52 protein-coding genes and 1 tRNA gene (1 of these 53 cut by a window edge) are annotated in these 56,767 nt (G+C 71.6%); 27 read left to right on the top strand and 26 right to left on the bottom strand.

The window, feature by feature from the left end:
• Window positions 1-744, bottom strand: the 5' portion of a protein-coding gene (locus ACIBG7_RS39140) for a DEAD/DEAH box helicase (protein WP_397339619.1). It extends 1,116 nt beyond the left edge of the window; 744 of the gene's 1,860 nt are visible here — the first part of the coding sequence; its start codon is at window positions 742-744; its stop codon lies off the left edge, out of view.
• A 317-nt stretch (window positions 745-1,061) separates the two neighbouring features.
• Here ACIBG7_RS39140 and ACIBG7_RS39135 point away from each other — a divergent pair, with 317 nt between their 5' ends.
• Window positions 1,062-1,694: a ferritin-like fold-containing protein gene (locus ACIBG7_RS39135; RefSeq protein WP_357930541.1), complete on the top strand. Its 633-nt coding sequence runs from the start codon at window positions 1,062-1,064 to the stop codon at window positions 1,692-1,694.
• A 371-nt stretch (window positions 1,695-2,065) separates the two neighbouring features.
• On the opposite strand, the gene ACIBG7_RS39130 is transcribed toward ACIBG7_RS39135, so the two are convergent.
• The 5 genes from ACIBG7_RS39130 to ligD (ACIBG7_RS39110) form a co-directional block, all read right to left on the bottom strand.
• On the bottom strand, window positions 2,066-2,296 hold the full coding sequence (locus ACIBG7_RS39130) for a DUF3107 domain-containing protein (RefSeq protein ID WP_357930538.1): 231 nt from the start codon (window positions 2,294-2,296) through the stop codon (window positions 2,066-2,068).
• Window positions 2,297-2,381: 85 nt separating this feature from the next.
• Entirely contained in the window at window positions 2,382-3,002 is a 621-nt protein-coding gene (locus ACIBG7_RS39125; protein ID WP_357930535.1) for a helix-turn-helix domain-containing protein, read from the bottom strand.
• A 62-nt stretch (window positions 3,003-3,064) separates the two neighbouring features.
• Window positions 3,065-3,268, bottom strand: coding sequence for a hypothetical protein (locus ACIBG7_RS39120; protein ID WP_357930532.1), 204 nt, complete (start codon window positions 3,266-3,268; stop codon window positions 3,065-3,067).
• 41 nt (window positions 3,269-3,309) lie between these two features.
• Window positions 3,310-4,185, bottom strand: coding sequence for a non-homologous end-joining DNA ligase (gene ligD, locus ACIBG7_RS39115; protein ID WP_397339533.1), 876 nt, complete (start codon window positions 4,183-4,185; stop codon window positions 3,310-3,312).
• Window positions 4,182-5,090, bottom strand: a complete 909-nt coding sequence (gene ligD, locus ACIBG7_RS39110; protein WP_397339532.1) for a non-homologous end-joining DNA ligase — start codon at window positions 5,088-5,090, stop codon at window positions 4,182-4,184. Before ligD (ACIBG7_RS39110) ends, ligD (ACIBG7_RS39115) begins: the two co-directional genes overlap by 4 nt.
• Window positions 5,091-5,151: 61 nt before the next feature.
• Between ligD (ACIBG7_RS39110) and ACIBG7_RS39105 the strand changes: the two genes are divergently transcribed.
• Window positions 5,152-6,024, top strand: a complete 873-nt coding sequence (locus ACIBG7_RS39105) for a Ku protein (RefSeq protein WP_397339531.1) — start codon at window positions 5,152-5,154, stop codon at window positions 6,022-6,024.
• Window positions 6,025-6,205: 181 nt separating this feature from the next.
• Here ACIBG7_RS39105 and ACIBG7_RS39100 read toward each other — a convergent pair whose 3' ends face one another.
• Complete coding sequence (locus ACIBG7_RS39100) at window positions 6,206-6,511, bottom strand: hypothetical protein (RefSeq protein WP_397339530.1); 306 nt, start codon at window positions 6,509-6,511, stop codon at window positions 6,206-6,208.
• Window positions 6,512-6,784: 273 nt separating this feature from the next.
• Window positions 6,785-7,069, bottom strand: a complete 285-nt coding sequence (locus ACIBG7_RS39095) for a hypothetical protein (RefSeq protein WP_397339529.1) — start codon at window positions 7,067-7,069, stop codon at window positions 6,785-6,787.
• A gap of 120 nt (window positions 7,070-7,189) precedes the next feature.
• Between ACIBG7_RS39095 and ACIBG7_RS39090 the strand changes: the two genes are divergently transcribed.
• The 10 genes from ACIBG7_RS39090 (at window position 7,190) to ACIBG7_RS39045 (ending at window position 23,476) form a co-directional block, all read left to right on the top strand.
• On the top strand, window positions 7,190-8,077 hold the full coding sequence (locus ACIBG7_RS39090; protein WP_357930517.1) for an alpha/beta hydrolase: 888 nt from the start codon (window positions 7,190-7,192) through the stop codon (window positions 8,075-8,077).
• Between the two features lie 41 nt (window positions 8,078-8,118).
• The gene (gene moeZ / locus ACIBG7_RS39085; protein WP_357930516.1) at window positions 8,119-9,300 is read left to right on the top strand and encodes an adenylyltransferase/sulfurtransferase MoeZ; all 1,182 of its coding nucleotides are present in this window, start codon (window positions 8,119-8,121) and stop codon (window positions 9,298-9,300) included.
• Window positions 9,301-9,366: 66 nt separating this feature from the next.
• Window positions 9,367-10,083, top strand: coding sequence for a hypothetical protein (locus tag ACIBG7_RS39080; RefSeq protein ID WP_397339528.1), 717 nt, complete (start codon window positions 9,367-9,369; stop codon window positions 10,081-10,083).
• Window positions 10,077-11,297 (top strand): S8 family serine peptidase, encoded by a 1,221-nt coding sequence (locus tag ACIBG7_RS39075; protein WP_397339527.1) that lies wholly within the window; start codon window positions 10,077-10,079, stop codon window positions 11,295-11,297. Before ACIBG7_RS39080 ends, ACIBG7_RS39075 begins: the two co-directional genes overlap by 7 nt.
• Before the next feature lie 73 nt (window positions 11,298-11,370).
• Window positions 11,371-12,237: a hypothetical protein gene (locus ACIBG7_RS39070; protein ID WP_357930510.1), complete on the top strand. Its 867-nt coding sequence runs from the start codon at window positions 11,371-11,373 to the stop codon at window positions 12,235-12,237.
• Window positions 12,231-13,385 (top strand): S8 family serine peptidase, encoded by a 1,155-nt coding sequence (locus tag ACIBG7_RS39065; protein WP_397339526.1) that lies wholly within the window; start codon window positions 12,231-12,233, stop codon window positions 13,383-13,385. Before ACIBG7_RS39070 ends, ACIBG7_RS39065 begins: the two co-directional genes overlap by 7 nt.
• A 43-nt stretch (window positions 13,386-13,428) precedes the next feature.
• On the top strand, window positions 13,429-13,758 hold the full coding sequence (locus ACIBG7_RS39060) for an MGMT family protein (RefSeq protein WP_397339525.1): 330 nt from the start codon (window positions 13,429-13,431) through the stop codon (window positions 13,756-13,758).
• 187 nt (window positions 13,759-13,945) lie between these two features.
• The gene (locus ACIBG7_RS39055; RefSeq protein ID WP_397339524.1) at window positions 13,946-16,723 is read left to right on the top strand and encodes a CDP-glycerol glycerophosphotransferase family protein; all 2,778 of its coding nucleotides are present in this window, start codon (window positions 13,946-13,948) and stop codon (window positions 16,721-16,723) included.
• A 202-nt stretch (window positions 16,724-16,925) separates the two neighbouring features.
• On the top strand, window positions 16,926-20,207 hold the full coding sequence (locus ACIBG7_RS39050) for an ATP-dependent helicase (protein WP_397339523.1): 3,282 nt from the start codon (window positions 16,926-16,928) through the stop codon (window positions 20,205-20,207).
• Window positions 20,201-23,476 (top strand): ATP-dependent helicase, encoded by a 3,276-nt coding sequence (locus ACIBG7_RS39045; protein WP_397339522.1) that lies wholly within the window; start codon window positions 20,201-20,203, stop codon window positions 23,474-23,476. Before ACIBG7_RS39050 ends, ACIBG7_RS39045 begins: the two co-directional genes overlap by 7 nt.
• An 8-nt stretch (window positions 23,477-23,484) precedes the next feature.
• Here ACIBG7_RS39045 and ACIBG7_RS39040 read toward each other — a convergent pair whose 3' ends face one another.
• The 5 genes from ACIBG7_RS39040 to ACIBG7_RS39020 are packed head-to-tail and all read right to left on the bottom strand — an operon-like array spanning window position 23,485 to window position 29,113.
• On the bottom strand, window positions 23,485-23,898 hold the full coding sequence (locus ACIBG7_RS39040) for a hypothetical protein (protein ID WP_357930494.1): 414 nt from the start codon (window positions 23,896-23,898) through the stop codon (window positions 23,485-23,487).
• 23 nt (window positions 23,899-23,921) lie between these two features.
• A complete protein-coding gene (locus ACIBG7_RS39035; RefSeq protein WP_397339521.1) occupies window positions 23,922-25,007 on the bottom strand; it encodes an alanine racemase in 1,086 nt (361 codons plus the stop codon).
• Window positions 25,004-26,536, bottom strand: coding sequence for an IucA/IucC family protein (locus ACIBG7_RS39030; protein ID WP_357930489.1), 1,533 nt, complete (start codon window positions 26,534-26,536; stop codon window positions 25,004-25,006). Before ACIBG7_RS39030 ends, ACIBG7_RS39035 begins: the two co-directional genes overlap by 4 nt.
• Complete coding sequence (locus ACIBG7_RS39025; protein WP_397339520.1) at window positions 26,511-27,992, bottom strand: IucA/IucC family protein; 1,482 nt, start codon at window positions 27,990-27,992, stop codon at window positions 26,511-26,513. Before ACIBG7_RS39025 ends, ACIBG7_RS39030 begins: the two co-directional genes overlap by 26 nt.
• Window positions 27,989-29,113, bottom strand: coding sequence for a siderophore biosynthesis protein (locus ACIBG7_RS39020; RefSeq protein WP_397339519.1), 1,125 nt, complete (start codon window positions 29,111-29,113; stop codon window positions 27,989-27,991). Before ACIBG7_RS39020 ends, ACIBG7_RS39025 begins: the two co-directional genes overlap by 4 nt.
• Window positions 29,114-29,226: 113 nt before the next feature.
• Here ACIBG7_RS39020 and nudC point away from each other — a divergent pair, with 113 nt between their 5' ends.
• Window positions 29,227-30,180, top strand: coding sequence for an NAD(+) diphosphatase (gene nudC, locus ACIBG7_RS39015; RefSeq protein ID WP_357930481.1), 954 nt, complete (start codon window positions 29,227-29,229; stop codon window positions 30,178-30,180).
• Between the two features lie 21 nt (window positions 30,181-30,201).
• Here nudC and ACIBG7_RS39010 read toward each other — a convergent pair whose 3' ends face one another.
• The gene (locus ACIBG7_RS39010) at window positions 30,202-30,450 is read right to left on the bottom strand and encodes a glutaredoxin domain-containing protein (RefSeq protein WP_357930478.1); all 249 of its coding nucleotides are present in this window, start codon (window positions 30,448-30,450) and stop codon (window positions 30,202-30,204) included.
• A 70-nt stretch (window positions 30,451-30,520) separates the two neighbouring features.
• The gene (locus ACIBG7_RS39005; RefSeq protein ID WP_357930475.1) at window positions 30,521-31,381 is read right to left on the bottom strand and encodes an alpha/beta hydrolase; all 861 of its coding nucleotides are present in this window, start codon (window positions 31,379-31,381) and stop codon (window positions 30,521-30,523) included.
• Between the two features lie 211 nt (window positions 31,382-31,592).
• Here ACIBG7_RS39005 and ACIBG7_RS39000 point away from each other — a divergent pair, with 211 nt between their 5' ends.
• The 5 genes from ACIBG7_RS39000 to ACIBG7_RS38980 all read left to right on the top strand — a co-directional run bounded on the left by ACIBG7_RS39000 (window position 31,593) and on the right by ACIBG7_RS38980 (window position 37,347).
• A complete protein-coding gene (locus tag ACIBG7_RS39000) occupies window positions 31,593-33,710 on the top strand; it encodes an ATP-dependent DNA helicase UvrD2 (protein WP_397339518.1) in 2,118 nt (705 codons plus the stop codon).
• A 105-nt stretch (window positions 33,711-33,815) separates the two neighbouring features.
• Window positions 33,816-34,688, top strand: a complete 873-nt coding sequence (locus tag ACIBG7_RS38995) for an acyl-CoA thioesterase II (RefSeq protein ID WP_357930469.1) — start codon at window positions 33,816-33,818, stop codon at window positions 34,686-34,688.
• A 481-nt stretch (window positions 34,689-35,169) separates the two neighbouring features.
• Window positions 35,170-35,439 (top strand): WhiB family transcriptional regulator, encoded by a 270-nt coding sequence (locus ACIBG7_RS38990; protein ID WP_357930467.1) that lies wholly within the window; start codon window positions 35,170-35,172, stop codon window positions 35,437-35,439.
• 61 nt (window positions 35,440-35,500) lie between these two features.
• On the top strand, window positions 35,501-35,689 hold the full coding sequence (locus ACIBG7_RS38985; RefSeq protein ID WP_357930464.1) for a hypothetical protein: 189 nt from the start codon (window positions 35,501-35,503) through the stop codon (window positions 35,687-35,689).
• 947 nt (window positions 35,690-36,636) lie between these two features.
• On the top strand, window positions 36,637-37,347 hold the full coding sequence (locus ACIBG7_RS38980; protein ID WP_397339517.1) for a phosphotransferase family protein: 711 nt from the start codon (window positions 36,637-36,639) through the stop codon (window positions 37,345-37,347).
• Between the two features lie 971 nt (window positions 37,348-38,318).
• On the opposite strand, the gene ACIBG7_RS38975 is transcribed toward ACIBG7_RS38980, so the two are convergent.
• Entirely contained in the window at window positions 38,319-39,620 is a 1,302-nt protein-coding gene (locus ACIBG7_RS38975) for an ABC1 kinase family protein (protein ID WP_397339516.1), read from the bottom strand.
• A gap of 472 nt (window positions 39,621-40,092) precedes the next feature.
• Window positions 40,093-41,190 (bottom strand): thiamine biosynthesis protein ThiF, encoded by a 1,098-nt coding sequence (locus ACIBG7_RS38970; protein ID WP_357930454.1) that lies wholly within the window; start codon window positions 41,188-41,190, stop codon window positions 40,093-40,095.
• A 111-nt stretch (window positions 41,191-41,301) separates the two neighbouring features.
• Here ACIBG7_RS38970 and ACIBG7_RS38965 point away from each other — a divergent pair, with 111 nt between their 5' ends.
• The 3 genes from ACIBG7_RS38965 (at window position 41,302) to ACIBG7_RS38955 (ending at window position 43,224) form a co-directional block, all read left to right on the top strand.
• A complete protein-coding gene (locus ACIBG7_RS38965; protein WP_397339514.1) occupies window positions 41,302-42,084 on the top strand; it encodes an enoyl-CoA hydratase/isomerase family protein in 783 nt (260 codons plus the stop codon).
• A gap of 157 nt (window positions 42,085-42,241) precedes the next feature.
• On the top strand, window positions 42,242-42,667 hold the full coding sequence (locus tag ACIBG7_RS38960) for a M48 family metallopeptidase (RefSeq protein WP_357930449.1): 426 nt from the start codon (window positions 42,242-42,244) through the stop codon (window positions 42,665-42,667).
• Complete coding sequence (locus ACIBG7_RS38955) at window positions 42,664-43,224, top strand: DUF2064 domain-containing protein (RefSeq protein WP_397339512.1); 561 nt, start codon at window positions 42,664-42,666, stop codon at window positions 43,222-43,224. Before ACIBG7_RS38960 ends, ACIBG7_RS38955 begins: the two co-directional genes overlap by 4 nt.
• Here ACIBG7_RS38955 and ACIBG7_RS38950 read toward each other — a convergent pair.
• Genes ACIBG7_RS38950 through ACIBG7_RS38940 form a run of 3 tightly spaced genes read right to left on the bottom strand, consistent with a single transcriptional unit; the run spans window position 43,213 to window position 45,925 of the window.
• Window positions 43,213-44,187: an endonuclease/exonuclease/phosphatase family protein gene (locus ACIBG7_RS38950; RefSeq protein ID WP_397339511.1), complete on the bottom strand. Its 975-nt coding sequence runs from the start codon at window positions 44,185-44,187 to the stop codon at window positions 43,213-43,215. The two genes, ACIBG7_RS38955 and ACIBG7_RS38950, sit on opposite strands and share 12 nt — an antisense overlap.
• Window positions 44,187-44,729, bottom strand: a complete 543-nt coding sequence (locus tag ACIBG7_RS38945; protein ID WP_357930442.1) for an NUDIX domain-containing protein — start codon at window positions 44,727-44,729, stop codon at window positions 44,187-44,189. Before ACIBG7_RS38945 ends, ACIBG7_RS38950 begins: the two co-directional genes overlap by 1 nt.
• Complete coding sequence (locus ACIBG7_RS38940; protein WP_357930439.1) at window positions 44,726-45,925, bottom strand: zinc-dependent metalloprotease; 1,200 nt, start codon at window positions 45,923-45,925, stop codon at window positions 44,726-44,728. Before ACIBG7_RS38940 ends, ACIBG7_RS38945 begins: the two co-directional genes overlap by 4 nt.
• Window positions 45,926-46,055: 130 nt before the next feature.
• On the opposite strand from ACIBG7_RS38940, the gene ACIBG7_RS38935 reads away from it, so the two are divergent.
• The 5 genes from ACIBG7_RS38935 to ACIBG7_RS38915 all read left to right on the top strand — a co-directional run bounded on the left by ACIBG7_RS38935 (window position 46,056) and on the right by ACIBG7_RS38915 (window position 51,858).
• Entirely contained in the window at window positions 46,056-47,129 is a 1,074-nt protein-coding gene (locus ACIBG7_RS38935; protein WP_357930829.1) for an NAD-dependent epimerase/dehydratase family protein, read from the top strand.
• A gap of 63 nt (window positions 47,130-47,192) precedes the next feature.
• On the top strand, window positions 47,193-47,618 hold the full coding sequence (locus tag ACIBG7_RS38930; RefSeq protein WP_357930437.1) for a molybdenum cofactor biosynthesis protein MoaE: 426 nt from the start codon (window positions 47,193-47,195) through the stop codon (window positions 47,616-47,618).
• 10 nt (window positions 47,619-47,628) lie between these two features.
• Window positions 47,629-48,678, top strand: a complete 1,050-nt coding sequence (locus ACIBG7_RS38925; protein ID WP_357930434.1) for a PDZ domain-containing protein — start codon at window positions 47,629-47,631, stop codon at window positions 48,676-48,678.
• 129 nt (window positions 48,679-48,807) lie between these two features.
• Complete coding sequence (locus ACIBG7_RS38920; protein WP_357930432.1) at window positions 48,808-51,726, top strand: UPF0182 family protein; 2,919 nt, start codon at window positions 48,808-48,810, stop codon at window positions 51,724-51,726.
• 58 nt (window positions 51,727-51,784) lie between these two features.
• A tRNA-Met gene (locus tag ACIBG7_RS38915) sits at window positions 51,785-51,858 on the top strand.
• A 75-nt stretch (window positions 51,859-51,933) separates the two neighbouring features.
• Here the strand turns inward: ACIBG7_RS38915 and ACIBG7_RS38910 are convergent.
• A complete protein-coding gene (locus ACIBG7_RS38910; protein ID WP_357930429.1) occupies window positions 51,934-53,817 on the bottom strand; it encodes a serine/threonine-protein kinase in 1,884 nt (627 codons plus the stop codon).
• 58 nt (window positions 53,818-53,875) lie between these two features.
• On the opposite strand from ACIBG7_RS38910, the gene ACIBG7_RS38905 reads away from it, so the two are divergent.
• Entirely contained in the window at window positions 53,876-54,022 is a 147-nt protein-coding gene (locus ACIBG7_RS38905; RefSeq protein WP_397339510.1) for a hypothetical protein, read from the top strand.
• A gap of 9 nt (window positions 54,023-54,031) precedes the next feature.
• On the opposite strand, the gene ACIBG7_RS38900 is transcribed toward ACIBG7_RS38905, so the two are convergent.
• The 5 genes from ACIBG7_RS38900 to ACIBG7_RS38880 form a co-directional block, all read right to left on the bottom strand.
• The gene (locus ACIBG7_RS38900) at window positions 54,032-54,811 is read right to left on the bottom strand and encodes a GNAT family N-acetyltransferase (RefSeq protein WP_397339509.1); all 780 of its coding nucleotides are present in this window, start codon (window positions 54,809-54,811) and stop codon (window positions 54,032-54,034) included.
• 12 nt (window positions 54,812-54,823) lie between these two features.
• Window positions 54,824-55,459, bottom strand: a complete 636-nt coding sequence (locus ACIBG7_RS38895) for a phosphotransferase (protein ID WP_397339508.1) — start codon at window positions 55,457-55,459, stop codon at window positions 54,824-54,826.
• A 25-nt stretch (window positions 55,460-55,484) separates the two neighbouring features.
• Entirely contained in the window at window positions 55,485-55,727 is a 243-nt protein-coding gene (locus ACIBG7_RS38890; RefSeq protein WP_357930419.1) for a hypothetical protein, read from the bottom strand.
• Complete coding sequence (locus ACIBG7_RS38885; protein ID WP_357930416.1) at window positions 55,724-55,891, bottom strand: hypothetical protein; 168 nt, start codon at window positions 55,889-55,891, stop codon at window positions 55,724-55,726. The genes ACIBG7_RS38890 and ACIBG7_RS38885 overlap by 4 nt, the downstream gene beginning before the upstream one ends.
• A gap of 114 nt (window positions 55,892-56,005) precedes the next feature.
• Window positions 56,006-56,404 carry a hypothetical protein gene (locus ACIBG7_RS38880; protein ID WP_397339507.1) on the bottom strand — a complete coding sequence of 133 codons (399 nt, stop codon included), beginning with the start codon at window positions 56,402-56,404 and terminating at the stop codon, window positions 56,006-56,008.
• Between the last annotated feature and the right edge of the window lie 363 nt (window positions 56,405-56,767).

Genomic DNA, 56,767 nt, shown 5'->3' with positions numbered 1-56,767 from the left:
GCCGTGGACGGCGGCGGCGGCGAAGCCCCGCGTCTGGAGCTGCTCGGAGACCATGTCGCAGGCGCGCTTGGTCTCGCAGAACACCATGGTCAGGCCGCGCTCGCGGGCCTGGAGCATGCGCCCGAGCATTTCGATCTTGTCCATGCGGTGCACCCGCCAGACGAACTGCTCCACCTGCGGGGTGGCCTCGCCCTCGCCGGACTCGTGCTCGGCGCGGACGTGCGTGGGGCGGTTGAGGTAGCGGCGCGACAGGCCGACGATCTCGCCCGGCATGGTCGCCGAGAAGAGCATCGTCTGCCGTTCGGCCGGCACGAGCTTGAAGATGCGCTCGATGTCGGGCAGGAAGCCGAGGTCCATCATGCGGTCGGCCTCGTCGAGGACGAGCGCGGTGACCTGCGACAGGTCGAGGTGCTTCTGCTTGACCAGGTCGAGCAGCCGGCCGGGGGTGCCGACGACGACGTCGACGCCCGCCTTGAGCGCCTCGACCTGCGGCTCGTAGGCACGCCCGCCGTACACGGTCAGGACGCGGGAGCCGAGCTTGCCGGCCGCGGTGGTCAGGTCCTCGGAGACCTGGATGGCGAGCTCGCGGGTGGGCACGACGACCAGGCCGCGCGGCTTCTTGCGGGTCTTGCGCGGCTTGCCGATGCTCTGGAGCATCGCGATGCCGAACGCGAGGGTCTTGCCAGTGCCCGTACGGGCCTGGCCGATCAGGTCCTGCCCGCCTAGGGCGAGCGGGAGCGCCATTTCCTGGATGGGGAAGGGCGTCGTGATGCCCTCTGTCTCGAGAGCGTCGGCGATCTCAGGGATGACGCCGAGTGCACGGAAGGTAGTCAGGTTGGCCTGCCTCAGTCTCACCAGTGAAGACTGGGCCTCCGGGATCATGTGGTCCGCGCGGAGAAGCCAGTCCTCTCAATTCGTCAGCGACCGCCGGGAACCCAGATCGGGGGTTAGCGGGGGAGAACCCCCCGTTTAACACTGTGCGGTCGCACTTTCACACAGCAGTGTACTCGATAGCACAACGCTGGCCGAGATGCGTGTTGTTCCCGAAGTACTCTGCCTTCATGACGGATACCGGTGTTGTCGATCTGCTGGGCGCTCTGGCCTGTGCCGAGCTGACGGCGTTCCTGCGGATGGCGGAGGACGCCGCCACCCTCGCCCCCTCCCTCGACGATCGGGCGCGGCTCGCGGAACTGGCCGTGGCCGAGTACGGGCACTTCCGCCTTCTGAGCGAGCGGCTGGAGGCGCTCGGGGCCGACGCGGGGGCGGCGATGGAGCCGTTCGCGCCCGCCTTCGACGCCTGGCACGACCAGACCAAGCCGGCCGACTGGCTGCAGGCGCTGGTGAAGGCGTACGTCGGGCTCGGCATCGCGCTCGACTTCTACCGGGAGGCCGCCAGGCACGTCGATCCGTCGGTCGGTCCGCTGGTCGAGGAGGTACTGGCCGACCAGGGGCGCTCGGAGTTCGTGGTCGACCGGGTCAGGGCGGCGCTGGAGGCCGACCCGGTGCAGGCCGGACGGCTGGCGCTGTGGGCCAGGCGGCTGGTGGGTGAGGCGCTCAGCCAGGCGCAGCAGGTCGTCGCGGCGCGGCCCGAGCTGGCGTTGCAACTCGCCGGGGCGGAGCAGAGCGACATCTCCCGGCTGTTCGCCCAGCTTCAGGAGGAGCACGGCAAGCGGATGGCGGCACTCGGGATCTAGGGGCTCGCGATCGAGAGGCGGGAGGGATGGCGGGACACCGGCGGCGCGGGAGGGTGTAGCGTGCCAGAGATGAGGGCCTCGCGCCGCTATGGCACTTCGCCGACCAGATGCGCGCCGAATCGCTGGACCACGCGGGCGGTGCTGAGACGGGGGAGCGCAGGCTGCCCGACGACGGGGCTGCGCCGCGGCCGCTGCCGTCCCGCCCGCCGGGCCTGCCCGTTCTGCGCCACTCCTTAACCCGGCCACCCGGCTCGCGACCACGCCCCGAATGGCCGCGGCCCCAGGCTCGCGGCCGCACCACCCGTGGTCCGACTGTGCGGGCGGGGTACGGCAGGCGCGGGTCCTGACCGCCTGCCGTACCCCGGAAAAACCTAGAGCGTGCCGCCGAAGCCGACGGGGCGCGGCTCGTCCTCGCCGATCTCGATGTAGCCGAGCGAGGCGACCGGCACGATCACGCGCCGGCCCTTGACGTCGGTGAGGGCGAAGACGCCGCGATCCGTGGCCAGGGCCATCCTGAGCTCCTCCTCGACCTGGTCGGCCGAGAGGTCCACCTCCACGACGATCTCCCGGGGTACGGACAGCACGCCGATCTTGATTTCCATTGCGCTCCCTCATGAGACGGTTGCCCATCCCATCGTGACGCCCGCGCGGGCGAAACGGCGCCGGGGATCGCGGCCAGCGAACGGCTTACGCCGTACGCGGAAAACCGCTGATGCCCCGCCAGGCCAGCCGGGCCATGAGCTGCTCGGCGGCCTCCTTGGGGATGGAGCCGTGGGTGGTGACCCAGTAGCGGGCGCTGACCTCGGCCATGCCGACCAGGCCGACGCTCAGCAGGTGCGCCTCCTCGCTGGAGCAGCCGGTGTCCTCCTGGATGACCACGCTGATCATCTCGGCGCACTCGCGAAGGGACCGCTCCACGCGCTGCCGTACCGGCGCGAGGTTGCGCAGGTCGGACTCGAAGACCAGGCGGAAGGCCTCGCCCTGGCTGGAGACGAAGTCGAAGAAGGCGGCGAAGGTGGCCTGCACCCGCAGCTTGTTCTCCCGGGTGGAGGCCAGGGCCTCGCGCTGCCGGTTGACCATGTCGTCCACGTGCAGGTCGAGCAGGGCGAGGTAGAGCTCCAGCTTGCCCGGGAAGTGCTGGTAGAGGACCGGCTTGCTGACCCCTGCCCGGTCGGCGATCTCGTCCATGGCGGCGGCGTGGTAGCCGTTCTCGACGAAGACCTCCTGGGCCGCGCTCAGCAACTGCCTGCGACGGGCGAGCCGGGGCAGCCGGGTGCCCCGGGGCTTGGCGTCCGGGGTTGCGGTCATGAGCGACTTCTCCTAGGCCGAGGGGCAGTTTCGTTCGGACATCCTACGTGCCGGTAAAGACCTCATCGGTAGTCTTCGTCATCGTCGACCTCCACCACCCGGTCCTGCTCGGCGGCGTCGGCGGGATCGACGTCCATCGGGAGCTCCCGGCGGTAGGTGTCGTCCTCGTCGCGCAGCCGGCGGTGCTGTTCGGCCGCGTCGGCCTCGGGCGCCTCGATCGGCAGCTCGTCGTCCTCGACCGGACGATCGTCCCCGCGTACGTCCATCTCCGACATCGTGTGTCCCCTCTGGTCGTGACCTCTCCACACTACGCCCGGCGGAACAGCTCCCCCTGGTCTGCCACCCGTTCCAGCACGTCGGCGGTGGTGAAGACGAGTTCTTCCGGGCTCTGGCAGGTCTCCACCTCGGCCCAGGTGAGCGGGGTGGAGACGGTGGGCTGCGCCCGCGCGCGCAGCGAGTAGGGGGCGACGGTGGTCTTGGCGGGATTGTTCTGGCTCCAGTCGATGAAGACCTTGCCGGTGCGGGCGCTGCGGGTCATGACGCTGATCACCAGGGCGCGGTGCTCCTTCTCCAGCCGCTGGGCCAGCGTCTTGGCGTAGGCGGAGGGCTCGGCGCGGCCGTCCCAGTCGGCGTAGAGCTGCATGCCCTTGTTGCCGCTGGTCTTGGGGCTGGCGGTCAGCCCGTCCTCGGCCAGGGCCTCGCGCAGCAGGAGCGCCACCTCGCAGCACTCCACGATGGTGGCGGGGGCGCCCGGGTCGAGGTCGAAGACGAGGGTGTCCGGTTCCTCCGCCTTGCCCTCCTCGTTGACCCGCCACTGCGGCACGTGCAGCTCCAGCGCGGCCAGGTTGGCGTAGTAGACCAGCGTGGGCAGGTCCTCCACCAGGGCGAAGTCGATGCTCTCGCGGTCCTTGGTGCTGCCAGGCACCGGCAGGTTCACCCGGCGCACCCAGTCGGGGGTGTGCTTGGGGGCGTTCTTCTCGAAGAAGAACTGGCCCTCGACGCCGTTGGGGTAGCGCTTGACGGTGAGCGGCCGGCCGGCCAGGTGGGGCAGGAGCACCGGGGCGATGCGGCTGTAGTAGTCGATGACCTCGGCCTTGGTGAAGCCCGACTCGGGGTACAGGACCTTGTCCAGGTTGGTCAGGACGAGCTGCCTGCCGTCCACCTTCACCGGTGTCTTGCTCATGGGAGGCTCACCTCGGCCGGGAACTTGTCGGGACGCAGGCCGCGCCAGACCGGATGGCGCAGTTTCTGGTCGTCGGTCCACATCGTGTAGGCAACCTCCCCGACCAGATCGGGTCTAACCCACCGGTTCCGCCAGGGCACGGCGTTGGCGAACGGGCTGCGCGGGATCTCCAGCGGGGCCAGCAGCTCGTGCAGTCGTTCCAGGTCGGAGTCGGTGAATCCGGTGCCCACGTGGCCCACGTAGACCAGCCCGCGCTCGCCGAAGGCGCCCATCACCAGCGAGCCGATGCCGCCCGCGCGCCGGCCCTTGCCGGGTTTCCAGCCGCCGATCACCACCTCGCGCGCGGTGAGGTTCTTGACCTTGATCCACCAGGCCGCCCTGATCCCCGGCCGGTACGGCGAGTCGAGCCGCTTGGCCACCACGCCCTCCAGTCCCTGCGCGCTCGTGGCGGCCAGCAGGTCGGAGGTGCCCAGGAAGTACGGCGGAGCCCCCACGTCCAGCTCGTCGAGCAGCGCCCGCCGGGCGGCGTACGGCAGGTCGAACAGCGGGGTGCCGGCCACGCCCAGCAGGTCGAAGGGGAGATAGGTGACCGGGTAGAGCCGCATCATCGCCGGATCCGGGTCGGTCAGGTGCATGCGGTGCTGCAGCCGCTCGAAGCTGGGCCGCCCCTTGGCGTCGAGGGCGACGATCTCCCCGTCGAGGAGCACGTTGTCCAGGCCGAAGTCGGAGATCTCGGGGTAGCGGCGGCTGTAGTCGGCGCCGTGCCGCCCGGTCATCCGCATGACCCCGTCCTCCAGGTGCAGGAGGGCGCGGATGCCGTCCCACTTGACCTCCAGCCCGTACTGCTCGCGGTCGGCGGGAAGCTCCCCTGGCATGGCCAGCATGGGTTCGACGGGGAACGGCATTGGATCGCCCATGTCCGGGTATGTGCCCAAAGATGAGCCCTGATAGTGGATGAGGTGGGCCATGCGCAGCATTTGGAAGGGCGCTATCTCGTTCGGCCTGGTCACCATCCCGGTGAAGCTGTACTCGGCGACCGAGCAGAAAGACGTCTCCTTCCACCAGGTGCATCGTGAGGACGGCGGGCGGATCCGCTACAAGCGCGTGTGCACCAAGGACGGGGAGGAGGTCGCCTACGCGGACATCGCCAAGGGGTACGAGCTGGCGACCGGCGAGATGGTCGTGCTGACCGACGAGGACTTCGAGGGCCTGCCCCTCAGCACCTCGCGGCGCATCGACGTGCTGCAGTTCAGCCCGGCCGACCAGATCGATCCGATCTACTTCGCCAAGTCGTACTACCTCGAACCGGACGCCCAGGGGGCGAAGCCGTACGTGCTGCTGCGCAACGCGCTGGAGTCGTCGGGGCAGGTGGCGGTGGTGAAGGTCGCGCTCAGGCAGCGGGAGTCGCTGGCCACCTTGCGGGTGCGTGACGGGGTGTTCGTCCTGGAGACGATGCTCTGGCCGGACGAGATCCGGGCGCCCGAGTTCGAGTTCCTGGACGAGGACATCGAGGTGCGGCCGCAGGAGCTGAAGATGGCCGAGTCGCTGATCACCACGATGGAGGCCGACTTCGACCCCCGGGAGTACCACGACACCTACCGCGAGGCGCTCCAGGAGGTCATCGAGGCGAAGGTCGCCGGCCGGGAGGTCGTCGCCGCGCCCGAGACCGAGGAGGCCGGACCGGCGGTGGACCTGATGGCCGCGCTGCGGGCCTCGGTCGAGGCGGCCAAGAAGGAGCGGGGCGCCTCCACACCCCGGACGAAGAAGACGGAGAAGACCGAGAAGGCCGAGAAGGAAGAAAAGGCGGCCCCGAAGAAGCGGGCGCGCAAGTCGGCCTGATCAACAAGTTTGCAGCACTGTTCCGCCGGGCAAATAGAAAAGCCCGGCGGAACAATTTCGCGGCGAAAGGGAAACGTAGCGAAGGCCGGGCGGGATGAACCCGCCCGGCCAGTCTTGCTATGGGAATCGCTCCCGGGATTTCACCAGCGAAATCCCCGGTGTGAGTTGGTCCGCGTGGGCTTTAGTACACCCAGTGGCGGTTCTTCACGCAGCCGCGCTCGCGCTTGATGTGGAACGGGCTGTGCTTGTACTTGGTGACGGTGACCTTGTTCTTGCGGTGACCCAGGTAGACCCGGCCGTTCTTCTGGATCCACACGCACCGGGGCCCCGCGGTGAACGAGGATGCGGTCGTGGTGGCCGTCGCGGCGCTGGCGGCGGTCGTGCTCAGAGCCAGGGTACCGCCAGCCATGGCGACAGAAAGGGCGGTCGCCGCGACTGCTCGCTTGATGTTGAACATGATGTGCTTCCCCTTGACGGTCTCTTGCATTTCAGACGCTAAGTCGGATTTCTCCGTCTTAGGTCTGGGATGACTCGCTCGTCTAGAGTCTTCCTGGTTGTGAGGATCTCCGAGCATTCATGATCATAAACGGCGGATAAGAGGCTTTTGCCTATCACTGGCCACGTCGAAGGGCGTCATTGGCTGCCCATTTAATTGCACGCCATGAAATATGGTGAAATGTCCAAATAAAAGCACCCGCGACCCCCTCGGGTCGCGGGTGTGAAGCGCGTACAACCTCAGTAACGCGCGGGGTTCAGCGGCTTACCACCACCACTTGCGCTTGATGTTGCAGCCCCAGTAGCGCTTGACGTAGAAGTGCCCGTTCTTCCAGACGACGGTGGTCTTGCGGTGCTTCCAACCCTTGTGCACCTTGCCTGTGCGGCTGATCCAGATGCACTTGCCCTTGTGGGTCTGATGCTGGACCACCGGAGCCTGGGTGGCGACTTCCGTGGACGCGCTGGCGCCGGTGGCGCCGAAGCCGGCCAGGCTCCCCGCCAGGGCGGTGGCCATCGCGGCGCCGGCGAGGGTGGTTCTGAGCTTCGACATGGCGTCTCCCCCTTGACTGCTGTCGGCTCATCTACTCCAGCGACAATAACCGGACATATCATCACAAACACCTACATTTATGCATAACTTATGCAAATTGGGCTGAGATATCCTGCGGACGTGGAGCAGCCGATTCCTCTGTGGCCGGGCCGCGAGGCCGGTCCCGTCTATGTCCGCTCAACCCCCGAAGGCCCCGCGGAGCAGGCGGTCTTCGTCCACGGCCTGGCCGGGTCGGCCACCAACTGGACCGACCTGATGGGGGAGCTGGCCGACCTCGTCACCGGGCACGCCATCGACCTGCCGGGCAACGGCTACTCACCGGCGCCGCCCGACGGCGACTACTCCATCACCGCCCACGCCCGCGCGGTGATCGGCCTGATGGAGCAGACCGGGCCCGCCCACCTGTTCGGCAACTCGCTGGGCGGCGCGGTCTCGGTGCGGGCCGCCGCGCTCCGCCCGGACCTCGTGCGCTCGCTGACCCTGGTCAGCCCGGCGCTGCCCGACTGGTACCCCCGCTACGGCCCGGTCCGGGTCTTCGCCGCCGCCGCGCCCCGCCTGGGCGAGCTCGGCGCCGCCCTGCTGGGCCGGCTGCCGGCCGAACGCCGGATCGCCGCCTCGCTCGCGATGGTCTACGCCGATCCCGCCGTCGTGCACCCCGAGCGGGTGCGTGCCGCCGTGGAGGAGCTGCGCCGCCGGGACGGCCTGCCGTACTCGGCGGCGGCCATGATCGGCTCGACCCGGGGGATCGTGCGGGAGTACCTCAAGAACACCCTCTGGCGCGAGGCCGCCACCATCACCGCCCCCACCCTGCTCCTGTACGGCAGGCACGACCGCCTGGTGCGCGCGGCGATGGCCCGCAAGGCCGCCCGGTCGTTCCCGAACGCCCGCCTGGTGCTGCTGCCGCACTGCGGGCACTGCGCGCAGATGGAGGCCCCCAAGGTGGTGGCCGCGGAGGCCCGGCGTCTGATCCTTGAGACGCGGTTGGGGAATGCCCCACTGGCCAGCTAGGTTTCTCCAGGAAAGACCCCTGTCCATGGGAGCGTAGAACCGTGTCCTTGCCTCCGCTGGTCGAGCCGGCCGCCGAGCTGACCGTCGACGAAGTCCGCCGTTACTCGCGCCATCTGATCATCCCCGATGTGGGCATGGCGGGGCAGAAGCGGCTCAAGAACGCCAAGGTGCTGTGCGTGGGCGCCGGCGGCCTGGGCTCGCCCGCGCTGATGTACCTGGCCGCGGCGGGTGTCGGCACGCTCGGCATCATCGACTTCGACGTCGTCGACGAGTCCAACCTGCAGCGTCAGATCATCCACGGCCAGTCCGACGTGGGCCGGCTCAAGGCCGAGAGCGCGGCGGCGACGGTGCGGGAGATCAACCCGCTGGTCGACGTCATCGTGCACAACGTGGCCCTGTCCACCGAGAACGTGATGGACATCTTCTCCGGCTACGACCTGATCGTGGACGGCACCGACAACTTCGCCACCCGGTACATGGTGAACGACGCGGCGGTGCTGCTCGGCAAGCCGTACGTGTGGGGGTCGATCTACCGGTTCGACGGCCAGGCCAGCGTCTTCTGGGCCGAGCACGGCCCCTGCTACCGCTGCCTCTACCCCGAGCCCCCGCCCCCCGGCATGGTGCCCTCCTGCGCCGAGGGCGGCGTGCTCGGCGTGCTGTGCGCCTCGATCGGCTCGATCCAGGTCAACGAGGCCATCAAGCTGCTCACCGGCATCGGCGACCCGCTGGTCGGCCGCCTGATGATCTACGACGCCCTGGAGATGAAGTACCGCGACGTCAAGGTCCGCAAGGACCCCGAGTGCGTGCTGTGCGGCAAGAACCCGACCGTCACGCAGCTCCTCGACGACTACGAGGCCTTCTGCGGCACGATCTCCGACGAGGCCGCCCAGGCCGCCTCCGGCTCGACGATCACCGCCGCCGAGCTCAAGGCCATGCAGGACGCCGGCGAGGACATCTTCCTCATCGACGTGCGCGAGCCGAACGAGTACGAGATCGTCTCGATCCCCGGCGCCACGCTGATCCCCAAGGGCGAGTTCCTCAACGGCTCGGCCCTGGAGAAGCTGCCGCAGGACAAGCGGATCGTCCTGCACTGCAAGTCGGGCGCGCGCAGCGCCGAGGCGCTGGCCGTCGTCAAGAGCGCCGGCTTCGCCGACGCGGTGCACGTGGGCGGCGGGGTGCTGAGCTGGGTCAAGACCGTCGACCCGAGCCTGCCGACGTACTGACCGGCTGATGGACTGACTGGGGCGAACGGGTCATGGCACGCGTTCGCCCCTATTAGTGTCAGGGCCGTGAACCCTCGCCCGTGGCCGCTGATCGTGCTGGCCTGCCTGCTCGCGCTGGCGAGCCTGGCCGGGGGCGGGTTCGCGGCCACCGCGGTCGGCGCGGAGCTCACCCGCGGCCCGACCGGGAGCGAGCTGGTCACCGCCGCCCGCGCCGAGGTCGCCGAACGCTGGCGCAGCCTCCCGGCCGGGCAGGTCTTCCCCGAGAGCATCGAGTACACCGCCGAGCAGGGCGGGCGCGAGCGGGCCCGGCGGATCGGCATCTCGCCGGACACCTCGTGCCAGGCGGCCGTGGACGAGCGGGCCGAGAAGATCCTCACCGCCGCCCAGTGCCGGGCCGTGCTGCGCGCCACCTACCTCGACGCGCTCGGCGGCGTCCTGGTCACCGTCGGCGTCGTGGTGCTGCCCGACGACCTGCACGCCGCCCGCGTCCGATCCGCCTTCCCGCAGGACGGCCGGCCCGCGCCCGGCGTGCGCGCGCTCGCCTTCAAGGGCACGGTCTCCGACCGCTTCACCGACGCGGTACGGCAGGCGTCCTCGGCCCGCTATGCCGGGCCGTACGTGGTGCTGACCACGGCGGGCCAGGTGGACGGCCGGCCCGCGAAGGCGGTCGGCGGGCAGCGGCCGGGCGTCTTCGCCTTCGCCCGCGAGCTGAGCGACCGCATCCTGGGCGTGCTGACCGAGCCCAAACGGCCGGTCTGCGGCACGAAGGAGTGGCGATGCTGAGGACCCGGCGGCTGCTGCTCGCCCTGGGCGTGCTGGCCCTCCCCGTCTGGTCGGCGGCCCCCGCCTCCGCCGACGACGTGCGCGGCAGCCAGCAGGTGGTGATCGACACCCTGGCGCTGCCGAGGGCCTGGCAGATCACCAAGGGCGCGGGCGTGCTGGTGGCCGTGCTCGACTCCGGCGTCGACCCCCGCCACCGCGACCTGGCCGGTTCGGTGACCGTCGGCAAGGACTTCACCGTGGGCGCCAACCCGCCCGGCGTGGCGCCCAGCCGCCTGCACGGCACCTACATGGCCTCGCTGATCGCCGGGCACGGCCACGGGCCGGGCGGCGGCGACGGGGTGATCGGCGTCGCGCCCGAGGCCCGGCTGCTGTCGGTCCGGGTGATCCTGGAGGACGAGGAGCCGGGCTTCACCACCTTCAACTCCGAGGAGCGCTTCGAGAACGTGGTGGCCAAGGGCATCCGCTACGCGGTCGACCAGGGCGCCGACGTGATCAACATGTCCATCTCCAAGGAACTGGCGACCAAGGAGGAGCGCGCCGCGGTGCGGTACGCGCTGGCCAAGGGCGTCGTGCTGGTGGCGGCGGCGGGCAACGACGGCGAGGGCAAGAAGGTCGCCCCCTACTCCTACCCGGCGGCCTTCCCCGGCGTGGTGTCGGTGGCCGCGACCGACCGGGGGCTGCGCCGGGCCTCCTTCTCCAACGCCAACCCGTCGGTGCTGATCGCCGCGCCGGGCGTGGACATCCTGGGCGCCGGGCCCGGCGACCAGTACTGGGTCGGGCAGGGCACCTCGCAGGCCACCGCGCTGGTCTCGGGCGTCGCGGCGCTCATCAAGGCCGAACATCCGAAGATGTCACCCGCGCTGGTCGCCCAGGCGCTCACCGCCGGGGCCACCGGCGACGGCTACACCACCAAGACCGGCTTCGGCGTCGTCAACGCCGCCCGCTCCCTCGCCGAGGCGGGCAAGCTGTCCAGGCACACCACGACCGCCAAGGCCGCCGCCCACGACGCCGCCCGCCCGCTGGGACCCGGCGTCGCGGACCCGGTCCAGGTGATCCACCGCGACGAGCGGCACATCCTGGTGCACGGCGCGTTCGGCGTGGGCGCCCTGATCGGCGTGGCCGGCTGCGCGGGCGCCGCCATCTGGCTGGTCAGGCGCTCCGGCCGGCCGGCCCCTGTACTCACCGGGCTCATCGCGCATGATCCGCCTCCTTAGGGGGACGAACTAGGCATAACCTCCGCGGAGCGTGCGAGTGAGCGATCAGCCGATCAAGCCCGGTAGAAGGCCGATGACCCCGGTGCCCCGCACCCGGCGCAACGGCCCCTTCGGCGCGGCCACCGCCCGGCGCACCCGCGTCCGCACCTGGCCCGCCGCCGGCCGGGGGCACGCCGAGGCCGCCCGCCGCCAGGCCGAGACCGCCGCGCTCCAGCAGGGCATCCGCTACCGCGGCATCTTCCTGGCGCTGCTGGCCGCCGTCGTCGCCACCTCCGCCGTGCTGGTCCTGCTCGGCACCGTCGGCCTGGTCGCCGAGACCCGCTCGCGGCCCCTGACCCCGGCCGAGCAGATGCGCTACCAGCAGGAGGAGATCGCCCGCCGCTGGCAGGCCTGGCCGGCCACCGGCGTCTTCCCCGAAGAGGTCAAGTACCTCGGCCTCCAGCGCCTGCCGCAGTACGCCCGCCGGGTCGGCATCGCGCCCGAGGTGAGCTGCGGCCGGGCCGTGGACGCCGCGGTCGCCGACGTGCTCGACCGGCACGGCTGCCTCACCACGCTGCGCGCCACCTACATCGACGAGACCGCCACCTTCGTCTTCACCGTCGGCGTCGCCGTCCTGGAGAGCGAGGAGTCCCGCGTCTCGGCCGCCGAGGAACTGTCCGGGGACGACCGCGTGGGCGTGCTGCCGGTCGCCTTCCCCGGCACCGTGACCGAGCGCTTCGGCGTGGACCAGCGCCAGCGCAACGCCTGGGTGGGGGCCGGGCCGTACCTCGTCTTCGCCACGGGCGGCTACGTGGACGGCCGCACCCGCGCGGCGGTGCCGCCGGAGGAGATCCTGCACAGCGAGCTGTGGACCACCGCCCGCTCCATCGGCAACCAGATCGCCTACTTCCTGGCCGACCCGCCCAGAGTCCCGCCGTGCACCCAGGGGAACGTGTGCTGACCGCCACCGCCGCCGCCCTCACCGCCACCTTCCTGCTGTACGGCGCAGCAGCCCCGCCCCCGGTGCGCGAGCAGCAGGAATGGGTGCTCGACACGCTCAACCTGGAACGGGCCTGGACGATCACCAAGGGCCGCGGCGTCACCGTCGCGGTGATCGACAGCGGCGTCGACCCGGCGCTCAAGGAACTGCGCGGCCGGGTCGAGCTGGCCGGCGACATGACCACCGCCGACGCCGTGCCGGGCGAGCCGGGCCAGCACGGCACCGCGATGGCCGCGCTCATCGCCGGCTCGGGCGAGGGCAAGGGCATGATCGGCGCCGCGCCCGAGTCCCGCATCCTGTCGCTGCCGATCGCCCTGGAGGAGGAGACCGGCGGCGGCCTGATCGCCCCGGACGCCGACCAGCTCACCTCGCGGATGAGCCCCGTCGCCCGGGCCATCCGCTACGCCGCCGACCACGGGGCCAAGGTCGTCAGCATGTCCATCGGCACCTACGGCACCGACCGCTCGGAACGTGAGGCGGTCTCCTACGCGCTGCGCCGCGGCGTGGTGCTCGTCGCGGCGGTCGGCAACGACGGCACGAGCGCCTACGCCAAGCAGAACCGCACCTCGTACTGGACCTTTCCGGCCGGTTACTCCGGCGTGATCGGCGTCTCCGCGGTGGACCGGATGGGCCGCGGCGCGCCGTTCAGCAGCGACAACCTCTCGGTCACCGTCGCCGCGCCCGGCATGGGCGTCCCGGTCGCCAAGCGCTCGGGCGGCTACACCACCGCCGACGGCACCAGCCCCTCGGCCGCGCTGGTCGCCGGGGTGGCCGCGCTGATCAAGTCGCGCCATCCCGAGATGCGGCCGGAGATCGTCGCCCAGGCGCTCGTCGCCAGCACCAAGGGCCGGCCGCTCACCGGCTACGACGACAAGATCGGTTTCGGCGTCGTGGACGCCGCCGCGGCCCTGGCCGCCGCGGATCGCCTGGCCGGGCAGCAGCGCTCGGCCACCGTCCCGGCCGGCGCGCACTTCGGCGAGGGCGAGAACTCCCCGGCTCCCTCCCGGCCCGGCCCCGACCCGCTGCGGATGTGGATCTTCGGTCTCGGCGCCGTGCTCGGCCTGGCCGCCTTCGGCTGGGCGGTGGCCACCCTCAGCCAGCGCCGGTAGATCCGGGTCGCGGAATGTCGGGGCCGCCTCCTACCCTTGGCGCGTGGATCAGTTCGCGGAGCGCGTGCTCGACGTGGTCGAGCACATCCCGCCCGGGCGGGTGATGGCCTACGGCGACATCGCCGAATACCTGGGCGAAGGCGGCCCGCGTCAGGTCGGCAGGGTCATGTCGACCTGGGGCGGAGGCGTGCCGTGGTGGCGCGTCGTGCACGCCGACGGCACCCCCGTGCCCGGGCACGAGGTGGAGTGCCGGCAGCGGTGGCGCGAGGAGGGCACCCCGACCCGGGGTGTGACGCCGGGTGTGAAGGTTGATATGCGGCGTGCCCGGTGGGACGGATCGCCGGATTCAGCGGAATTTCAGGAAAATCACTGAGCAGCCGTTATCCACAGGACCCGGACGGCAGAGGCAGGGCGCCCACTACCATAGCCAGAACAACCGGATGGGTTTGCGAAAGGCGGTCCCCCCGATGGCCACCGGCGCTTCAGCCCCGAGCCAGGGCGGCGAGCGCCTGAGGGCTGTCCAAGAGCTCTGCGATCGGGGCGAGCCACTGCCCGCGATCATGCGAGCCGTGGGCGAGGGCGGCCTCGACTCCACCTTCGACGCCGAGGTCCTGAGCGGCCCGCTGGGCGCCCGGATGGATCTGGCGATCAAGCGCGGCGCGGCCCGCCGGCGCGAGCTGGTCGACCAGCTCCGCCCCTACCTGGCCAAGGTCTCCCCGGCGGTCAAGCACGACCTGCCGGTCGCGCGCCGCCTGCTGGTGCACCTGATCGAGAAGCGTCCCGACGAGGAGCTCGTCGACGGCGACGCGCTGGTCAAGGTGGTCACCGCCGCGGCCGAGCCGTCCAAGCGCATCCGCAAGGGCCTGCGCTGGTATGCCGACCTGCCCTATCGCGAGGAGCTGCCGGCCGACCTGTTCCGGCTGCGCAAGTCCGACCTCGTGCCGGTCACCCAGATCGACGACATCCACTGGAAGGGCGGCAAGCTCCACGTCCACGGGCACGCCTACCTGGCGGGCCTGTCGGTGCGGAGCCGCCGGTTCAACCGGGCCACCGTCGTGCTGCGCGGCCCGCGCTGGCTGCCGCCGGTGCGCCTGCGCACCCGCCGCATCTACGCGCCCGAGGCCACCCACGCCGCCCGCGAGGCCGGCTGCAACTACGACTGGTCGGGCTTCACCGCCGAGCTCACCCCCTGGGCGCTGCGCTGGCGCGCCTCGGCACGGGCCGTGGTCAGCGGCGTGCGCCGGATGCTCCGCCGCCGCCTGGCGGTGCCCGAGACCACCACGTGGCGGGCCGAGATCGTCTTCTGGAGCCGCGGCGCCCGCGCCACCGGCCTGCTGCGCGGCGCCGCCGTCGGCCGCACCGAGCGCCCCGCCGGGCTGCGCGTGCGCGACGGCTGGTGGATCCGCCCGGTCTGGACCTCCGACCGGGCCCTCCAGGTCGTCCTGCAGCCCAACCGGGCCGAGCTGACCGGCGCCGACCTCGACGGCGAGCGCCTGGAGCTCAAGATCATGTTGCCCGGCCGCAGCGTCACCAAGGGCCACGCCCGCCTCGGCGGGCACCGCATCGCCGCCGACTTCACCCCGGTCGCCGGCGGCACCCTGGTGACCGTCGCGCTCGCCGTCACCTCGCTGGTCAACGAGAAGGACGGCCGCCGCCTGTGGGTCGAGCCCAAGGGCGACCCGGCGGCCTCCGTGATGCTCTCCGAGGCCGGCGAGACGCGCGCGGTCGTGGGGGATCGCGAGATCACCGTCCTGGGCGACCGGCGCGACCGCGTCGTGGTCTCCGCGCACCGCATCCGGCCGGTGATCACCGGTGTGGCCTGGGAGGACGGCTCGACGCTGATCCTGCGCGGCCACTACCCCGACGCCTCCGGCGCCGACCGGCTCTCGCTGCGGCACCGCTCCGGCCTGATGTACACCGTCCCGTTGGAGCGTGACGGCGAGGAGTTCACCGTCCGGCTGGCGCCGGGCGCGATGGAGCGTTTCGGCGAGTCCGTCCCGCTCTCCTCCGGCACCTGGAACCTCTCGGTCCGGCACCCGTCGGGCGAGATCGTCCCGGCCCGCGTCGACCACGCCGCGCTGCCCACCCTCGACGAGGCGCCCCGCGCCGTCGACAACCGCTCCTACCGGCTCGTCTCCACCCGGTTCGACGTGCCCGTGCTCATGGTGGAGGAGGTCCGGCCCGCCGACGAGAAGGGCGTCGCCGGCACCCACCAGCTCCGCCGCGTCTTCTACCCGGCCCAGCGCGGCGAGCCGCTCACCGACGCCACCGTCTACGTCGTCAACGACGGCCGCCTCTACGCCGACAGCGTCCGCGCCATCTTCGAGGAGCGGCTGCGCCGCGGCGACGACCGGGAGCACGTCTGGATCGTCAAGGACGGCGCGTTCTCGCTGACCGGCATGCTCGGCGACGCGGTCCCCGGCCAGGCCCTGGCCGACGCCGGCGTCCGCCTGGTTCGGGCGGGCAGCCGCGAGCACCACGCGGCTCTGGCCCGCTCCCGTTACGTCGTCACCAACGCCTTCCTGCCCACCTGGTTCCGGGCCCGTGACGAGCAGACGATCGTCCAGACCTGGCACGGCACCCCGGTCAAGCACATCGGCAACGACCAGCCGCACATGACCCGCGAGCCCCGGCCCCCGGTGTGGTACCGCCAGGCCGCCGAGGTCCGCGGCTGGGACGTGCTGCTGTCCCAGTCGCCGTGGGCCACCCCGGTGCTGCGCAAGGCCTTCGGCTACCAGGGCGAGGTCCTGGAGAGCGGCCTGCCGCGCAACGACGTCCTCAGCGCGCCCTCGCCCGAGCGGGAGGCCCGCGCCGCCGAGATCCGCGCCCGCCTGGGCCTCACCCCCGGGCGCAAGGTCGTGCTCTACGCGCCCACCTGGCGCGACTACGACCGGAAGAACGGCTCGGTCAAGCTCGTCCCCGACGGCTCCTACGACCTGCTCGTCCGGGCGCACCCCATGCAGGCCGTGCCCAACGTCCCGCAGGGGGCCGTCGACGTCACCACCTACCCGGACATCACCGACCTGTTCCTGGTGGCCGACGTGCTGGTGACCGACTACTCCTCGTCGATGTTCGACTTCGTGGCCACCGGCAAGCCGGTGCTGCTGTTCGCCTACGACCTCGACAAGTACGCGGCCAAGCGCGGCCTCTACCTCGACCTCCGCGAGCAGGCCCCCGGCCCGCTGCTCACCACCGCGGCCGAGGTCGCCGAGGCGCTGCGCGACCTGCCCTCGGTGGCCGCGTCCTACGCCGACCGGTACGAATCCTTCCGTGCCACCTTCGCGCCCCGCGACGACGGCAAGGCGACCGCCCGCGTCGTCGACCACCTGTTCACCTGACCGTCTGATCCCTGGTGCGCCCGGGGCCCGCCGCCCCTGCTGACCCGGCCGGAGGCCCCCCACCCATCGCCTGGGATGGGTGGGTTTGGGCGGCGTGTCGAGGGGTGGAAAACGCGGGATCCCCGATACGGTGGCCGAATCGCTTGCCGAGAACGGTCAATGCGGCACGATCTACCCCCGTGGTCTGGTGGAATTGAGTGCTGTGAGTGGTCAGACCTGGCGGTTGGTGCGACGTGGGGGCAGGGGTCCTGTTGCGGCTCCTGTGCTCGACGAGCATCAGCGTGCCGTGGTGGACCACCGGAGCGGCCCCCTGTTGGTCCTCGCAGGTCCGGGCACCGGCAAGACGACCACGATCGTCGAGGCGGTGGTCGACCGGGTCGAGCGGCGCGGGATGGACCCCGAGCGCGTGCTCATCCTCACCTTCAGCCGCAAGGCGGCCGGAGAGCTCCGGGAGCGCATCACCGGCCGGATGCGGCGAACCACCAGGACCCCGCTGGCGCTGACCTTCCACAGCTACGCCTACGCGCTGATCCGGCGCGAGGCGGTGCTGTCCGGCGCCCCGCTGCCGCGGCTGCTGAGCGGGCCCGAGCAACTGCTGGAGGTCCGCAGGCTGCTCCACGGCGAGCTGGAGGACGGCGCGCGCGGCTGGCCGGAGTCCCTGCGCGAGGCGCTGAAGACCCGCGGCTTCGCCGAGGAGCTGCGCGACTTCCTGTCGCGGGCGGCCGAACGCGGGCTGGACGGCGAGCAACTCGTCGCGCTGGGCCGCCAGTACGGCCGGGGCGACTGGGTGGCCGCCGGCCGCTTCTCCCTGCGGTACGAGTCGCGCTTCGACCTCGACCCGGAGCCGGCCCTCGACTACGCCGAGCTGATCCGCGAGGCGGGCGGGCTGCTGTCGGATCCGGAGATCAGGCGGCGCGAGCAGGCCGCCTACGACGTGGTGTTCGTGGACGAGTACCAGGACACCGACCCGGCCCAGGAGTACCTGCTGCAGCAACTGGCCGGGAACGGCCGCACGCTGATCTGCGTGGGCGACCCCGACCAGTCGATCTACGGCTTCCGCGGCGCGGACGTGCAGGGCATCCTGCGCTTCCCGGAGCGCTTCCGCGACCGGGAGGGCCGCGAGGCGCCGGTCGTGGCGCTGCGCGTGTGCCGCAGGAGCGGCCCGGCCCTGCTGGAGGCCTCCCGCCGGGTCGCCGCCCGCCTCCCGGTCCCGCCCACCCCCACCGAGCCGGACCTCGCCGAGCCCGACCCCGCTGCGCACGACACCGGCCCGGTGCGGCCCCCGGCGTGGGCGGCGCCGTCCCGCACGCGGGGCCACCGCGAGCTGGCCCCGCTGCCCGAGGCGGAGCCGGGCGAGGTGAAGGTGCTCCTGGCCGACAGCACGAACCAGGAGGCCGCCGTGGTGGCCGACACGCTGCGCCGGGCCCACCTGATCGAGGGCGTCCCGTGGCATCGCATGGCCGTGCTGGTGCGCTCGGCGACCCGCCAGGTCCCGCTGTTGCGCCGCGCGCTGGTGGCGGCCGGGGTGCCCACCCTGGTGGCCGGCGACGAGGTGCCACTGGCCCAGGAGCCAGGGGTCCGCCCGCTGCTCACCCTGCTGCGCATCGCCCTCAACCCCGCCATGCTCGACGAGAGCGTGGCCGAGGAACTGCTGACCGGCCCGTTCGGCGGCACCGACATGATCGGCGTCCGCCGCCTGCGCCGCGCGCTCAAGATCGCCGAGAACGAGGCCCTGGCCGCCGAGGAGGCCGAGCCCAGCACGCTGCCCACCGAGCCCCGCACCTCGGGCGAGCTGCTGGTGGCCGCGCTGCGCGACGCCCGCGAGCTGACCCCGGTCGAGCCGCACGTCGCCCTCCCCGCCGAACGCGTCGCCAAGCTCCTGGCCGTCGCCAAACAGTCCGTACGGCACGGCGGAACGGCCGAGGACGCCCTGTGGGAGGTCTGGAGCGCCAGCGGCCTGGCCGAGCGCTGGACCGAGCAGAGCATCGCCGGCGGCTCCCGCGGCGCCCAGGCCGACCGCGACCTCGACGCGGTCGTGGCGCTGTTCGACTACGCCGCCAGGTTCGTGGACCGCATGCCCAAGGCCGGCCCCGAGGTCTTCATCGACGACCTGGCCAGCCAGGAGATCCCCGGCGACACCCTGGCAGAACGCGCCCCCGACGGCGACGCCGTACGGGTGCTGACCGCGCACCGGTCCAAGGGCCTGGAGTGGGACGTGGTGGTGGTCGCGGGCGTGCAGGAGGGCGTCTGGCCGGACCTGCGGCTGCGCGGCTCCATGCTGGGCGCGGAGACGCTGGTGGAGCTGGCCGAGGGCAGCGCGATGGACTCGGCGCAGGTCGCCTCGGCCCAGCTCGCGTCCAAGCTCCTGGCCGAGGAGCGCAGGCTGTTCTACGTGGCCGCGACCCGGGCCCGCAAGCGCCTGGTGGTCACCGCGGTGGGCGGCGAGGACACCGAGGAGCGGCCGTCGCGCTTCCTGACCGAGCTGATGCCGGGCGCGGTCGAGGCGGCCGGCGTGGACGACCGGGCGCGCTGGCTGACCATGTCCGCGCTGGTGGCCGACCTGCGCAGCGCGGTGGTGGACCCCACGAAGCCGGCGAAGGTCCGGCAGGAGGCGGCCAGGCAGCTCGCCCGGCTCGCCGCCGCGGGCGTCCAGGGCGCCCACCCCAACGACTGGTACGCCCTCACCACGATGACCGACGACCGGCCGCTCGGCTGGCCCGACAACATCGTGCGCATCTCCCCGTCCGCGGTCGAGAACTTCACCAAGTGCGGCCTGCGCTGGCTGCTGGAGACCGCGGTCGGCGCCGCCGGCACCAGCACCGCCCAGGGCCTGGGCAACGTGATCCACGCCCTGGCCGTGCTCGCCGCCACCGACCTGCCCAGCGAGGACCTGCTCGGCGCCCGCCTGGACGAGATCTGGAACGAGCTCGACTTCGGCGGCGTCTGGTTCAACCGCAAGCAGCGCCAGGTCGCCGAGCAGATGATCAACAAGTTCGTGCAGTGGCACAAGAACAACGAGCGCGACCTGGTCGCCCTGGAGGAGTCGTTCACCGCGATCGTCTCCGAGGGCGTCGAGATCCGCGGCCGGGTGGACCGGGTGGAGCGCGACTCCGAGGGCCGGGCCGTGATCATCGACCTCAAGACCGGCGCGAGCAAGCCCAAGGCCGACGAGCTCGACCGCCACCCCCAGCTCGGGGTCTATCAGCTCGCCGTACTCCTGGAGGCCTTCGCCAAGCACGGCCTGACCAAGCCCGGCGGCGCGGCGCTGGTGCAGGTGGGCAAGGCGGCCGGCAAGAACGCCGTGGAGCAGCGCCAGCAGGCCCTCGCCGACGACGGCAACCCCGAGTGGGCCAGGGAACTGGTCGACACGGTGGCGCTCGGCATGTCCGGCCCCTTCTTCCAGGCCAAGGTCAACGACGGCTGCCGCACCTGCGCCGCCAAGAACTCCTGCCCGGTCAACGACAACGGGGGCCAGGTGTGCTGAACCCGGTCGAACTCGCCGAGAAGCTCGGCATCCTTCCCCCGACCCCCGAACAGGCCAAGGTCATCGACGCCCCGCTGGAGCCCATGGTCGTCATGGCCGGCGCGGGCTCCGGCAAGAGCGAGACGATGGCCGGACGCGTGGTCTGGCTGGTCGCCAACGGCCTGGTGCGTCCCGAGCGGGTGCTGGGCCTCACCTTCACCCGCAAGGCCGCCGCCGAGCTCGCCCACCGGGTGCGGGAGCGGCTCAACGGGCTGGCCGAGGCCGGGCTGGTCGCCCCGGAGGTGCTCGACAACGAGCCGACCGTCTCGACCTACCACGCCTACGCCGCCCGCCTGGTGACCGACCACGCGCTGCGCGAGGCGCTCGAACCCACGCTGCGGCTGGTCACCCCGGCGATCTCCTGGCAGCTCGCCTCCCGCGTGGTCGCCATGTACGACGGGCCGATGGACAAGGTCGAGCTCGGCCCCTCCAGCGTGACCGCCGCCGTGCTGGAGCTGGCCGGGGAGCTGTCGGAGCACCTGCGCGGCGCCGCCGACGTGCGGGAGGTGGGGGAGTGGCTCCAGACCCAGTACGGCAGGCTCCCCGGCCGGATCGTCCAGGCGCAGGCCAAGCCGCTTGCCGTACAGGCGGCCAGGGAGCAGTTGCTCCCCCTGGTGGAGGCCTACCAGCGGGTCAAGCGCAAGCGGGAGGTCATCGACTACGGCGACCAGATGTCGCTGGCCGCGCGGATCGCCGCCAACCACCGCGAGGTGGGCGAGATCGAGCGCGACCGCTACTCGGTGGTCCTGCTGGACGAGTACCAGGACACCAGCCACGCCCAGCTCGTGCTGCTGCGCAGCCTGTTCGGCGGCGGCCACCCGGTCACCGCGGTCGGCGACCCGTGCCAGTCCATCTACGGCTGGCGTGGCGCCTCGGCGGGCAACCTGCGGCGCTTCCCGAGCGACTTCCCGGCAGCCGGCGGCGAGCCCGCGCCGGTGCGCCAGCTCAGCGTCAGCTTCCGCAACGGCGACCGCGTGCTCGACGTGGCCGCGCGGGTGCAGCTCCCGCTCCGCATGGAGGCGCGCGAGGTGCCCGTGCTGGTGCCCGGTCCCAACCGGGTCGAGCGCGGCCGGGTGACCTGCGCCTTCCACGAGACGGCCGAGGACGAGGCGAGGTGGATCGCCGACGGTATCGACAAGCTGCTGCGGATGGAGGTCGCCCCCGACGGCCTGCCGTGGGGCGACGGCGAGCGCAGGAAGCAGAAGACGCCGCAGCTCCAGCCGTCCGACGTGGCGATCCTGGCCCGCAAGCGCTCGCAGTTCCCGGCGCTGCGCCGGGCGCTGGAGGAGCGCGGCATCCCGGTCGAGGTGGTCGGCCTGGGCGGCCTGCTGACCGTGCCCGAGGTCAACGACATCGTGGCGACGTTGCGCGTGCTCTACGACCCCACCGCGGGCGACGCGCTGGTGCGGCTGCTGGCCGGGCCGCGCTGGCGGATCGGGCCGGCCGACCTCAAGCAGCTCGGCGAGTGCGCCCGCGAGCTCAACCGCGAGCTGCGCGAGGGCGGCAAACGGGAGAGCGACCCGCTCAACCAGGTGGTCGCCGACCTGGCCGAGGAACGCGGCAGCCTGGTCGACGCACTGGACGAGCTGCCCGACCGCGAGGCGTGGCTGGAGCTGTTCTCGCCGCTGGCCGCGACCCGGCTGGTGGCCTACGCCCAGGAGCTGCGCACGTTGCGCGCGCACGCCGGCCAGCCGCTGCCCGACCTGATCACCGAGGTCGAACGCCGGATGGGCCTCGACATCGAGGTGGGCGCGCGGGGCGGCGCGTTCGCCGCGCGGGCCGACCTCGACGCCTTCCAGGACGCCGCCTCCCGCTTCGCCGGTGACTCCGAGGACCCGACGCTGGGCGCCTTCCTGGCCTACCTGCAGGCGGCCGAGAGCGAGGAGTTCGGGCTGGAGGGCGGCCGGGTCGGCGAGAGCAACAGCGTGAAGCTGATGACCGTGCACGCCTCCAAGGGCCTGGAGTGGCCGGTCGTGGTCGTGCCGGGGCTGTCGCAACTGCTCAGCTCCAAGGGCGCGGTGACCACCGGCAGCATCTTCCCGGCCACGCCCGTCACCAACTCCCGCTGGACCGACAACCCGCGCAAGCTGCCCTACCCGCTGCGCGGCGACGCGGGGGACCTGCCGCGCCTGGCCGGGCTGGGCAAGGAGGACCTGGCCGACTTCGAGGAGCAGTGCCGCGAGCGCGACCTGACCGAGGAGCGCCGCCTGGCCTACGTGGCGGTCACCCGCGCCCACTACCACCTGATCGCCTCCGGTTACCGCTGGGGGAGCGCGACCAAGCCGCTGGAGCCCTCGCAGTTCCTGTTGGAGGTGCGGGACACCGCCGACCGGGTGGCCTTCTGGGCGCCCGAGCTGGAGGACGGGGCGAGCAACCCGCTGCTGGCCGAGCCGGCCGAGGCCACGTGGCCGGTGACGCCCGAGGGCCTGCGGTACGAATCGGTGCTCGACGGGGCCCGCCTGGTCGAGGACGCGCTGGCCGGGATCATGGAGGCGGCCGAGGACACCGGCCTGCGCCCCTTCGAGGAGGAGCGGGTCAAGGCCTGGCAGCGCGACACCGACCTGCTGCTGCGCGAGCGCGCCGCCTACCGCGAGCGGGCCGGGCTGGCCGTGGAGCTGCCCTCCAAGCTGACCGTCTCCTCGCTGGTCACGCTGGCCGGCGACCCGGGCGAGCTGGCCCGCCGCATCCGCCGGCCGGTCCCGCGCAAGCCGGCCCCGCTGGCCCGCCGCGGCACGTCCTTCCACCGCTGGCTGGAGTCGCGCTGGGACCAGCAGCGCCTCATCGACGACCTCGACCTGCTGGAGACGGAGCTGGAGGAGGCCGATGTCCGGCTGGCCGAGCTGCAGCTCCGCTTCGAGGAGTCGGAGTGGGCCGGGCGGCGCCCGCTCGACCTGGAGGTGCCGTTCGAGACGATGATCGCCGACCGGCTGGTGCGCGGCCGGATGGACGCCGTCTTCCAGGCGCCCGACGGCAGCTACGAGGTGGTCGACTGGAAGACCGGGCGCAAGCCGGCCGGCAAGGCCGCGCGGGCCGCCTCGGTGCAGCTGGCCGCCTACCGGCTGGCCTGGTCGCACCTGGCGGGCGTGCCCGTCGAGCGGGTCCGCGCGGCCTTCCACTACGTCCGGCTCAACCAGACCGTCCGTCCCGTGGACCTGCTGGACGAGGCCGGCCTGGTGGCGCTGATCGAGGCGGTGCCGACCGCGCCCGCCCCGGGCGTCAAGGCTCCCTGACCAAGCCCTCAGGCTTCCCTGATCAGGCCCGGATCGGTGAGGTCCGGGTCCTCGTCCGCCTCGGCCTGCGGCTCCTGCAGCGGCCGCCCGCTGAGCGGCTCGCGCAGGTTGCGGTTCTTCTGCGGCTCCCGCTTCTCCTTGGAGTCGCGCAGTTGCCGGATGATGTCGTGCCGTACGTCCATCAGCCCGTCGTGCAGGTCGCGGTCGCGCGAGGTGGCGACCAGCTTGGGCCAGCCGGCGATCTCCAGCTCCAGCGTGACCTGCTGGTCGGCGCTGTCGCGGTCCTTGACGCTCAGGTCGAGGACCACCTTCTCCTCGGCGAAGCGCCGCAGGTGCGCCTCCATCGGCTGGAGCAGGCCGACGATCTTCTCGCGCTCGGCGTCCTTGAAGCCGGTGCCGAGCCGCAGTCGTTGTTCGATCATGAATTACCCCCCCGGCGACCACCCTAGCCAAACAGGTGGTGGAACGCGGGCCAGGGGTGCATGAGGAAGTCGTGATGGCTGATGTTCCAGGCGTAGGCCCCGGCCATCGCGAAGACCACCACGTCCCCGGTGCGCACCGAGGCCGGGACGCGCCGGGCGAAGACGTCCTTGGGCGTGCAGAGCTGCCCGACCAGCGTCACCGGCTCCTCCGGCCCGTCCGGGCGGTCGCGGCCGGGAAGCACGGTGAAGGGCTGGTCGTGGCCCTTGGTCACCGGCGTGCGCAGGTGGTGGGTTCCGCCCTGGAGGATGGCGTACAGCTCGCCGCGGGTGCGCTTCACGTCGAGCACGCGGGTCACGTAGTAGCCGCAGTAGGCGGTCAGCGCCCGGCCCGGTTCCACGCGCAGGGTCTGGCCGGGCCGCCGCAGGGCCGCCAGCCCGGCGCCGTAGGCCGCCCAGTCGAAGCGGCTGTCCGGCGCGGCGTAGTCGACCGCCATGCCGCCGCCCAGGTTGACCTCCTCCGGATGCTGCCCGGCCAGCTCCGCGGCCAGGCCGAGCAACTGGGGAGCCTCCAGGCCGCTGGCCAGGTGCGCGTGCACGCCGCGGAACCGGACCTGGCCGGCGAAGAGCGGCCGGCACTCGGCCACGGCGTCGGCGTCCATGCCGAACGGGCCGCTCATGGCCAGCGCGGCGCCGGCCACCTCCAGGTCGAGGTTGAGCCGCAACAGCACCTCGGCCGGCCGGCCGAGCTCCAGCAGCCGGCGCAGCTCGGCGGGCGACTCCACGTGCACCCGGTGCGCGCCGGCGGCCAGGCGCAGCTCCTCGTCGGTCTTGCCCGGCCCGCCCAGGGCCAGCCGGGCGTCGGGGAACAACCCGCGCACGTGGGCGAACTCGCCGCCGGAGGAGACCTCGAACCCGTCCACGTGCGGGCGCAGCACCCGCAGCAGCTCGGGGTCGGGGTTGGCCTTGACCGCGTAGTACAGCTCGGTCTCGCCCATCGCCTGCCGTACGGCTGCCGCGTGCTCGTCGAGCGCGGCCAGGTCGTAGAGGTAGGCCGGGAAGGCGGTCAGCCGCTCGGCCGCCTCCCGCACGCGGCCGGGGATCAGGCTCATGCGAACGGGTTCGCGATCGGGACGTACCCGGCGTGCCGGTCGGCGTCGCGGGCCCAGCGGACGGACAGGTTGGCCTTGGCCGGCAGCGGCGACCCGGCCAGCAGGTCCGACAGCGGCAGCGGCCGGCCGACCCGGTCGGCGTACCCGGCCAGCACGTCCCGCGCCACCCGCCACAGCCCGCGCAGCGCCGCCTCGTCGGCGGCGAGGGCGGCGGCGATCTCGGTCAGGTGGTTGACCACCAGGCAGTACACCACCCGCGCCCATCCGCGCTCGGCGTCGTAGCTGAGCGCGGCGGCCACCCTGGGGTCGAGCCCGGTCAGGTCGTGCCGGCCGCCCACCAGCTTGGTGCCCTCCAGGTCGCGGAAGATCGCCTCGCGCGGCCCGCCGGGCCCGATCCCGACCAGCACGTTCTGCAGGTGGGCCTCCAGCACGACCCCGTGCCGGAAGTAGGCGTCGAGGACGGGCAGGGCGACCGCGCTGACGTAGGCCGACCACCAGCCGGCCGGGTCGGCGGTGCGGATCGGCCCGGCGGCCAGCGCCCCGGCGAGCACCGGCGTGGCGTCGCTGACCGCCCACGGGCTCTGCCGCACGATCACGCCGAGCCCTTCGAGCAGCCGCGTCCCGAGCGCCGCCGAGCGGTAGCCGGGCTCGGCCAGCCAGCGCGTGCCGGGGAAGGTCTCGGCCAGCGCGGCGAAGACCGGCCGCAGCCGGGAGGTCAGCTCGACCGCCCCGGCCAGCTCGTACCAGGCGTTCTTCCGCACGCAGTTGGTGATCCGCACGTCCAGGCTGAACTTCAGGCAGACCTCGCCCACCGGGTCGTAGACCGTGCGCACCGAGGAGGTGGGGCTGACCGGCCACGAGCTCTCGCCCAGGTCGACCAGGCGCTCGTCGAAGCCCACGCCGAGCAGGTCGAGCTGCCACGGGTGCGCGGGCAGCAGCGCGTAGCCCTCCGGCGCCCGTCCCAGCACGTCCAGGGCGCTCGCGTCGCCCTCCTCGACCAGCACGTCGCGCCGCACGCCCAGCAGCCGCAGCGGGAACTCCGCGTGCGCCTCCGGCGCGTAACGCAGCCAGCCGTCGCCGCCGCGGGCCTTGGGGCTCGGGTGGAAGGGGTGGCCGTAGACCAGCGCCTGCTCCGAGGCCAGCCACGGGTCGGCGGGAGCCGCCGCCGTCGCCCGCGAGCGCAGGATCTCCGCCATCGCCTCCCGGCTGGCGGCCACCTGCCGGGCGAACTCCGGGTTGCCGCCCGGCAGTTCCGCCTCCACCAGCCGCACCAGCTCGTCGGAGGTCAGGGGCCGCCAGGTCCCGCTCTCCAGGCGCTCCGGCGCGCCCTCGAAGCGCAGCGCCGCCCCGCCGTACGCCCGTGCGCGCAGCAGCGTCCCGCCCACCCGCAGCAGCAGGTACGGCGGAGCGGGCCAGACCAGCCCGCGCACCCCGGCGACCTCGCGCACGCAGCACCTCAGCAGCGCGGCGAGGCTCGCCTCCTCGGCGAGGGCCGCCGTCGGGTCAAGGACCAGGCTTTCCACGTTCACGTACTCCTCGGAGGTAGTTGGGACCGCTGGTGCCGTAGAACTTGTTCACGTCGCGCGCGCCGGTGCGTTCCTTGGCGACGAGGGTCCCGGCGATGACCATGGACTTGCCGGTGAGCCGGTCGGCCTCCAGGGTGCGGGCGCGCAGGATCCTCGCCATGGGGTCGTCGCCGTGCTCGGCGAGCGCGGCGGCGAGGGTGTCGCGCAGCAGGCCGGCGGCCCGCTCGTGGGGGAGGGCGGCGAAGGCCACCGCGGCGGCGGCCAGGTGCAGGGTGATGGTGACGAAGACGTCGGCCAGGGCGTGCGGGTCGTCGGTGCTGAGCCGCTCGTCGAGGAAGTCCGGCGGGGTGAGCCCGGCGGCCTTGAGCCGCGCGGGGCTGACCAGGAGGCCGTCGTTGTCCTTGACCAGCAGCCCGCGGCCCCGGATCAGGGCGAGGTTCTGCTGGTGGGCCTCCAGCGCGACGCCGTAGCGCACGAAGAGCCGGACGTTCCAGCGCAGCAAAAGATCCAGGTAGCCGGCCAGCTCGTCCTCGGTGAGCCCGGCGTGCGGGAAGGCGGCCACCGGGACGATCTCCCCCTCGGGCAGCCGCCGCACCAGCCAGGCGAGGTACTCGTGCCCGGCGTGCGCGTAGGTCTGCTCGTCGGCCACGTGCACGCCCGGCTCGGCCAGCTCCTCCAGCAGCCGCTGGGCCAGCGCGCCGTCGTGCAGCGTGCCGGGCTTGATCGAGCGGCGGTTGCGCAGGCCGAGCGTGCTGGTGGCCAGGGGGAGCTTCAGGTGCGTGCGGGCGTCCACCTCGACCGTGCGCATCGACAGCGTCGGCCGCACGGTCAGGAACGGCTCGGGGGCCAGGACGACGCCCTCGATCCGCCGCACCTGGTCCACCGAGAGCGGATGCACCGGGAAGAGGCTGTGCCCGGCCAGCTCCGGCAGGCCGACCCGGGCGAAACCGGGGAAGAACGCCGGGCGCGGGTGCTCGCCGGGCACCGCCGCCCAGCGCAGCTCGAAGGACGGGGCGAACTCGGGCGCGTAGGCCAGCAGGTCGGCCGCGCTCAGTCCGCTGCGGGCCCGCGAGGTGGGGTAGATCGGGTGGTCGGCCAGGGCGGCGAGGGTCTCGTACTCGATCAGCGAGCGGCCGCGCACCCGGCCGAGGATCTCCTCACGGCGTTCGTCCACCAGGGCCTGGGCCATCGCCGCCTCCGCGCACTCGCGCCGGAAGGCGGCCACCCCGGCGGCGTCGGCCGGATCGGCCACCGACTCCAGCGTGGCCAGCACCTCCTCCAGGCCGACCTGCTCGCCGGGGGCGACCACGAAGTCCTGGAACACCCGGCCCGGCGCCAGCCGTACGGTCCGGCCGCCGGGCAGCGCGAGCGTCACGCCAGCCTTCGTCCGCGACACCCGGCCGCCCAGGCCGCCGTAGTTCTCGCGCAGGAGGGCGTTGAGCACCCGCGTGGCGATCACGACAGCACCCAGGGCCGCGCCGCGCGGAAGGCGGTCACCGCGCGCTCCACCGCCTCCCGCGAGGGGCCGACCGCCCGGATGACGCCGAGGTAGTCACGGTTCGTATGCGTTTGGCGCACCATCTCACCGACACCCCGGATCGGACGATGCCAGAGCCGGACCTCGCCGTCCACCAGCTCCAGCTCGCCGGGCGCGGAGGTGATCGTGCCGGAGCGCTCGGCGACCACGCTGACCGCCGTGCCGTACCCCCGGGTGGCCGGCGGGACGGGCGCGGGCTCGCCCAGGTGCACCCGCAGGATCTGCTCGAACAGCGGCACGCCCAGGATCTCGGCCAGCAGGAAGTCGCAGTGGTCGCCGATGGCGCGGTAGTTGACCTCGATGATCCGCGGCCCGTCCGCGGTCAGCACGTACTCGGTGTGGCAGGCGCCGAAGCCCACGCCGAGCATCCGCAGCGCCCCCAGCACGTGCTCCCGCTCCGGCGGGTCCGCCCAGTCCAGGCGCTCCTCGACGAAGTACGGCAAGGCCCCCAGCGTGGTGCGGAAGCCGCCGAGCACCTGGATCCCGGTGGCGTCCCCCAGCGTCTCCAGCGTGTACAGCGGGCCCTCCAGGAACTCCTCCAGCACGACGGCCTCACCCGGCCGCCGGGCCCTGACCGCCTCGACGTCCGCGTCGCCCCCGGCCAGCACCACGTCCTCGCTGGCCACGCCCTCGCGGGGCTTGACCACCAGCGGGTACGGCAGGCCCGCGGGCACCGGCCGCCCGGGCGGGAGCCGCAGCGCGAAGACCTGTTCCAGCGGGGCGAGCCCGCGGCGCATGAGGTGCTTGTTCTTGGCCGCCAGGCAGGCCCGCCAGTCCTTGCCGGGCAGCCCGAAGTAGTCGGCGGCCAGCGCGGTCTCGGCCTGGAGGTGGTCGGAGTTGGAGAAGATCGCGTCGGGCCGCCCGAGCTCCGCCACGGTGTCGATCAGCGCCCGCGGGTCCTTGACGTCGCAGAGGACGGCGTCAGGGTGCTGCTCCGGCCGGTCGGTGAGGATCGTGACCTCGCAACCCAGCGCGCGGGCCGCGGGGAGGAAACCGTCGGTCACCGAGTCGGTCGGTTTGAGCGCGGTCAGGTAAAGCCGCAACGCAGGGCACCCCCGGGAAGATCAGGTAAGGCTAACCTAACTTCTTGATCCTAGCCTTCTGGAGATCAACTCGCGGCCTGTTCCGGTAACCCGGAGGTCATAGGATTTCATGAGTGGAGCAATTGATCGGGCCGCTCTTGCTGGCTCGCGGCACTGTCGACAGATCTTCGGCCCTGCGCACGGACGCGGCCTGGCTCGAACGGGCCTGGAACAACCCCGACACCCGGGTCCTGCTCATCGACGACGGCCACACGCTGGTGCGCCGGCAGGGCGAGGAGGTCCAGGCCGTCCTCTACACCACCGCGGAGGCGCCGCCCGGCGATCGCTACCTGCTCGGCGTCGAGGGGGAGACGGTCTATTTCGCGGTGGCCGCCGCGCTCACCCACGACGTGGAGGCCTCGCGCCGGGTGACCGTGCCACTGAGCCTGGCCGACGCCCCCGAGGGCGAGATCATCCCGGCCGGGCTCCGCCAGGTCGGCGGCCTGCTCGGCGACCGCGACGCCGGACTCCTGGTCTACGCGGTGGCCCTGGAGGCCTGGCACGCCACCCACCAGCACTGCCCGCGCTGCGGCGCCCGCACCGAGATCGAGCACGGTGGGCACGTGCGGCGCTGCCCGGTCGACGAGAGCCTCAACTTCCCGCGGGTCGACCCCGCGGTCATCATGCTGATCCGCGACGCCGACGACCGCTGTCTGCTCGCCCGCGGCCCGCAGTGGCCCGCCGGCCGGCTGTCGGTCCTGGCCGGCTTCGTGGAACCGGGGGAGTCGCTGGAGAACGCGGTGATCCGCGAGGTCGCCGAGGAGGTCGGCGTGCCGGTGATCAACCCGCGCTACCTCGGCAGCCAGCCCTGGCCCTTCCCGCGCAGCCTCATGCTCGGCTTCTTCGCCGACGCCGTCTCCACCGACCTGCTGCTCGACCAGGAGGAGATCGCCGAGGCCCGCTGGTTCACCCGCGACGAGCTGGCCGAAGCCCTCAAGGAGGGCGAGGTACGGCTGCCGCCGCCGGTCTCGATCGCGCGACGGCTGATCGAGACCTGGTACGGCGAGCATCTGGCCGGCGACTGGTGACCGGCCGGCCGGTCCGCGGGCTCAGGCCTGCTGCAGCAGCGCCTTGACCTCGATCACGCTCGGGTTGGTCCGGACGATCTTGCCCTTGGGCGTCTCGATCACGACGGTCGGAACGACCTGGTTGCCGTTGTTGACGCTCATCACGAACTCGGCCGCGCCGGGGTTGGCCTCGATGTCGATCTCCCGATAGTGGATGCCCTCCCGGCTGAGCTGCGACTTCAGCCGCTTGCAGGGACCACACCAGGTCGTGCTGTAGACCGTGAGCGCCATTTCAGGGGTTCCTTCCTTGTCAAAGGCGCTCACTGCAACAACCGGGGGGTCGTGCGTAATCCCGGGGACCCTAACCGATGCGCTCGAAGATCCACTTCTGGATGCGCTCGGCCACCCCGGGCGCCCGGTACACCGGCGCGCTGTGATCGGCGCCCGGCGTGGTGAACACCGTCATCGGCACCCCGACCTGCCCGAGCATGTTCTTCAGCAGCAGGCTGTGCCGCGGCGGCACGAACTCCTGCTCGCCGTGGACGGTCAGCATCGGCGCGTCACCCCGCGAGGCGTGCCACTGCGTCTCCATGCTGGCCCACACCCGCGCGCACTCCTTGGGCACGCAGCCGCCGGCCAGCTGGATCGCGGCCAGCCCCAGCTTGCGCGCGTTGACCTCGGCCGCGTTCTCGCCGTCGTTGTAGGCCAGCAACGGCGAGATCACCGGGGAGACGCCGACGACGCCCTTGAGCCCCGGCAGCAGCCCGTCGCCGAAGGTGCCGACGCTCGCCGCCAGATGGCCACCCGCGGAGAAACCCATCACCACGTAGTTCTTGGCGTCGAAGGCCCAGCGGTCGGCGTGCTTGACCGCGGTCTCGATCGCGTCCAGCACGTCGGAGCGCTGCGCGGGCCAGGGGGCCTCGCCGGACAGGCGGTAGTTGACGTTGAAGACGGTGTAGCCCAGCTCGGCGTAGCTCCGCACGATCGAGTTGGTCATCGTCTTGTCGCCGGAGGACCACCAGCCGCCGTGGATGACGAAGATGCCGGGGCGCTTGACGCCGTCGGGGGTCCACCAGACGTCCATGGACTGGTGGTACTGCTTGCCGTACGAGAGGGTCTCTTTGGCGGTGCCGCCGACTCCGTGCGAGTCGGGGGTGGTCTGGACGGTCGGCTCCGGTGTCGGATCCTTCACAGCCGCCTGCGCGGCCGTCGGTGCGAGCACGACGAGAGCGAGCGCAGCTACGGAAACCGCGGTTCGCAAACGGGCCTTCCTTTCCCTCCGCCGCCGTGGCGATGGTCTTGCTGAGGTCCTTCCGCGCCCGATTCTGTCGGGGCGATGGCCTAACTTTTTGGAGTCGGCGTGACTCTCCCTTGGCGCCTGGAATATTGCCAGGTTGGCAGAGTCCTTCGCCACCTGCTGGGAGGATGGACGAGTGGATGACGTTCTGGCCGGGCTCGACCCGGAACAGCGCGCCGTGGCCGAAGCCGTGCGCGGCCCGGTCTGCGTGCTCGCCGGAGCAGGCACGGGAAAGACGCGGGCCATCACCCACCGCATCGCCCACGCCGTGCGCAGCGGGGTCGTCGAGGCCTCCGGTGTGCTGGCTGTGACTTTCACCACTCGGGCCGCCGGCGAGCTCCGGCAGCGCCTTCGCGCCCTCGGCGCGCCCGGTGTCCAGGCCCGCACCTTCCACGCCGCGGCCCTGCGCCAGCTCACCTACTTCTGGCCCCGCGTCATCGGCGGCTCGGCGCCCTCGGTCATCGAGTCCAAGCTGCCGCTGCTGGTCGAGGCCGCCCGGCTGGTCCGGCGCACCCCCGACCGCGCCGAGCTGCGCGACCTGGCCTCCGAGATCGAGTGGGCCAAGGTCTGCCAGGTCGGCCCGGAGGACTACGTCGCCGCCGCGGGCAAGCACCACCGCAGCCCGCCGATCGAGGCCGAGCAGGTCGCCCGCCTCTACGAGGCCTACGAGCAGATCCGCCGCGAGCGGCACCTGGTCGACTTCGAGACCATCCTGGAGCTCACCGCCGCGGTGATGACCGAGCACCAGGAGGTCGCCACCCAGATCCGGCAGCAGTACCGCTACTTCGTCGTGGACGAGTACCAAGACGTCAACCCGCTGCAGAAGCTCCTGCTCGACACCTGGCTCGGCGGGCGCGACGACCTCTGCGTCGTCGGCGACCCCAACCAGACGATCTACTCCTTCACCGGGGCGAGCCCGCGCTACCTCACCAACTTCGCCGTCGAGCACCCGCGGGCCGCGGTCATCAAGCTCGTGCGCGACTACCGCTCCACCCCGCAGGTCGTCGGGCTGGCCAACCTGGTCCTGGCCAAGAGCCGCAGCCCGCACAAGCTCGAACTCGTCGCCCAGCGCCCCGACGGGCCCAAGCCGGTCTTCGCCGAGTACGACGACGAGCCCGCCGAGGCCATGGCCGTCGCCCAGGCGATCCGCCGCCTCATCGAGCGCGGCGTGCCCGCCCGCGAGATCGCCGTGCTCTTCCGCGTCAACGCCCAGTCGGAGAACTACGAGGAAGCCCTCGCCAAGGCCGACCTTCCCTACGTGCTGCGCGGCGCCGAGCGGTTCTTCGAGCGGCCCGAGGTGCGCCAGGCCGTCGTCCTGCTCCGCGGCGCCGCCCGCTCCGCCGACCCCGGCCAGTCGCTGGCCGCCGAGGTGCACTCCATCCTGTCCGGCATCGGCCTCACCGCCGAGCCGCCCAGCGGCGGCGGCAAGGCGCGGGAGAAGTGGGAGTCGCTCAAGGCCCTGGCCGACCTCGCCGAGGACCTCGCGGCCGAGGGCGGCGACCTGCCCGCCTTCGTCGCCGAGCTCGAACGCCGGGCCGCCGAGCAGCACGCCCCGCCCGTCGAGGGCGTCACCCTGGCCTCCCTCCACGCCGCCAAGGGCCTGGAATGGGACGCCGTCTTCCTCGTCGGGCTCACCGACGGGATGATGCCCATCATCTACGCCGAGTCCCCCGAGCAGATCGAGGAGGAGCGGCGGCTGCTCTACGTCGGCGTCACCCGCGCCCGGGCGCACCTCCACCTGTCCTGGTCCCTCGCCCGCGCTCCCGGCGGGCGGCGCAGCCGCAAGCCCTCCCGCTTCCTCGACGGCCTCACCGGGCGGCCCTCGACCGGGTCGTCGTCGCGCCCGTCCGGCTCCCGGGCCTCGTCCTCGGGCGGCTCGGCGTCCTCCTCCTCTCGCGAGCGCCGGGCGCCTGCCGGGCCCATCACCTGCCGGGTCTGCGCCAAGACCCTGTCCGGGGCGGCCGAGCAGAAGCTGGGGCGGTGCGCCACCTGCCCGTCCGACTACGACGAGGCCCTGCTGGCCGCGCTCAAGTCCTGGCGGGCCGCCGCCGCCAAGGAAGCCAAGATCCCGTCGTACGTCGTCTTCACCGACGTCACCCTCCAGGCCATCGCCGAACGGGTGCCCACGACGGAGCAGGAACTGCTCTCCATCGCCGGCATCGGCCGCGTCAAACTCGACAAGTACGGCGAAGCCGTCCTGTCCCTGTGCCGCGGCGAGTTCTCGCAGGCGCCCCCCGACCACTTCGACCTCTGACCGTCGGCCGGCGGTTCTGGGCGGGGAAATACCGGACCCCACGTCCAAGCGAGCCTTCCGAGGCGGCACACTGTTCGTGGTGATACATCAGAGTTTGGGGGCGGCGTGAACGAGGCGCTCAAGGAGCTGCTGGACCTGCTCGACCTGGAGCAGATCGAGCTGGACATCTTCCGTGGCAGGAGCCCGGAGGAGCGGATCCAGCGCGTGTTCGGCGGTCAGGTGGCGGCGCAGGCGCTCGTGGCCGCGGGCAGGACGGTCCCGGCGGACCGGTTCGTGCACTCGCTGCACGCCTACTTCATCCGGCCCGGAGACCCGTCGATCCCGATCGTCTACAACGTCGAACGGGTCCGTGACGGCCGGTCGTTCACCACGCGCCGCGTGGTCGCGATCCAGCACGGCAAGGCGATCTTCACCATGTCCGCCTCCTTCCACATCGCGGAGGAAGGCATCGAGCACCACGCCGCCGTCGCCCCGGGAGTGCCGAGCCCGGAGGAGCTGCCCACCTTCCAGGAGCGCATGCGCGAGGTCGTGGGCGACGACCCGACGTGGCAGAGCTGGCTGGAGCGTCCCCGCCCGGTGGACACCCGCTACGCCTCGCCGCTCACCTGGGAGGCGCACAAGGACCCGTCCCTGCGCAGCGCCGAGACGAACGTGTGGTTCCGCTTCGACGCCGAACTGCCCGACGACCCGCTGCTGCACGTGGTGCTGGCCGCCTACGCCTCCGACTTCACCCTCGTCGACACCGTCCTGCTGGCCAACGGGCTGGCCTGGGGCGCGTCCAACGTGATGGGCGCCTCCCTGGACCACGCGATGTGGTTCCACCGCCCGTTCAGGGCCGACGAGTGGTTGCTCTATGCTCAGGAGTCCCCCTGGTCGGGGGGCGCACGCGGCTTGGCGCGCGGGCAGATGTTCACTGAAGCCGGAGACCTGGTGGTGTCCGTGGTTCAGGAAGCGATGATCCGCACGACGAAGTCGTAAAATCGCAGGTAGAAAATATGTTGCCCCTTCCCGGCTTCCCGGTTTAGGGTCATGGTCAAGCGAGTCGGACACTCCTGTCCGACGATCCATGAGTGGAGGTGAGTCCTGGTGATGATCAGCATGAAGCACGTGATGGCCACACAGTGGCTCGCTTCCGCATGCCGTCACTCGGGCCCGGTTCTCGCCGATGGCCCGGCACGCCTGCAGCGGGAGAAGTCTGTCTTCTCCCTGCCCGCCAGCTTCGGAGTCCCGGCCGCCGCCGGCGCTCCGGTGTACGAGCCGACCCAGCAGATCGCCAACAAGGGTGGACTGCGTGGTCCGCATCCCTGGAGGGATAGACCGGTCATAACCTGACCGGCTATCAACCAGCCTCCAGGCCGCGGATCCGCAGACAGGATCCGCGGCCTCTTTGTTTTTCCGCAGACCCCCACCGCCCACGAGGTAGCCCAACCAAAACATCAGTACGACCCAAGGAGAAACCATGGGGGCGCAGCCGATCATGGACCTGATCGACGAAGCCAAGATCCCGTGCCGTACCGACCCCGACCTCTGGTTCGCCGAGTCGCCGGACGACGTCGAGTTCGCCAAGGCCCTGTGCGGCAGCTGCCCGATCCGGGAAGCCTGCCTGGCCCGCGCGCTGGAGCGCGAGGAGCCGTGGGGCGTCTGGGGCGGCGAGCTCATCCTCCGCGGAACCGTCGTTCCGCGTAAGCGGCCCCGCGGACGTCCGCGGAAGCACCCGGTCGCTGCCTGACCCTCGCACCTCGCGAGCCTGCTGTACCACCGAGAACTTCGAGCAAGAGAGAAGCCATCCGATGACCCTTCACACCGCCCACGGTCTCGAACTGCCGCATCTGTCCCAAGAGCTGGTCAGAGACCGAATACAGAACCTCCACCGGGAGGCGGAGGAGCAGCGGCTGATCGCCCGCCTGGAGCGGGTCCGGCGCGCCCGTCGCGACCTGCGCCGGGCAACCGAACGGCTGCACCGCGCCCTCACCTTCTGAGCCGCCTTCCGGAGCTCACCCACCCCGAGCCGCTTTCCCCGGCTCACCCACCCTGAGCCGCCTAGCGGGGCTCACCCACCCTGAGCCGCTTGGCTGGGCTGACCCACCCTGAGCCTCCCCAGGCTCAGGATGGGCGAGCCCTCTCCCAAGGCTCACCCCGCCCCTTGGCCAGGGGCTCGTCCGCCCCTGGCCCCCTTAACGCTGCCCTTTTCTGGAGATTTCCACCATGTCTTTCCCGTATCCCGAGCTCGTCTCCGAACGAATGCACACCATGCACCGTGAGGCCGCCGAGCAACGCCTGCTCAATCGAGTACGCCGTGTGGAGCGTGCCCGCCGCGACCTACGCCGCGCCGCCGACCGCCTCCACCGCGCCCTAACCCACCAGCTCTGACCTCCCCGCCTCCCGCGGCAGGTCGAACCAATACGCCGAAGGCCGGACGTGTCCCCAGGACACCTCCGGCCTTCGGCGTCTCATCCACCCGCCCGAGCGCCGACCCCTGCCCACCTCCCACTCCCGCCCCTGAGCGGCCCCCAAGGCACCCGAACGCTGAACATGTCCCGCCACACCTGCCACTCCGCCCCTGAGCGGCCCCCCAAAGCGCCCGAACGCTGACCGTATCCCCGCGACACCTGCCACCTTGAGCATCTCCCCACCTGCCTGAATGCGGGGACGTGTAGGCAACCCGGCCCAAGGCGCCCCACAACCCGCCCCGCCCACATCCCGCCCCGCCCACATCCCGCCCCGCCCCGCCCACAACCCTTCCCGTACGCAGCCCGCTGGAGCCCCAATGCACCCACCCGACCACCCCCAAGCCACGACCACACCCCGCATCCGCGCAACCACCGCAGCCCTGGCAACCGCCACCTCCCTGGGCCTACAAGCCGAAGAGGCCGTCCTCCTCCAAGCCTCGAACAGACTCACCCTCCGCCTGCTCCCCTGCGACACCGTGGCCCGCGTAACCCCCGTATCACACCCACCCACCCCCTACGAACTCGACCTCGCCCTAGAACTGGCCAGGGCCGGCTCCCCTGCCGCCGCCCCCGACCCCCGAGTCACCCCCCAGACCTACGAACACGACGACTTCCTGATCACCCTCTGGACCTACCACCCACCGACCCAACCCCCAGCCCCCTCCCCGCCCGCCTACGCCAGAGCCCTCAAGCACCTGCACACCGGCATGCGCCAAATCACCCTCCCCACCCCCCACTTCCTGGACCGCGTCGCCTCGGCCCAAGACCTCCTCTCAAACCCCGCCCACACGCCAGCCCTCCCCACCGCCGACCGCACCCTTCTCCGCCACACCCTGCGCACCCTGTCCGACCTGATCGTCTCCCGCGGCGCCCCCGAACAACTGCTCCACGGCGAACCCCACCCCGGCAACCTCCTCTCCACCAGCGGGGGATTGCTCTTCATCGACTTCGAGACCTACTGCCGCGGCCCCGTCGAATTCGACCTCGCCCACGCCCCCGAGCAGGTCGCCTCTCACTACCCGGACATCGACCCAGTCCTGCTGCAGTACTGCCGGCTCCTCGTCCTCGCCATGATCACCACCTGGCGCTGGGACCGAGACGACCACCTCCCCAACGGCACCCACCTACGAACCACTTGGCTCACCCAACTCCGCCAGGAGCTCACCCACGCCAACCTCCCCCTCTAACCACCCCCGCCCGAACCGGGAACCTTGTCACTCCGAGGCGGCGGGCATTCGCCCCTCACCAGTACGGCGGGCGTCCTGCCCTCAGCCAGTGCGGCTAGCAGCCTGCCTCATCCAGCAGGGGCTCCCCGCCGAGCCGCGGTGCCAGCCCTCCCTCACCCAGGGTGGCTAGCAGTGCCTCATCCAGCAGAGGCTCCCCGCCGAGCCGCGCTGACAGCCCCAGAACCGGACTGCCTCCGCACGGATCGACCCCTGATGGGGCCGTGCTGATGAGCCAACCCCAAGGCCATCGCGGCGGCCAACCGCGAGGCCAGGCCACACCGGTGGCCAAGAGCCAGGTCGGTGACTAGGTCAGACCAACGACGGTCAATGGACGGCCAGTGGGCCAGGCGGGGGCCAAGGTGGACGGCGAGCGCGGGCGGAGCCCACCGGGCGGGACCCACCGGGCGGGCCTAGCGCGGGGCGAGCCAGGCTGCGGGCGTGCAGGGCTGGTGGCGTGCAGGGCTGGGCGATCCGGCCGTGGACGAGTCGTGTGCGGGCGAGCCGTGTGCGAGCAGGCTTAACGCAGGGCCAGCCAGGCCAGGGGTAAGCCAGGCTGGGGCGTGCTGGGCCAGGACGAGCCGGGCCAAGGGCAAGTGGTGTACGGACGAGCCGTGTGCGGGCGGTCACCAGGTTGGCGGCCGAGCGGGTGCGCTGGCGAAGGGCCAGCCAGGAGCGAGTCGGGGATGAATGGGGAGGCGTAGGTCAGCGAGCGGACCGGGCGCGATCGTGGGGAGTCACCGGGCGGAGCGGGCGTGATGGGGCGGCGCTAGCGGGCGAGACGGGGGCAAGAAGGGCGGGGTCGGCGGGCAGAAAGCAAGAAGGTGGGGCCAGCCGGTAGAGCGGGCGGGAAGGTGAGGGGCGGGTAGCAGAAAGGTGAGGGGCGGGTAGCAGGAAGGCGGGGGCGCGGGGAGGGGTAGGCGGGAAGGCGGGGGTTAGTGGGCGGGGGCGGGTTCGTCGTCGGTGAAGCCGGGGACCCAGCGGATGACCTCGTCGCGGAAGCGGGCCGTGGTGCCGAGCTGGCACAAGACGCCCACCCCAGCCGCATGCACCCGGTGGATCAGGACGTAGGACACCGGAAGGTTGAGCTGGCGGACGACGTTGGTGGGCCGGAGGTCGGTGACGCTGGCGGCCTGCGCCTGGAGCCATTCCCGGCTGAAGGTGAACTCCTCCACGGCAGTGGGTTCGACGTACGGGGCAAGGAAGGCACGCAGGGCGTCGGGGTCGACGTCGATGTGCGGGCGGATGAAGCCCTCGGCCCGGAGGCCCTCGATGACCGTGGCCATGTCGCCCTGGTTGAAGATCCGGGTGAGCTGCCCGAAGACCTTGGGGTACCCGGAGGGCAGCCGGTTGACCGCGCCGAAGTCCAGCACGCCAAGCCGCCCGTCGGGCAGGAGGCGGAAGTTGCCGGGGTGAGGGTCGGCGTGGAGCATGGCGACCCGGGCCGGCGAGCAGAAGAGGAACCGCACGAACAGCAGCCCGGCCCGGTCCCGCTCCTCCTGGGTGCCGGAGGCGATGACCCGGGACAGGGGAGTGCCTTCCATCCACTCGGTGACCAGGATGTGCTCGTTGGCCGCGATGACGTCGGGCACGCAGAAGTCGGGGTCGCCCTTGAACTCCAGCGCGAAGGCATGCTGCGCCTCGGCCTCACGCAGGTAGTCGAGCTCCTCGGCGATCCGCTCCTGAAGCTCGGCGAGGACGGCCTTGATGTCGAGGCCGGGCAGGAGGACGCCGAAGAGCTTGCCCAGCCGGGCGAGCTGCTTGAAGTCGCCGAGCAGGGCCTTGCCGGCGCCCGGGTACTGGATCTTGACGGCCACGGCGCGGCCGTCGTGCCAGACGGCGCGGTGGACCTGGCCGATGGAGGCCGCGGCTGCGGGCTGGTCGTCGAAGGAGCGGAAGTTCTCCCGCCAGTCGTCACCGAGTTCCTCGGACAGGACGCGGTGGACGGTCGCGACGGGCAGGGGCGGGGCGGACTCCTGAAGCTTGGTGAGCGTGGCGCGGTAGGGGGCGACGATCTCCTGGGGGAGGGCGGCCTCGAAGATGGACAGCGCCTGGCCGAGCTTCATCGCTCCGCCCTTGAGCTCGCCCAGGACCTTGAAGATCTGGTCGGCCGTACGCTGCTGGATCTCCTGGGCGACGAGCTCGGCGGGCTTGCCGCCGATGCGCTTGCCGAGGCCGACGGCGGTGCGACCGGCGAAGCTCAGGGGCAGGGCGGCCAGCTTGGCCGAGCGGGTCAACGCCCGCCGCGGCAGATCGCTCGTCGACCCCCGCCCGCGGGACTCCCCACCCTCGGACGACCCTCGCCCACGGGACTCCCCACCCTCGGACGACCCTCGCCCACGGGACTCCCCACCCTCGGACGATCCCCGCCCACGGGACTCCCCACCCCCGGACGGTCCCCGTCCATGGGTCTCCTCGCCCTCGGACAGGCCCGATCCACGGGTTTCCCCACCCTCGGACGAGCCCCGTCCACGGGATTCCCCACCCTCGAACGAGCCCGCGTGCTCTGAGCGGCCGGGAAGGGCAGGGTCGGCCACGGGGTCCCCGTCCGTGGTGGCGTGGTCTCGTCGGTCAGGCTCGGTCACAGGTCCCCCTCCATCTGGCGCGTGAGCCGGTCGTGGGTCCGACATGGTCGCTCGACAAGCTCGCTCACCGTGTTGCGCGGAATCTCCTGGAGATACCGCTTCCCCCTTCCCGTGATCGGCCCCGTCAGGTCAGACCCTCCCGGGCCGACCCGACCATTGTCAGCGAAGCCCGATCGTTTCGGAAGCAACGACATTGCTCGTGAACCCCCACCGATCTGCGCATACACCGCCAATCAGGCATTACGTCCATTGTGCCGTTGGTCACAAGTGAAGCGTCCCCGTCGAGGAAAGCAAGCGCATGTCCGGCCGCGGACGCCGCCACCATCGTGGCCAAGGCGGCCGAGCAGGCCACCTCACCCGGAGGGTATCCGCCGAGCCGGGCGGTCAGCAGAGGCCACCCCGGATCGTGGTCACGCCGGAAGAGATCGAGGCAACTCAGGCAGGCCGTCTCGCCCGGAATCACCAGGGGACCGGCCGTGCCGTACCCCTCGAAGGCGGCGGCCAGCAGGTGCGGAACCCCGACACCGGCCAGCTCGCGCACCAGGAGCAGGTCGAGCGGCCCGACGGGAGCCAGGACGACGAGGTCGGGCAGCGGGGAGCCGTCGCTGAGGTGGGATCCGGCGACCCAGGCGTGGACCGGCCCGGCCCGCCGGGCGACCGCGACGGCGCCCTCGGCCCGGGAAGCGCCCTCCTCGCTCCAGCCGAGCCCGCCCGGCACGAGGTCGGCGGGAGTGGCCAGGCCGGGGTCGGCGACGGAGAGACTGCCCACACCGGAGGCGGCCAGCAACGCCACGACCTGCGCACCCACCCGCCCGGCGCCGTAGACGCGCACCTGCGCCCGCCGCCGCCGGGCGAAGCGGTCACGGCCGCCGTCGGCGCCCCTGGAGGCCACCGCGAGGGCGTCGAGCTCGGGCCGCAGCCGATCGCGCTCGCCCAGCCGCAGCCCAGACAGCACCCGGGGACAGGCCGTCGCATCGTCGACCACCCCCCGCTCCAGGAGCTGGTCGATCAGCGAATGCGCACCGGACTCGTCGAGCCCGGCCCGGGCCGCCGCCCGCACGACCTGGCGCAGGTCGCGAGTGCCGTCGAGCCCGTCGATCCAGCGCCGCACCTCGGGCGCGAGTTCGCTGAGCACGACCGCCCGCCGGGGATGCACGCCGTACTGCAGGGTGCGGTCGTCACGGAGGATGCGCCGCAGCGCCGGTTTCACACGTGGCCTCATGGCCGATGAGGGTGCCAGGCGCGACGAGCCCGCCGGACGCGGAAAGGCCATCCTGTGGATAACCGCGCGCCCCCTCCCGCCGCCTGTGGACAACCTCTACGATCTCGGATCATGAGCGAGCTCCTGGTCGACCGGCGGGACGACGGCGTCGTGATCCTCACCCTCAACCGCCCGGACCGCCGCAACTCGATGACCGAGGGCATGACCGAGCAGTGGCGCGAGACCGTCGCCGAGCTCAACGCCGACCGCGCGGTGCGCTGTGTCGTGGTGACCGGCGCGGGCAGCGCCTTCTCCTCCGGCGGCGACATGTCCTGGCTCGCGGACCGAGGCACGGAAAGCGTCCCCGACCTGCGCGACCGCATGCTCGCCTTCTACCGCACCTGGCTGTCGATCACGGAGCTGGAGGTGCCGACGATCGCCGCCGTCAACGGCGCCGCGGTCGGCGCGGGGCTGTGCGTGGCCCTGGCCTGCGATCTCGTCTACGCCGCCGACGAGGCCAAGCTCCTGGCGCCGTTCACCGGCCTCGGCCTTCATCCCGGTATGGCCGCCACCTATCTGCTGCCGAAGTCGGGCGGACTCCGGCTGGCGCGGGAACTCCTTCTCACCGGCCGCACGATCCTCGGCGCCGAAGCCGCGCAGCGCGGGCTCCTCAATCAGGCATTCCCGCACTCTGATCTTATTTCCGAGGTTCTGAACATCGCCGCAATGATCGCGGGAAACGCGCCGATCGCCACCAAGCTCACGAAAGTCGCGCTGAACCAGGAACATCACGACCTCGAAGCCGCACTCCGCTGGGAGTCGCTCGCACAGCCCGTGACCATGGCTTCCGCCGACATGCGCGAGGGACTGGCCGCGAATCGGGAAAGGCGGCGGCCCAAATTCACCGGGACTTAATCATCTGACCAGGGAAAACAAGATGCACCCCCTGTGGAAATCCACGTGTGTCGGCTACCGTGCATATGTGCCCCCCGAGACAGTCGAGGTCCGACGGAGTTCTCGTCGCGAGCGGACGGTTTCCGCCTACCGTGACGGGGACAAGACGATCGTGCTCATGCCCGCCTCGTTGAGCGGTGAAGTCGCTGATGAATGGGTGAGCCGGATGCTCGAACGGCTGGAGGCCAAGGAGAAGCGCCGCCATCCGAATGATCAGGAGCTATTCGACCGGGCCGTCGAACTGTCCACGAAGTACCTAGGCGGGAAGGCTCGGCCGGAAAGCGTGCGCTGGGTCGACAACCAGCAACACCGATGGGGCTCCTGCACTCCGGAGAACGGCACCATCAGGATCTCGACCCGGATCCGCGGCCTGCCGGAGTGGGTCATCAACTATGTGATCATCCATGAGCTCGTGCATCTGCTGGTGCCCGGCCACGGCCCCAAGTTCTGGAAGCTGGTGAAACAGTACCCCAGAGCGGAGCGGGCGCGCGGCTTTCTCGAAGGCTTCTCCGTCGGCACGCACAACCAGCCGGAGGAGTTTTGACGCGGATCGCCGCAGTCCTGGCGAAACGCCGCCCCGCCCTCGCTGACGATCTCGTCGCCGCCATGGCCGAGGACGTCTACGAGATGGTCGCCGGCCTCGACCTCGTGACCCCCGTGCTGATCACCAGCGTCCCCGAGCTGGAGGAGGTCGTCTGGCCCGGCACCGAGGTGCTGCACATCGCCGACGACACCCCGCTCCGCGAGATCTTCGCGCTGCTGCGCGGCGAGCAGGCCGTGATCGTCGGCGCCGACGCGCCCGATCTGCCCCCGCTGCTGATCGGCAAGCTGTTCCGTGAGCTCGGCCGCGCGCCGCTGTCGGTCTGCCCCAGCCAGGACGGCGGAGCCGTCGCACTGGCCGCGCACCTCCCGCTGCCCGCCTGGGCCGACCCCGACCTCGACGACCACGACCCGGTCAAGGCGTTGCGCGCCCAGGCCTCCGGCCCCCGCCAGGTCGCCACCGGCCCCGGCTGGCATCGCGTGCGCTCGGCCGCCGACCTCGCCCGGCTCGACCCCGGCCTGGAGGGCTGGGACAACACCCGGATGCTGCTAGGGCACTGACAACGCCGCGAAGACCGCCCGGTGGTCGGTCCCGCGCACGGTGTGCACGCTGACCTCCCGCACTCCCACCTTCGCGTCCACCAGCACGTGGTCGATCGTGATCACCGGCGCCAGCCGCCGGTTCTCCGGCCAGGTGGGCACCAGCCCCGCCCCCGCCGAGTCGGCCGCGTCCTTGTACCCCCGCCCGACCAGCCGCCGCATCGGCGTGTGGTCGAGGCTCGCGTTGAAGTCGCCGGCCAGCACGCGCACGATGTCCGGTGAGGCGGAGGGCAACGCCTCCAGCGCCGTACGCCAGCCCCCGTAGGACTCGCCGATCGGCGCGAAGGGATGCACGGCGATCACCTCGATCCGCTTGCCGTCGGGCAGCCGCACCACGGCCGCGGGCATCTTGTGCCCGACCGGCGGCATCACGTCCCAGAGCGGGGTCAGCGGGTGCTTGGAGTACAGGCCGCTGCCGCCCGCGCTCCACTCCTCCTGGAGCACCCGGTGCGGCATCAGCGCCTTCAGCCCGGCCGCGTCGAGCGCCTCGACCGCCCCCGGAGTGAGTTCCTGCGTGCTCAGCACGTCCGGCTCCAGGCGCCTGACCAGGGCCAGCACCTCGGCCGGGTCCGCCTTGCCGTACAGGAGGTTGATGGTCAGCACGCGCACCGGCGTGCCGGGCACGCTGTCGGCCCAGCCGATCGCGCGGGGGAGGACGGCCAGCCCGAGGGCGGCGGTGGTGAGCGCGGCGACGGCGGTGACCCCGCGGCGGCGGGTCATGGCCGCCAGCAGGAGCGGCAGGAGCGAGCCCGCCGCCGCGTACGGCGTGGCGGTCATGAGCTGCGTGGCGACCGGCCCGCGTTCCAGCCCGGCCAGCCGGGCGACGGCCCAGGCGGCGAAGGGCGTGACGGCCACCCAGGCCACCCCGGCGCCGGTGATCGCGCGCCGCCTGCGAGACGGGACGACGATCGTGCCGCCGACCATCAGGACCTCAGGAGGTCCCGGCCGCGGCGGGCCAGCCGGCGGGTGGCCTCGTCCGACAACTCCGGGATCTCCTCGACGGGGAACCAGCGCAGGTCGAGCGACTCGTCGCTGATCACCGCCTCGGCCCCGGCCGGCGCCACGGCGGCGTACTCGACGTCGAGGTGCCAGCTGAAGGGCGGATGGCACCACACCTGGTGCCGGTCGAGTGCCAGCGGTCCGGGCAGCAGCACCAGCCCGGGAATCCCGGACTCCTCGGTCGCCTCCCGCAGCGCCACCTCCGCCAGGGTCCGGTCGGTGCTCTCGCAGTGCCCGCCCATCGGCAGCCACATGCCCGCCTTGGGGTGCAGCGTCAGCAGCACCTGCGACCCGTCGTGCGAGAGCACCGCGGTCGTCGCCGTCAGGTGCCCCGGCACGCACTCCCGGAACATCGCGTCCTCGTGCGCGTGCAGGTGCTCCAGGAACTCCTTGCGCGACACCTCCTCCTCCGGAGTGGGCGCGGTCCAGGCGGACAGGACCTCGACCGCGTCCAGGCGCAGCGTCACTCGCCGTCCTCGTCCGGAAGATCGAGCTTGGAGATGTCCCACGCGGAGGACTCGCCGCTGACGAAGCGTTCCGGGGCGTCGAGGTCGTCCGCGGTCGGCATCAGGTCGGGGTGCGCCCAGACGTCGTCGCGTCCCTCGATGCCGCGCGCCTCGGCCAGCGCCGTCCACAGCGCCGCCGCCTCGCGCATCCGCCGGGGCCGCAGCTCCAGGCCGACGAGGGTGCCGAAGGTCTGCTCGGCGGGACCGCCGGTCGCGCGGCGCCGCCGTACCGTCTCCGAGAGCGCGGCCGCGGACGGCAGCTTGCCCTCGGCCGCGGCGTCGACCACGGTGCCGACCCAGCCCTCGACCAGCGCCAGCGAGGTCTCCAGGCGGGCCAGGGCGGCCTTCTGCCGCTCGGTCTCCTCGGGCTTGAGCAGGTTTCCGCCGCTCAGCGCCTCCTGGATGGCTTCGGGGTTGTTGATGTCGAGGCTCCGGATCTGCTCCTCCAGCGCCGAGGTGTCGACCGTGATGCCACGGGCGTACTCCTCGATCGCGCCGAGCAGGTGCGAGCGAAGCCACGGCACATGCTGGAAGAGCCGGTGATGGGCCGCCTCGCGCAGCGCGAGGTAGAGCCGGATCTCGTCGGCGGGGGTCTCCAGGCCGTTGCTGAAGGTGGCGATGCCGCCGGGCAGCAGCGCCGCGGTGTCGGAGAGCGGCAGGCCGATGTCGGTCGTGCCGACCACCTCGCGGGCCAGCGAGCCGAGGGCCTGGCCGATCTGCTGGCCGACCATCATGCCGCCCATCTGCTTCAGCATGCCCATCAGCGGCCCGGCCATCTGCTGGGCCTCGGGGGGCAGGCCGGAGCCGCCGAGCGTGCCGCTCATCGTCTCGACCATCTTGGCCGCGACCGGCTCGGCGAGCTGGCGCCAGACCGGGACGGTGTTCTCGATCCACTCCGATCTCGACCACGCCTCGGGTTTGGAGACGCCGCTGGGCAGCGCCGTCGCCTCGTTCAGCCAGAGGTCGGCGAGCCGCAGCGCTTCGACGATCTGGCGGCGTTCTCCCTCCGCGACGCTCGGGTCGCCTTCGGCCACGACCGCGTGGCGGGCGATGTTCTTGGCCATGTCCCAGTTGACCGGGCCGGAGCCGGCCGGGGCCGACAGCATGTCGGCGAACTGGCGCATCGCCTGAGCCATCTGCTCAGGGTTGCCGAACATGGCGAACGGGTTCTCGTTTGGGTCGTTTTCGCGACCTGGCAGGTCAGTCACCGCTCTACCTCGTGCAGGATGGAGGAGTCCACATCCGCCACGTTAGTCGTCCCACGGCGGATCAGTGCAAAGTGAGGACCTGGTGCCTACCTCGAAACGACCGCGCCAACCCGTCGTCGCCGTGACCGGCGCCGCCTCGGGAATAGGCCGCGAACTGCTCTCCAGGCTCGCCACCTCCGGGGATTTCCGCAGAGTCGTGGCCATCGACGAGCAGCGAGGCGACGTCCAGGACGTCACGTGGCGGGTGATCGACGTCCGCGATCCGCTCTTGGCGAACCGCATCTCCGACATCGACGTCCTGGTCCACCTGGCCGGTGACTTCGCCGTCGACTCCGACCCCGCCGAGCGCCGGGCCTACAACCTGCGCGCCGCCCAGACCGTGCTCACCGCCTCCGCGGCCGCGCGCGTGCGCCGCGTCGTCCTGGTGACCAGTGCCATGGTGTACGGCGCGGCGCCCGACAACCCGGTGCCGCTGCCGGAGAACTCCGCGGTCGCCGCCGAGCCGGACACCGGCGTGGTGGGCGACTACCTGGAGATCGAGGGCGTGGCGCGGCAGGCCACGCGCAGCCACCCCGGCCTGGAGCTGACCGTGCTACGGCCGGCCGCGGTCGTCGGCCCCGGCGTCGACACCGTGATCACCCGGCACTTCGAGGCGCCACGGCTGCTCACCGTCAAGGGCAGCCTGCCGCGCTGGCAGTTCTGCCATGTGGACGATCTCGTCTCGGCCCTCGAACTCGCCGCCCGCGGCGCGGTCACCGGCGTGGTCGCGGTCGGCTCCGACGGCTGGCTGGAGCAGGAGCAGGTCGAGGAGCTGTCCGGCATCCGCGGCTTCGAGCTGCCCGCCGGGCTCACCTTCGGCACCGCGCAACGGCTGCACCGGCTCGGCATCACCCCGGCGCCGGCGACGGACCTGCACTACGTCGTCTACCCGTGGGTCGTCGACTGCACGGCGCTGCGCGAGGCCGGCTGGAAGCCCGTCTGGACCAACGAGGCGGCGTTGACCCAGCTCCTGGAGCTGCGGGAGAAGCGCACCACCGTGGTCGGCCGGCGGCTGCCGGTCAAGGAGGCGACCCTCACCGCCGCCGGCGCGACCGTCGCGGTCATCGGCACCGCTGCCATCGTCCGCCAGGTGCGCAAGAAGCGCCGCATCTGACCGTACGGCGAAGCCCACCAGGAGGTCGGCGCGCACGGCACGGCGTGCCGTACGCTCTGGTTTGTGGACGTCATCCGCTTGCTCGACATTCGCGACACCCCGCTCTCGGTGGACGAGGTGTTCGCCTCGATGGGCTCGCACGCCGCCGGCGGGACGACGCTGTTCGTCGGCACGGTGCGGGAGCAGGACCACGGCAAGGCGGTGACCCGGCTGTCGTACTCCGCGCACCCCTCGGCCGTCGAGGAGCTGCGCCGGGTCGCGGAGAAGGTCGCGGCCGACTACCCGGTGAACGCCCTGGCGGCCGTCCACCGCGTGGGCGACCTGGAGCTCGGCGACATCGCGGTGATCGTCGCGGTGGCCTGCCCGCACCGGGGCGAGGCCTTCGCCGCCTCCCGCCGGTTGATCGACGATCTCAAGTCCGAGGTCCCGATCTGGAAACATCAGCTCTTCGCCGACGGGTCGGCGGAATGGGTCGGCGCCTGCGAATAAGCTCGTTCCCATGTCGCGACGTGCGTTGACCCTGCTGGTGTCGAGCTTTCTGGTGCTCGCGCTCGGTGTCGTCGGAGCGTTCCTCAACGTCCCTTACGTCGTGTTGAGTCCCGGCCCGACCGAGAACACCCTCGGCGAGGTCAACGACAAGCCGGTGATCACCATCACCGGCCGCCAGACGTACACCACCAGCGGCGCGTTGCGCCTGGTCACCGTGGAGTACAAGGGCGGCCCGCACAACCGCATCGACCTGCTCACCGCGCTGCGCGGCTGGATCGATCCCACCGTCGCGGTGGTCCCCGAGGCGACGATCTTCCCGCCCGACCAGACCGCCAAGCAGGTCGAGGAGCAGAACGCCGCCGAGATGACCGGCTCCCAGGACAGCGCCACCGCGGCCGCGCTGACCGAGCTCGGCATCCCGTTCACCGCCGACGTGGTCGCCGCGGCCGTCGAGAAGGACCTGCCGGCCGCCGGCAAGATCAAGGCCGGCGACCAGTTCGTCAGCGTGGACGGCAAGAAGGCGACCAGCACCGAGGTGGTCACCGGCACCGTCCAGGCGCACAAGCCGGGCGAGACGGTCACCTTCGTGGTGCTGCGCGACGGCAAGCAGGTCGAGGTGCCGATCCAGACGGTCGCCTCGCCGGCCGGCAAGGCCATGGTCGGCGTGCAGCTCGGCGTCAAGAAGTACTACTTCCCGTTCACCGTCTCGATCAGCGTCGGCGAGGTCGGCGGCCCCAGCGCGGGCCTGATGTTCTCGCTCGGCATCCTCGACAAGCTCACCCCCGGCGAGCTGACCGGCGGCCACTCCATCGCCGGCACCGGCACCATCACCGCGGAGGGCGACGTCGGCCCGATCGGCGGCATCGCGCAGAAGATGGTCGGCGCCAAGAACGCGGGCGCGACGATCTTCCTCACGCCCGAGGACAACTGCGCGGAGGCCGTGAAGGCCGCCCCCGAGGGGCTGCGGCTGGTCAAGGCGACCACCCTGCATGAAGCGGTAAAGGCGATTGATGCCCTTCGCACCGGAAAGGGCGACGTGCCCAGTTGCGCTGCTGGGTGAAACTTCTCCGGGGCGTCGTGCGTTAGCCGTACGGCTGGCACATCGGTGTAGGTTGCCAGACACGGACCGATAGTTCATCACGACGAGGGGTTGGCCTTGAGCTTCCGGACCCCAGGAGGCGGACGGGCGATGCGTTTGCGCCGCCCCCGACTGCTGCTCCCTGTCGCGATCGCGGTTGTCGCGATCGTGGCCCTTTTCTTCCTTTTCTCCGGCTTCTATACCGACTACCTGTGGTTCGACAACGTCGACTACACGTCGGTCTTCTCCGGAATGTTGCTGACCCAGATCATCTTGTTCCTGGTCGGGGCGCTGCTCATGGTGGGCATCGTCGGCGGCAACATGTTGCTGGCCTTCCGCACGCGGCCCATGTTCGGGCCCGCGATGTTCGGCGGAGCCAGCGGAGCCGACCGCTACCGCATGGCGCTCGACCCGCACCGCAAACTGATCTTCATTGTCGGCATGGCCGTGCTCGCGCTCTTCTCCGGCTCGCAGATCGCGGGGCAGTGGAAGACGTGGATGCAGTTCGTGAACGGGACCGACTTCGGGAAGCGCGACGAGGAGTTCGGGTACGACATCTCGTTCTTCGTCTTCGACTACCCGTTCATCCGGATGGTCCTCAACTTCCTGTTCACCGCGGTGGTCATCTCGATCATCCTCGCGGCGATCACGCACTACCTCTACGGCGGATTCCGCCTGCAGTCGCCGGGCGTCCACGCCTCGCGCGCCGCCCGGGTGCACCTGTCGGTGCTGCTGGGCGTCTTCGTGCTGCTCAAGGCGATCGCCTACTGGATCGACCGCTTCGGACTCGTCTTCTCCGAGCGGGGCAAGGTCTTCGGCGCCTCCTACACCGACCTCAACGCGGTGTTGCCGGCCAAGACGATCCTGGCGATCATTGCGCTGATCTGCGCCGTGCTGTTCTTCGCGGGCATCTTCCGCCCCGGCGGCATGCTGCCGGGCGTCTCCTTCGGCCTCCTGGTGCTCTCGGCCGTGCTGATCGGCGGCGTCTACCCGGCGCTGGTCGAGCAGTTCCAGGTCAAGCCCAACCAGCAGGCCAAGGAGCAGGTCTCCATCCAGCGCAACATCCAGGCGACCCGTGACGCGTACAAGGTCAGCGACCAGCACGTCAAGGTCACCCCGTACGCGCCCAAGACCGACGCGGACGCGACGGTGCTCCAGCAGGAGGCCAGCGCCATCCCCGGTCTGCGCCTGCTCGACCCGAGCATCCTGTCGCCGACCTTCCAGCAGCTCCAGCAGATCAAGGGCTACTACCAGTTCCCCGAGCAGCTCGACATCGACCGCTACCCGGACGCCTCCGGCAAGCTCCGTGACACCGTGATCTCCGTCCGGGACATCGGCGAGCCGGAGCAGAGCCAGCGCAATTGGATCAACAGCCACGTGGTCTACACCCACGGCTTCGGCGCGGTCGCGGCTCCCGGCAACCGGGTCGCCCCCGGCGGTCTGCCCAGCTTCAGCGAGAAGGACATCCCGCCGACCGGCGAGCTCGGCAAGTACGAGCCGCGCGTCTACTTCGGCGAGAACTCGCCCGACTACTCGATCGTCGGCGGCCCCAACCCCGGCTCCGGCCAGGGCAACGAGCTCGACTACCCGATCGAGGGCGGCAACGGCCAGCAGAACAACACCTACGGCGGCAAGGGCGGCGTGCCCATCGGCAACTTCTTCACGAAGCTCGCCTACGCCGCCAAGTACGGCGAGACCAACCTGCTGCTGTCGTCCTACGTCAACGACCACTCGCGGATCATGTACACGCGCCGCCCGCTGGAGCGCGTGCAGAAGGTGGCTCCCTTCCTCACCCTGGACAAGGACCCCTACCCCGCGGTGATCGACGGCCGGATCGTCTGGATCGTCGACGGCTACACCACGACCGACAGCTACCCCTACTCCGAGCGCAAGAGCTGGGAAGACCTCACCACCGACGTCCGTACGGCCCGCCTTCCCGGCGCCCAGGCCGTGCAGCCGCGCGACGAGATCAACTACCTGCGCAACTCGGTCAAGGCCACGGTCGACGCCTACGACGGCACCGTCACCCTCTACGCCTGGGACGACGCCGACCCGCTGCTGAAGACCTGGCAGAAGGCCTTCGGCACGATCGTCAAGCCCAAGGCCGAGATCCCGTCGGCGCTCCGCAGTCACCTGCGCTACCCGGCCGACATGTTCAAGGCCCAGCGCGAGATCCTGGCCCAGTACCACGTGACCAACGCCGGCGCCTTCTTCGGCGGCCAGGACTTCTGGAAGGTCCCGGTCGACCCGGCCTCCAAGAAGGACAAGCAGCCCCCGTACTACGTGACCATGAAGATGCCCGGAGGCAAGGAGACCTTCTCCCTCACCACCGCCTTCGTGCCGGTCAGCCGGCAGAACATGGCCGCGTACATGGCGGTGGACGCCTCGGCGGACGTCGCGGACGCCAAGCTGGAGATCCTCCAGTTGCCCAGTGCGACGACCATCCAAGGTCCACCACAGGCCCAGAACACCTTCCTGTCCACGCCACGGGTGTCCAACGCGCTCAACCTGCTGGCCACCGGCGGCAACCTGGACGTGATCTACGGCAACCTGCTGACCCTGCCCTTCGGCGGCGGCCTGCTCTACATCGAGCCGGTCTACGTGCAGCCGAAGGCGGAGTCCTCGGGCCGCTACCCGACGCTCAACAAGGTGATGGTGCTCTACGGGGCCAAGGTCGGCTTCGGCGACACCCTGGAGGCGGCGCTCAAGGAGGTCTTCGGGGACGCGCCCCAGATCACCAACCCGGGCACCAACCAGCCGGGCACCGAGCAGCCGGCGGCCAACACCGAGTTGTCCAAGGCCATCCAGGAGGTCCAGACCGCCTACAACGAGGGGCAGAAGGCGCTCCAGGCCACCCCGCCGGACTGGGTGAAGTACGGCGAGGCCCAGACCCGCCTCGAGGCCGCACTGCGCCGCCTCGAAGGGTTGGGCGCCGCACCCGCGCAGTCCACGCCGGCGGCGACGCCGACCCCGAGTGCCACTCCGACAGGGACACCTGCTGCGACCCCGTCACCTACTCCTACCGGGTAGCGGTTCGCTGATTTGCGCCCACCCCGCGCTGCCGATAGTGTTTAGCCATACACACCGACGCGGGGTGGAGCAGTTCGGTAGCTCGCTGGGCTCATAACCCAGAGGTCGCAGGTTCAAATCCTGTCCCCGCTACTCAAGTGGAAAGCCCTCCCGGGAGATTCTCCCGGGAGGGCTTTCTCGTTTCCCGCAGCAGGCCGCCGGGGTCGTTCACCCCCCGTGGTAGACCATCGGGCCGGACGCCTTGTAGGCGGCGTTCGCCGCGTCCTTCAGCCACTTGTCCGCGCTGGGCGAGCTGGTGAGGTTGGTGTAGACGGCCAGGGTGCGGATCACGTAGCGGCCGGACTGGCCGGTCCACGAGTACAGCCGGGCGTTGAGCCAGTTCGTCGTGTGGCAGATGCCCGACGAGCCAGGACCGGTCCGCGGGCAGCGGATGCCCCAGTCCTCCACGTACACGTTCTTGAGCTTGGAGTAGGCGGTGCTGGCCCGGTCGGCGCTCTTCAGCGGGATGACCCAGACCGAGACCATGATCCGCTCGTTCTTGCCGCCCGTGCTGAGGTAGACGCCCACGGCCATCTCGTCGCAGCGGGCGTTGCGGAGAGCGGACTTGACGTTGGTGTCCGGCCACGGGCCGGGGCAGCCCTCCATCGCGCCTGCCTTGTAGTTGTAGAGGACGCCCTTGGAGGTGGTGAAGGACTGGGGGAGCAGGGCCTCGGCCGTGACGGGGGTCGGGTCGGTGCTCTCCTTGTCGAGGTCGGCGTAGTCGAACGGCTTCTCGGTGGGTTCCTCGGACGGGGTCTCCGTGGAGGTGTCCGACGGGGTGTCGGAGGGGGTCGGGTCGGGGGTCACGGTGACGACCGGGTACGAGCTGGTCTCGGGGCTGGTGGTCAGGGCGTCGCGCACGGTGTTCTTGACCACGGCTCGCACGCCCACCACCAGGAGGACCAGGACGATCGCGCTGATCCCGGCCGCCAGGCCGAACTTCACGGGGCGGTTGCTCTTGGGGGCTAGGGTCTGGTGCGCCGGGTTGGGCCCCGACCATCCACCCGGTCCCTGATTCGGCGGGCCCTGGTGGAGCGGGCCCATGGGGTGGGGCGGACCCATCGGCTGGGGCGGCCCCTGACCGTAGGGCTGCGGTTGGCCGTAGGGCTGGGGCTGGGGGTGGCCGTGGGGTTGCGGTCCCGACCAGCCAGGGGGCGGGCCGGTCCAGTGCGGCTGCTGGGGACCGTACTGCTCGGCCTCCGGCATGACCTTCGTGGCCGGCGGCGGTTCCGCCACCAGGGTCGCCAGCGGCGGGGGCGGGTCGTCCCCGGTGAGCCGGCGCAGCAGACCGGCCGCGGTGGGCCGATCCGCCGGGTTCTTCGACAGGCTCGCCGCCAACGCCGGCCGCAACTCCGCCGGCACCGCCGACAGATCCGGCTCCTGCGTCAGGATGGCGTGCATGAGCGCCGGAAACGTCTCCCCGGAGAACGCCGACCGCCCCGTCGCCGCGAAGATCATCGACGACGCCCAGCTGAACAGGTCGGCCGCCGGGGTGATCACGCCGCCCTCGAACTGCTCCGGCGCCATGAACGCGGGCGTGCCCATGATGGTGTGCGTCGCGGTGTTGGCGGTGACCCGGGCGATCCCGAAGTCGATCACCACCGGCCCTTCCGGACCCATGATCACGTTGTTGGGCTTGAAGTCGCGGTGCACGATGCCGGCCCGATGGATGGCCGCCAGCGCGGTGAGCGTGGCCACCGCCAGCCGTTCCAGCCCGCTGCCCGTCCGCGGCCCCGAGGCGGTGACCAGTTGGTCCAGCGACGGTCCGGCGATGTGCTCGCTGACGATGTACGGCCGGTCGTTCACCAGACCGGTGTCCAGGACGCGTGCCGTACAGAAGGGGGCCACCTGGCGGGCCGCCTCGGCTTCGCGCAGGAAGCGCCGGCGTGCGTTCTCGTCGGCGGCGGCCTCGCTGTGGAGCACCTTGACCGCCACCTGCTCGCTGGACGGCCCCTCGCCCAGGTAGACCGTCCCCTGGCCGCCCTGTCCGAGCACACCAGTGAGGCGGTAGGGGCCGATCTGACGTAAATCGTCTGGCTTGAGGGGTTGCACAAGATCTCACCTTAGCGTTCGCTGTCAAAGGCCTCAGCGGTGACGAAAAGGAGTGTCGGTGGCGGGCTCACGGGGGCCGGTGGCCGGGCTTGGACTGGCTGTCCTGCTGTTCGCCGGGGCGATCGTCACGCTCGTGCTCACGGCGTTGCCGTCACCGGACCGCCCGCCGCTCCCCACCCCGGCGGCGACCAGCGAGCGCCGATAGGCAGGTGGCTCAGGGCGTGTACTGGAACGGCGTGGTGACCGTCAGCGCGGCGAAACCGAGCCGTTCGAGGATGGGCCGGCTGTCGTCGGAGGCGTCCACCTGGAGGTAGCGGTAGCCGCGCTCGGCGGCGTAGCGCGCGCGGTGAGCGACGAGCGAGCGGTAGATGCCGCGGCCACGCCACTCGGGCACGGTGCCGCCGCTCCACAGGCTGGCGAAATCGGTGCCCTCGTGCAGCAGCACCCGCCCGGCGCTCACCGGCAGGTCGCCGTGCATCGCGACGACCGCGGCGAAGCAGTCGCCCAGCGCGGCCATCTGGTTCAGCACCCAGTGCCGGAGCCGGCCGCTGTCGGTGCCGAAGGCCTGCTCGTGGACCCGCATCATCAGATCCACCCCGTCGGCGTCGAGCACCGGCCGCAGCGTGATGCCCGCCGGCACCGGGACCTCCACGGCCTGGGCGGCGCTCTCGCCGATCACGAGGGTCTCCCGCGGCTCGGCCACGAAGCCGGCGGCCAGCAGCCGCTGCGGCAGGTCGGCGGGCTGGTCGTGGGCGTAGTGCTTCCACTCGAAGCCGAGGCCATGCGCGGTGAAATGCGCGATCTGCTGGGCGATGACCGCGTCGGCGGTCTCCTCCCGCAGATCCGACCAGAGCACCCCGTTCCACCCGCTAGCCGTGCTGGTCTGGCGGACCACGTCGCCGGTGAACTCGACGGTGCTCTGGCTGTCATCCGGCGGGGCGTTACGGCGTAGCTGCTGGTCGAAGGCGCTCAGGACGGCCGCGGTGTTCATCATCCGGCCAGGATGTCACCGGACGAACCGCGCGAGCCTCTCCTTTTCCGCCGCGCTCAGCATCGGGTCCCGCATCCGTGCCGCCGCGGCGTCGGCGATCCTGGGGCCAGGGTCGGTACGGCTGGCGCCGACCAGTACGCGGACGAACAGGCGACGGCCGAGGCGGGCGGCCAGCGCGGGCACGTCACCGGTGGACAGCAGGACGACCGTGGTGGCCAGATCGACGGCGGGGGAGCCGGCGCGGGCGTTGCACCAGTCGATCACCATCGGGCCGCCGGGGGTGAGGACGACGTTGCCGGGATGCAGGTCCCGGTGGAGCACGCGGTCGCCGCCGTCGAAACGCGGCAACCAGCCGGGCGCGGGGACGGTGTGCAGGCGGTCGTGCAGCTTGGCCGACTGCCTGCCGTACCGGAAGAGGAGCCACGGGCGGCGCGTGAGCGCGTCGAGCATCGTCGGGCCGGGCAGGCGGTCAAGGACCAGGTCGGTGTCGGTGCAGTCGTGGACGGCCGGGACCGGGAAGCCGTGCGCGCGGACGTGCTCCATGATGCGCGCTTCGGCGCGGGCGGTGGTGTTGGCGCGGTAGCGGCGCAGCACGCGACGCTCGTCCAGGGCGTAGACGTCCGCGGTGCGACCGGCGCCGATCAGTTCCACGGGGGGAGCGTAACCGCGCGTCGGCTCAGCGGTCCTCGTCGTCCTCGAGGATCTCGCTGAGGGTTTCCGGCTCCTTGAGCGGATCGGGACGGGTGTCGTTCTCGCGAGGATCCTCCTCGTTCACCCAGTGGAAGATGCCCCGGCTGGCTTCGTCGTCTATCTCCTGGATGCGGTGCCGCTCCGGGTAGGTGTCGCGATAGAGCGCCGCCTCGGAGACCTGCTCGTCGTCGCCGAGGTCGCTGTTGACGTTGTACGGCTGGTCGGTCATCTGATCATGACCATCGTCTTCTGCACCGCCCACCCGGCGAGGAACAGGCCGAAAGCGGCCTGCGCGAGCCGTACCCACATACCCGCGGTGTCGGTCGCGAAGAGGACGACCCCGAGCCAGATCAGCCCGAAGCCGCCGACCAGGGCGATAGCCGCCCAGTTCAACCCCCGATGCCACATAAGCGCAGTGTTACAGCCGGTTCGCCAAGCCCGGGTGATGGCGAGGTGTTGCCCAGGTCTTGGTTGTCCGCCCGCGCAGGCCCCTCACCGGGCGGCCGGCTAGCGGGGCAACGAGCGGCTGGTGCCGACGCAGGTCCGGGCGCGCGAGCTGCGGGGCCGCCCCGGCGGGTTCTGCTCCAGGCACGCCAGCAGAGCCTCCGCCGCCCGCGCGTCGGACAGGATCCGGTGTACGGCGTCGCCGTCGAGCGGGAGCTGGCCGCGCTCGGCCAGTTCGTGCTTGAGGAAGGCGAGGGGGTCCGGGGCGCCGACCATCTCCGCGGCCACCGTCGCCCGCGCGGCGGTGAGCAGGCGGAGGTAATAGGAGCGCAGCGCGGCCTCACGCAGGCGGGCGCGCTCCAGGTCGTCGATGAGATCGCGGGCGACGCTCAGCAGGTCGCCGGCGTGGGTGGTCTCATCGGCGACGTAGGCGCGGATGTCATCGAACTCCGAGCGGGACATGGCGGACACCTCCGGGGGAGCAGACTGCTCGCGTCTACTTCGTATCCCGGGGCGATTGCGGATGACTTGCTGTCCGCTTGCCATCGGGGACGCCGCTTCGGGCAGGTTCGTGGCTCCCCGGTGGTTTAGGCCGTCCCGGCGGAGGGAAAGATCTCGTGAATGCCTCCGGTGGTGTGGAGAGCTGCTACAGTTGCAGAGCGCAGACGAGCTCTGCGCAGATCCCACTTCCTGCAGGTTTGTCCGGTTGGTTTGCATCTGTCCGGATCGCCTGGTAAGTTAGAGGGGTTGCCCCGGAGACGGGGCGGTCTGAATTCCCGCAGATTTCGCCGGGCCGGTCAATTTGACTCGGAACGGACGGTCTGA

Source organism: Nonomuraea sp. NPDC050328 (assembly GCF_044459405.1).
Classification (GTDB): domain Bacteria; phylum Actinomycetota; class Actinomycetes; order Streptosporangiales; family Streptosporangiaceae; genus Nonomuraea.
Note: the sequence above shows the minus strand (reverse complement) of the source record. Positions and strands in the feature narration are given on the sequence as shown.

Excerpts from the sequence above, each read along its gene's own strand:
- ACIBG7_RS38970 (WP_357930454.1), bottom strand. The coding sequence starts at position 41,190 with ATGAGGCCACGTGTGAAACCGGCGCTGCGGCGCATCCTCCGTGACGAC.
- ACIBG7_RS38900 (WP_397339509.1), bottom strand. The coding sequence starts at position 54,811 with ATGATGAACACCGCGGCCGTCCTGAGCGCCTTCGACCAGCAGCTACGC.
- ACIBG7_RS38920 (WP_357930432.1), top strand. The coding sequence starts at position 48,808 with ATGCGTTTGCGCCGCCCCCGACTGCTGCTCCCTGTCGCGATCGCGGTT.
- ACIBG7_RS38940 (WP_357930439.1), bottom strand. The coding sequence starts at position 45,925 with ATGTTCGGCAACCCTGAGCAGATGGCTCAGGCGATGCGCCAGTTCGCC.
- ACIBG7_RS38880 (WP_397339507.1), bottom strand. The coding sequence starts at position 56,404 with ATGTCCCGCTCGGAGTTCGATGACATCCGCGCCTACGTCGCCGATGAG.
- ACIBG7_RS39040 (WP_357930494.1), bottom strand. The coding sequence starts at position 23,898 with ATGATCGAACAACGACTGCGGCTCGGCACCGGCTTCAAGGACGCCGAG.
- ACIBG7_RS39100 (WP_397339530.1), bottom strand. The coding sequence starts at position 6,511 with ATGCAAGAGACCGTCAAGGGGAAGCACATCATGTTCAACATCAAGCGA.
- ACIBG7_RS39105 (WP_397339531.1), top strand. The coding sequence starts at position 5,152 with ATGCGCAGCATTTGGAAGGGCGCTATCTCGTTCGGCCTGGTCACCATC.
- ACIBG7_RS38960 (WP_357930449.1), top strand. The coding sequence starts at position 42,242 with ATGCCCGCCTCGTTGAGCGGTGAAGTCGCTGATGAATGGGTGAGCCGG.
- ACIBG7_RS39135 (WP_357930541.1), top strand. The coding sequence starts at position 1,062 with ATGACGGATACCGGTGTTGTCGATCTGCTGGGCGCTCTGGCCTGTGCC.
- ligD (WP_397339533.1), bottom strand. The coding sequence starts at position 4,185 with ATGAGCAAGACACCGGTGAAGGTGGACGGCAGGCAGCTCGTCCTGACC.
- ACIBG7_RS39055 (WP_397339524.1), top strand. The coding sequence starts at position 13,946 with ATGCGAGCCGTGGGCGAGGGCGGCCTCGACTCCACCTTCGACGCCGAG.
- ACIBG7_RS39010 (WP_357930478.1), bottom strand. The coding sequence starts at position 30,450 with ATGGCGCTCACGGTCTACAGCACGACCTGGTGTGGTCCCTGCAAGCGG.
- ACIBG7_RS39035 (WP_397339521.1), bottom strand. The coding sequence starts at position 25,007 with ATGAGCCTGATCCCCGGCCGCGTGCGGGAGGCGGCCGAGCGGCTGACC.
- ACIBG7_RS38950 (WP_397339511.1), bottom strand. The coding sequence starts at position 44,187 with ATGGTCGGCGGCACGATCGTCGTCCCGTCTCGCAGGCGGCGCGCGATC.
- ACIBG7_RS39120 (WP_357930532.1), bottom strand. The coding sequence starts at position 3,268 with ATGGACGTACGCGGGGACGATCGTCCGGTCGAGGACGACGAGCTGCCG.
- ligD (WP_397339532.1), bottom strand. The coding sequence starts at position 5,090 with ATGCCGTTCCCCGTCGAACCCATGCTGGCCATGCCAGGGGAGCTTCCC.
- ACIBG7_RS39130 (WP_357930538.1), bottom strand. The coding sequence starts at position 2,296 with ATGGAAATCAAGATCGGCGTGCTGTCCGTACCCCGGGAGATCGTCGTG.
- ACIBG7_RS39070 (WP_357930510.1), top strand. The coding sequence starts at position 11,371 with ATGACCCCGGTGCCCCGCACCCGGCGCAACGGCCCCTTCGGCGCGGCC.
- ACIBG7_RS38925 (WP_357930434.1), top strand. The coding sequence starts at position 47,629 with ATGTCGCGACGTGCGTTGACCCTGCTGGTGTCGAGCTTTCTGGTGCTC.
- ACIBG7_RS39095 (WP_397339529.1), bottom strand. The coding sequence starts at position 7,069 with ATGTCGAAGCTCAGAACCACCCTCGCCGGCGCCGCGATGGCCACCGCC.
- ACIBG7_RS39125 (WP_357930535.1), bottom strand. The coding sequence starts at position 3,002 with ATGACCGCAACCCCGGACGCCAAGCCCCGGGGCACCCGGCTGCCCCGG.
- ACIBG7_RS38965 (WP_397339514.1), top strand. The coding sequence starts at position 41,302 with ATGAGCGAGCTCCTGGTCGACCGGCGGGACGACGGCGTCGTGATCCTC.
- ACIBG7_RS38890 (WP_357930419.1), bottom strand. The coding sequence starts at position 55,727 with ATGACCGACCAGCCGTACAACGTCAACAGCGACCTCGGCGACGACGAG.
- ACIBG7_RS39075 (WP_397339527.1), top strand. The coding sequence starts at position 10,077 with ATGCTGAGGACCCGGCGGCTGCTGCTCGCCCTGGGCGTGCTGGCCCTC.
- ACIBG7_RS38985 (WP_357930464.1), top strand. The coding sequence starts at position 35,501 with ATGACCCTTCACACCGCCCACGGTCTCGAACTGCCGCATCTGTCCCAA.
- ACIBG7_RS38990 (WP_357930467.1), top strand. The coding sequence starts at position 35,170 with ATGGGGGCGCAGCCGATCATGGACCTGATCGACGAAGCCAAGATCCCG.